We start from the raw sequence: 55,103 nt of genomic DNA, 5'->3' as shown, positions 1-55,103 counted from the left end.
CCGGTCTGGAAGACCCACCCCGCCACGCCGTGCCCGGACGGGATGGCCAGGCCCACCAGGCGGTCCTCGCCCTCGCCCGAGGAGGCCTCGAAGATCAGCTGATCGGTCTGCTCGTCGTGCAGGAAGATCGAGGCCGCGGCGGCTGAGAAGGTCAGCCGGCCCAGCCGTACCGTCGAGCGCATGACTTCGGTGTGCGCGCCGGGCAGCAGCACCCGGCCGAGCGAGGCGGTCAGGGAGTCGGGCATCTCCAGGCCCATGTCGTTCTCCTCAGATCCTGTTGTCGGCGATCGCGGCCAGCACGTACTTGAGCTGGCCGGTGGGCAGGCCCGGGTGGTGACCCAGGATGCGGGCGCACATGCCGGTGACGTGCGGGGTGGCGAAGCTGTTGCCGGACAGCCGGGAGCGGCCGCCGCCCGGCTGCGGGACCTCGACGGCGACCCCGCGGGCGAAGAACTCCACCGGCGGCTCGGGGTTGGCCTCCAGGTACTCGCTGTCCAGGCGGCTGTGCGAGCCCACCGAGATGACGCTCGCGAAGTTCCACGGGTAGGAGCGCACCGGCCGGTTGTGCGCGGAGGCGACGACGGTGACCCCGGCGAAACTGGCACGGTCCACCAGGTCGTGCAGGGCTTCCTTGTGCTCGGTGCGGCGCGTGGACAGGCTCAGATTGACCAGGTGGAAGCCCTCCTCCACGGCCCACTCCAGCGCGGTCAGCAGCACCTCGCCGCTGCCGCGCAGGCCGCCGCCGAGCACGCGCACGCTGGTCAGCTCGCAGTCGGGGGCGACCGTGCGGATCACCCCCGCGCAGGCGGTGCCGTGCCCGGCCTGGTCGCCCTCGGCGTCCGGGACGACGCGCAGGCCGCCGGGCCCGTTCGTCACGGTGAGCGCGGTGACCGGGCCGCCGAGCTCGGGGTGGGTGGCGTCCACCCCGCTGTCGATCAGGCAGACCCGGACCCCGGAGCCCTTGGAGGAGCCCCAGGCCCACTCGCGGGTGATCTCGGCGGGCAGGGCGAGCCGCGCGGAGTCCATGGCCGCGCCACGCGAGGCGTGCGCGATCCGGAACCTCTGGGTGAGTGCGTCCTCGACGACTCGCGTACCCGTCATACGCGCATGGTCGGCACTGCCGTTCAGAGTTGTCTCATAGTCCGGTTACAGTGCCGGCCGGCCCGGCCGAGCTTGCGGCGCTCGGCCGGCTTGGGCGGGGGCGCGGCGTGCAGGACGAGCTCCTCCTGCTCGGCTTCGAGCTCGTTCACCAGCTCCGCCACGGTACGGCCGGCACAGGCGTCGGCGGCGGCCAGGCGCAGCGCCGCGGGCAGGTGGTCGCAGAGCTCCGCCAGCCGGTCGACCTCGGCGGCCTCCGCGCGCACCCGGTCCGGGCCGATCAGGCGGCCCAGCAGCTCGCGCGCCTCGGCGGGGGAGAGCGGCGGCAGGCGCAGCGGCCTGGCCCCGTCCAGCGCGATCAGCCCGCTCAGGCTCGCGCGGCTGGTGACCAGGGTGAGGCTGCCGCCCGCGCCCGGCAGGAGCGGCCTGACCTGCTCGGAGGCGGCGACGTTGTCGAGCAGCACCAGCAGGCGGCGGCCGGCCGTCTGGGTGCGGTAGAGCGCGGCGGCCTCCTCGATGTCCAGGCCGCGGTCGTCCTCGCCGCCGCCCAGGGCGCGCAGCAGCCGCGAGAGGGCGCGGCGGGAGCCGTACTCCTGGAGGTCGAGGTGGAGCTGCCCGTCGGGGAAGCGCTCGCGGGCCAGGTGCGCCCAGTGCACCGCGAGCGCGGTCTTGCCGGCGCCCGCCGGGCCCAGGAGCGCCGCGGTGAGCGGGGTCGTGAGCTCGCGGGTGGCCTCGTCCAGCCAGCGGAGCTGGGCGGCGCGGCCGGTGAACGCGGAGACCGGCGGCGGGAGCTGGGCGGGCGGGCGCCTGGCGGGTGAAGGCGGTGGCGGGGCGGGCGGGCCGGCCAGCAGGTCCGGGTCGTTGCGCAGGATCGCCAGCTCCAGCCGCTGGAAGTCCGGCCCCGGGTCGAGGCCGATCTCGTCGGCGAGCCGCCGCCGGGCCGCCCGGGCCGCCTCCAGCGCCACGCCCGCCTGGCCGCTGCGGTAGAGCGCGGTCATGAGCTGGCAGGTCAGCCGCTCGCGGAAGGGGTGCGCGCGGGTCAGCTCGGTGAGCTCCTCCAGCAGGTCGAGGTGGCGGCCCAGGCGCAGCTCGGCGGTGAGCCGATCCTCCAATGCGGTCAGCCTGGCCTCCTCCAGGCCGCCGCCGAGCCGTTCCTGCACCTCCGGCAGGGCGGCTCCGGCCAGCGCGGGCCCGCGCCACAGTCCGAGGGCCGCCTCCAGCAGGGTGACCCGGACGTGGTCGTCGGGCGCGAGCCGGGCCTGCTGGACCAGGTCGCGGAAGCGGTGCACGTCGACCGAGGCCGGGTCGGTGCGCAGCAGGTAGCCCGAGCCCTGGGAGACCAGGTCGACCTCGGGGATCTCCTTGAAGGCCGTGCGAAGCTGGGACACGGCCACCCGGACCGCGTGCTCGGCGGTGCGCGGCGGCGATTCCGGCCAGATCAGTTCGACCAGGCGGCGCACTGGAACCGGCCGGTTGGCCTCCAGTGCCAAAATGGCCAGGGTCAGGCGCTGTTTGCGCGGCCCCAGCCCGATGCGGTGCCCGTCGTGGTAAGCCTCGACGGTACCGAGTATTCGGAACTCCATCACCACCCCACTGTGGGACCGGCCTTCGGGGCAGACATCGGCGCTTCCACCCCATAAATCCCGATATTTCGGGGTTCATGAGGGCGGATGCCCCCAGAAAGTCCCCGCCGCCAGGTCGCACAGCGCGGCCCGATCGGCCTGGCCGGTCTTCAGCAGCAGGCTGGCCACGTGTTTCTCCACGGTGCGCGGCGAGATGAACAGCCGCTTGGCGATGTCCACGTTCCCCCGCCGCCCGGCCAGCAGCACGAAGACCTCGTACTCTCGCACCGTCACGCCCAGCCGCCGCAGCTCCTCGGGGATGCGCTCGTGCCCGCTGCGCCGGTGCGCCGCCGCCACGCCGGCCTGGCGCAGCAACGTCCGGCAGGCCCCGGCCACCGCCGGGATCCCCGCCTCGTGGAAGTACTCCTCGGCGGTCCGCAACCAGGTGGGCGCGTCACCCCAGCCGTCGGCCACCGCGGCCTCGGCCACCAGCCGCAGTCCCAGGTTCGCCGCCATCCGGTACGGCTGCGCCGCCTCCCTGGCCGCCTCGACCAGCGTGTGCGCCTCGTCCCCGCGCCCCGACCTGCCCATCGCCACCGCCGCGGCCAGCAGCAGGAAGTGCCGGTTCCAGCGCAACGTCCCCGCCGGGGTCGCGGCGATCTCCGCGCACTCCTCGGGACCCGCCCGGTCGGCGAGCGCGTCCAGCAGCACGCCCAGCCCGAACCGGCCGGTTAGCGAGTAGACGCTCGGGTGCGCGTCCTCCCACGCCCGGGCCCGGGCCAGCGACTCGACCGCGGCCTCCCGATCCTCCTCCAGCAGCGCGCAGACCGCCTGGCACAGGCCGTGGGAGAGCGCCACGTACTCGCCGTCCTCGCCGCCCCAGCGGCGGAAGGCGCCCAGCGCCTTGTCCATCTCCTTGCGCCGGCCCTGGTGCGCGGCCGAGGTGGCCTGGGTGAGCAGCACGTACTGGGTGTAGTCGGCGTGGCTCAGCCGGATGCTCGTCTCGGCCCACGAGGCGGCCAGCGACTCGGCCTGCTCGTAGTCGCCGCGCAGGACCAGCAACATCGCCAGCGTCGCCTGGGCGGTGTGCATCGAGGTCACCGCGCCGGCCGCGGCGGCTTGCCGTACCGCCTGTTCCAGAGCGGTGGTGTCGCCGTGCCGGAGGCTGCCGTTGATCGCCAGCCGGACCAGCGCGCGGATCCGCCACAGGCCCAGCCCGTGCTCCTCGGCGATGGCCTGCACCTTGGCCAGGCACTGGTCGGCCTCGGCCAGGCCGCGCGGGCGCACGAGGTAGGCCAGCAGCTCCCAGGCCTGGCAGGCCACCCCGGGCAGGGGCAGCCGCTCGGCGGTCTCCGCCGCCCGCCGGGCCAGGCGCTCCGGCGCGTGGTCGGACACCCGGGTCATGAGCTGGGCCTCGACCACATCCAGGGCCGTGGAGTGCGCCTCCTCCCAGTGCGCCTCCAGGACCTCCCGGGCCGTGGAGACGTGTGCCATGCCCTCCGAGAAGCGGCCGGCCTCGGCGGCGATCCAGGCCATGGTGACGCGCAGGCCGATCCGGTCGGCGGGCGGCACGGCCGGGCCGTCCAGTTCCGACAGCTCCCCGGCCAGGGCCGCGGCGCGCTCCGCCTGTCCGCCCTCGGACAGCGCGTACAGCAGTGAGGCCAGCACCTTGGCGCGCACCTGCGGCTGGTCGTCGCGCAGCCGCTCGTAGGCGTTCTCCAGCAGGCTGATCGCCGAGCCGGCCGCGCCGCTGTCCAGCAGTCGCTGGCCCGCGTCGGCCAGCAGCCGCCCGGCCTCCGCCTCCTCCCCGGCGACCAGGTGCAGCCCGGCCGCGACCTGGCACCACTCGCCCGGCAACCCGGGCTGCAGCCGGGTGACCGCGGTGACCGCCCGCCGGGCGATCATCGTGCGCTCGGTGGGGATCAGGCTGCTGAGCAGCGCCTCGGCGGTGAGCGCGTGCCGGAAGGCGTACCAGCCGGTCTCGGTCTCGTCCGGCTTGATGAGCTGCGCGGCCACGCCCGCCCGCAGGAAGGCCAGCATGTCCCGGTCCGACAGCCCCACGATCGCCTGCAACGGCGCGACCGGGAAACGCCGGCCGAAGATCGCGGCGGCGCGCAGGATCTCCTGGCCGGCCGGGCCGATCTGCTCGGCCCGCACCGCGATGCTCTCGATCAACGTCACCGGCACCTGCGTGGCCGGATCGCTGGTCAGGTGCCAGCGCCCGTCGGCCAGCTCCAGCGCGCCGGTCCCGGCCATGGCGCTGAGCAGCTCCTCGACCACGAACGGGTTGCCGTCGGCGGTGCGCTCCAGGTGGCGTAACAGCCGGGGCGGCACCTCGTCCGGCGCGCAGTCGAGGCAGGCGGCGGCCAGCGCGCCCAGGTCCGCCCCGGTCAGCGGGTCGAGCCCGAGCACGGTGGCGGTCCGCCGCCGGGCGCAGTCGTCGGCCACCCGCCGCGCCTGGCTGCTGTGCCCGCGCAGGTTGGCCAGGAGCATGATCGGCAGCTCTTCGAGGTTGTCGGCGAGGTACTCCACCACCGCGAGCGTCTCGGTGTCGGCGTCGTGCAGATCCTCCAGGACCAGCACGACGCCCCGGTCGCGGCCGATCGCGATCAGCAGCCGCAGCACGGCCTCCGACAGCACGATGAGCGACTCGAGGTGCTCGGCGCCCGGCGTGGTGCGCCACTCGGGCAGGAGCGTGGTCAACGCCGGCAGGTAGGCGTCGAGGGCGGGGTCGTTGGGCGGCCCGTTCGTCCTGGCGAAGGAGAACAGCGCCTCGCGTAGCGGCTTGTACGACACGTCCCGGCTGGAGCCGCTGCCGCGCCCGCGCAGGACCACCATCCCGTCGTCGAGCGCCTGGTAGGTGCAGTCGGCGACCAGCCTCGACTTGCCGATGCCGGCGTCACCGGTGAGGAAGACGGCTCCGCCGCGCCCTTGCCGCGCGGCGGTCAGGAGCGCGCCGAGAAGCGCACTCTCCCGATCCCGGCCGATCAGCAAGGGCGAGCGAAACCGCATGGCGCCAGGTTAGGCATCGGGGGCGGAAGGGATCATCACCCGCGCGGCTGGTTTAGACCGGGCACGTCTGTGCACGTGGTTAGGGCCGGACCGAAATCGTCGCAGGCTGGAAGGTTGACCAGGGAACCGGCGGGGGAGTCGAGGGCGGGCTGGGCGCAGGGAATCATTCCGGTCAGGATCCAAGGACGGCTGAAGGCGGTGACACCGGAGACTCTGATCACGATCTTGCCTGAGGGGTGCTCGTCCACGCTGTCAATCCAGGAGTGTTCGGTCATGCTTTCTCCCTTGTCGTGAGCGGGTGGCGAGGGGGCTTAACGAAGGAGCAGGACGGCGGGAACCCGCTCCGGATCCGTCAGGCGTAACAGGCCGTGGCCGATGCCGGCCAGGCCGGTCAGGAGCCCTGGGGTGGGCACCTGGTTCGGCGTCCCGCAGCGGGGGCCGAACTGTTCCAGCGAGGCCAGCAGGTGCCCCGCGTACCGGTTCATCGCACTTGCGGCCTCCTTGTCTCCGCGGGCGGTCAGGGTGGTCAGCAGTTCGATCCGGCCCAGCTCGCCGTGACACAGGTCGTGGGTCGCCAGGGGGAGGGTGTCACCGATGCCCTTCCGTACTTGTTTCCAGCCGTACCGCCCGTCATCCACGCGGGCGAGCAACCTGCCAGGCGTGCCCCGGCACCAGGACAACCCGAGCGAGCGACCTTGGTGGTCTACAGAGTTGTCGCGGCCTCTGTGGCTCTCGTGGGTACTACGGCTCTTCTGGTGCTTTCGGTTCGCGCGGCGGAGAGCCCAATCCACGCCGCACCCCCCGAAGGCGAACCCCGGGGCCAGCTCCACCTCCCGAACCCGGGCCGCCAGCACCTCCGCGCACCGATCGGCCGCCGCCCTCGCCCGTTCCAGCCCGGTGATCTCCGCGACGGCGCACAACGCGGCCAGCCCCCCGGCCAGCCCGTCGTACACGTCCACCGGCGGTGTCCCTTCGCCGATCGCGAAGTCCAGCAGCTCCAGCGCCCGCTCCAGGCACGCCTCCAGCCCCGCGCCCGGCAACAGCACCGACAACCGGGCCACCGCGTACACGATGCCCCCCAGCCCGCCGAACCCGCCCGGACCCACCGCGACCGCCAGCTCCGGCGTCAGCCCCTCCAGCAGCGGCGGCAACCCGGCCACCGCCCGCAGCGCCACCTCGCGATACTCCTCCACCCCCGTCACGAGACCCGCCTGGGCCAGGAAGAGCGCCACCCCCGAATACCCCGTCGCCAATCCACCGCCCAGCGGCATCACCGACCAGTGCCCCGGCGCGATCGGCTCCAGCCCCAGCCAGTTCACCCGCTCCCCGTCGCTGTGCACGTCCGCGCAGAGCTGATCGGCCAGCCCCCGCGCCGCCGCCAGCAGCGTCTCCGGAAGCGGCGGCGTCGGCGCCAGCCGTACCACCCCCGGTGTCGGTACCGGATGCTGGTCGCCGGTGTCCCGGGCGGCGAGCGACGCCCGGATGATCCACTCCTGGTCCGCCAGATCCGCCGGACCCATCGTGGCGACCTTCCTGGTCACCGCGTCCAGGCCCGACTCCTTCAGCGACACCCCCAGCGGCGTCCCGTCGTCACCCACCAGCTCCAGCGAGTCGCCCCGGGTGGAGAACATCGGCACGTCCCCGGCCCACAACGCCCCCACCTCGTACGGCACCGCCGCCAGCAGCAGGGGATCGCCGCCCGACACCCCGGCCAGCAGGTGGAACACCGCGTCCCGGACCCTCGCCTGGCGCATCACGTCCGGATGCGTCGACTCGCTCAGCAGCTCGGCGTACAGGCGGCTCTGCCGTACCACCACCCGGACCTCGTCCCCGGCGAACCGCCGCAGCAGCCCGGCCAGCAGCTCCTCCCGACTGGCCGCTATCGCGTGGTAGGCGGCCTGGAAGCCTTGGATCAGGCTCCGCACGTGCTCGGCCGGATCCACCTCCACACCCGCCAGCATCGGCCGGTTCGCCGCGCCCGTGAACCGGGTCGCGCTGCGGACCAGCCGCATCGTGTCCGTGCCCGCGTCCTCCCACGTCGCCGCCGAGAACGGCGCCACCCCCTCCTTGTCGCCCCCCAGCCCCGACACGTCCAGCACGCCCTGATCGCCCATCACGAACTGTGGCAGCAGCGCCGTCCGCTGCACCGACTCGCGCAGCACCCGCAACGCCGGATCCGTCGTGTCCGGCCCCGCCAGGCCCGTCGGATGCAGCACCGTCTCCACGTCCACCACCAGCGGCTGATCCCCGCACGCCACCAGGTTCTCGTAGTGGATGTCCGTCCCGTTCACCACGTCCAGCAGCGTCAGCAGGGCGCCTTGGCGGCGGTAGAACCGGCTCACCTGCTCCGCCGTCGTGCACGGCGCCGCCTCGGCGAACTCCACCCACCCGTACCCGTCCCGCGCCAGCACCCTGACCGTCCCCAGCTCCAGCCCGGGCACCCGTTCATTCAGCCACCGCACCAGCTCGTTGAAGTGCAGATGCGCCGTAACCGGCCTTGGCCGGTACACCACCTTTCCCCCACCGGCGAACTCCAGCACACACACGGCCCGCCCTTGGCGATGCCGATCCCCAGCCGCCACAAACCCCACCAGCTCGCCTACCCCAGTGTCCGCCGGCTCGCTGCCTTGCTGGGCGCCCCTTTTGGCCGGCTCGCTCCCTTGCTGGGCGCCCTTTTTGGCTGGCTCGCTCCCTTGCGGGACGCCCTTCCCCGCTGGCTCGCTGTCTTGGTAGACGCCGTTTCCCTGCGGCTCGCCGACCAGCCCGGCCAACTCCTCCCGATCGGCCTCGAACCGCCCGAGCAGTTCCACCCCCGCCTCAACCGCCTGCTCACAAGCCTGCCCAAGCACCCGAGCCAAAACCGGATACCTCCGCAGCAGCGCCGGCAACCCCTCCCTGCTCCGCGCCACAAACTCCCGAAACCGCTCCTCCGGCGTACCCCCTGCCAGTTCCCCCCGCACCCGCATCACGTTCAGCTCAAGCACCAGCACCCGAGCCGCCAGCCCCGCCAACCTCCCCGCCAGCCCGGCCACGAACCGCTCCCGCACCGCCTCGGCGTCGACCCCGCCCCCCATCGCCGGCCGCAGATCCTCCCCAGCCTGCACCGCCAGCGGCCACACCACCCCCGCGAAGTCCTCGTCGGTCGCCTCCCCAGCCCCGACCCGCTCCACCCTGGCCGCCCACGACGGCACCCCGCCGCACTCCTCCCCAGGGATCAGCGCCGCTTCCCACCAACGGTCGGTCATGGGGCCAGTATTGAAGGACCCCCCACCCCCGACATGGGGGACATGCCCCCATAAAGTCACAACCCCCGGGATCGCTCCCGCGACCCAGAGAGGACCAAGAGCGTGATCGTCCACCCCAGGCCTGCCGCGATCCACCCATGATCACCATGACGCCGGTCCTCGACCCATGGTTCGACAACTGCCCGTTCTGGCTGACCAGACAGGGCCAGTCCGCCCTTCCGGTTCCCCGCCACCCGACACCGCAGCAGGTCGGAGACATCATGTGGGCCCTGATCGGCAGAACCGTCACCCAGGACGACCTCTCCATCACCGCGACAACCGCGCCCGAGGCGATCGAGACGTACCTGACCACCAGCGACGACGACACCCACGCAGCAGGTGGCCTTCGCATCACCTCCGCCGACACCGTCATCGACCCCGGATGCTGCGTAGGCCTCGACGAATGGCGCGACTGGATCGACGCCTTGAACGATCAGCCGGTCTTCCTCGGCCACAACCCAGACGTATGGCTGGAAATCAGAGGACCGATCCTGCGCCTCCGGCAGGACAACGACGGCCCGCAACCCGGGAAGCAGCCGGATCCGTCCGAGCAGTACATCGACATCCCCCGCGAAGCCCTGCCCGCCCTCCTCCAAGGCGTCCGCCAAGACCTCACCGGCTTCCTCGCAGCGCTGCATCCGTGGGCGCACGACCTCGCCCCCAAACTGGCCGACCAACTCGTCCAAACAGTGGACCGCCGCCTGGAAATCAGCGCACCCCTCCCCGTGTAACCGGCCCTGGCAACAGAGGCTTGCCGCCAGCCCCACCACACCCTGCCCCGCTCCACAGCAAGCCGCACACCGACTGCCCAGGCCGCTACGCGCAGTGGCTCAGAGCCGTAAAGACGCTTCTGGCTACGATGTCCGGATGCTGTCTGCCCCCTCCACCGCCGCAGACCCGGCACCGCCACACCCCCGGCGCCTGGCCTGGCTGGACGCGCTGCGCGGGCTGGCCGCGATGGTGGTGGTCTTCGAGCACGCCCTCCAACCGCTCTGGCCGGAAGCCCGCACACCGATCAAAGCGGCCTTCGACCCCGGCTGGTACGGCGTGCTGGTCTTCTTCCTGGTCAGCGGCTACATCGTGCCCGCATCCCTGGAGCGCCGCGGCAGCCTGCGAGCCTTCTGGATCTCGCGCTTCTTCCGCCTGTGGCCCCTGTTCTCCGTATGCGTCGTCGGCATGCTGCTCCTGGCGGCAGCGGGCTGGGACAGCCTGCACACCTGGTGGGACGGCCGCCCGGTAGCGCTGGCCCTGGCCCACGCGAGCATGCTCCAAAACCTGCTGTACGCGCCGAACCTGGCCAACGTGCTGTGGACCCTGTCCTACGAAATGGCCTTCTACCTGCTCCTGACCGCGATGTTCACCCTGGGCGTGCATCGCCGCAGCACCGCAGCCGCCCTCACGTTCACCGCAGCCGCCGTCCTGGGCGCCGGACTGCTCCCGGTCGCCCTCCTGTCATCCGGCGGAGCAGGCCGCATGCTCACCGTCGTGCTCGTCGTGACCACCGTGCTCGCCGTCGGCCTGACCGCAGTCCTGGCCGGCGCCAGGCGGATCCAGCAGTTGGGCGCAGTGCTCATCGCGGCCACGATCCTCCTGCTCCTGGCGGTCAACCAGAGCTACCCCGGCCCATGGCAGGGCCTGTTCATCCTGGCCACCATGTTCGCCGGCACCGCCCTGTACCGAGTCGAGTCCGGCCAGCTCAGCCGCCGACACCTCGCATGGGTGGCGCTGGTCCCGATAGCGGGCCTGTGGCTGTCCCGCGACGACCTAGGTGTACAGGTGGCGATGGCGGCGGCCTGGCTGACCTTCGCCGCCGGAATGGCGCTGCGCCGCCGTACGATGCCGTCCTGGCTGGCGTGGCTGGGCCTGGTGTCCTACTCCATCTACCTGCTGCACCCGCTACTGCTGGAGAGCGTCGAGTTCTTCCTCCCGGACCCGCTCGCCGTACCGCTCGCTGTGCGCCTGACGCTGCTGGTCGCGGTATGTGCGGCGCTGCTCGGCCTGTGCGCGCTGACCTGGCGCTGGGTGGAACTCCCCGCCCAACAGCTAGGCAAGCGCCTGGCCGCCCGGCCCAGAGAAGCCATGAACGAAACCGAGCCGTACCTCTAGGAGAGCGCCACCCTCCACGCGGGCTACCACCTCCTCCTCGGCCGTGTCCCCATACATCCGGCCACCTGCCGTAGACAGAGCCAACTGGTTGGCAGCCGCCCCGGACACCCTGGCCACGCAGGTGACGTGGAGTGCCTCGTACAGACGCCCCTGAGCCCGCACCTCGAGCGAGGCCGCCTGGCCGGCGGCCCCATACCGCCGTACCAAGGAGAACCGCAGCCCCGCAGGATCAGCCGGCTTCGAGAACAAAGAACAAAAAGCTCAAAAACCGCGCCCCGGTGATCTCCCGCAACTCCTCGGGAAATAGCTCCCGAGCCTCCGGCACAAACGGCGGCTCACTGATGACGCAGATCCGAAACCCGGCCGCCGCGAAGGCATCGGTCATCGCATGCAACGGCCGATCCCAGAAGCTCATCCGCGCCGTCTGCCCACCCATCGTCCATTCCTCGACCCGATTCCGAATCGCGAAGTACGTGGGCTTCTCCCCAGCCATGTGCTGCATGAGCGTGCTCATATAAGGATGATCGACCGAAACCAGCAACCTCCCCCCAGGCCGCAAAACCCGCCGCATCTCCGCCAGCGTCGGCCCCCAGTCCTCCAGATAGTGCAGCACCAGCGACGCGACGACATCGTCGAACGCCCCGTCCTCAAACGGCAGCGGCCCAGCCAGATCCACGACCCGCAGATCCGCGTCGTCACCGAGCCGCCGCCGGGCCATCTCCAACATCCCGGCGCTCGCGTCGACCCCGCTCACGATGGCCCCCCGATCGCGCAGGGCAGCGAACAACGGCCCTGACCCGCACCCCGCATCAAGAATGCGCCTCCCGGCCACATCCCCGGCGAGCTCCAGCATCGCGGGCCGCTCGTAGTAGGCGTTGATGAGACTGGTCTCGTTCTCCGCCGTGTACCCCTCGGCGATGCGGTCGTAGTCGTTGACTCGCGACGAAGCTGCGGTCTCTATGTGCTTCTCGGGCGTAGCAGACATGCAGGCCATTCTGGCTCATGAGCCACAGACGCCACAGGTGTACGGCCTGAGGCCGTCACGTGCCCTCCGCGGGCGGTGTCTCGGCTCCGCCCTCCCTCACTTGCCTGGTCACGCGCGAGCTGACCTTCCCCGACCTGAAAGCGCCCCCTCCACGGAAAGGCCCAAGGATGCCGCGAGATCCCAACCACCGCACGCCTGGATGAATCGGCCCTTTCCCCTGGTCAGACCCATACCTGCGCACCTGCCCTAGCCGAACCCCAACCCCCGATCCCGCCCTATCGATCCCCGGCCCTTGTCGCAACCTGCCTTCCGCGCCACCTCCCCAGAGCCCCGCCCCGCTCCCTCAGTTCCGGACCTCACCCGCACGAGGACCACCGGACCTGAAAGCGGCCCGGTAAGACTGCGGCGTGACCCCGACGACACGCTTGAACCGCTCGCGAAAGGCGGTGGCCGAGCCGAACCCGGACTGCGCCGCGACCCGTTCCACGCCGTGATCAGTGCTCTCCAGCAGGAACTGCGCCCGGCGCACCCGGGCCCGCAGCAACCACTGCAGCGGCGTGGTGCCGGTCTGCTCACGGAAGCGCCGGCTGAACGTACGCTCGCCCAGCCCACTACGCGCCGCCAGCTCCGCCAGCGTGATCTCCTGCGCGAGGTGCTCCTCGATCCACACCAGCACCGGCTCCAGCAGCGACCCCCGCGGCACCGGCGGCAGGGCGTGCGTGATGAACTGCGCCTGCCCGCCCTCCCGTTCCAGCGGCACCACCGACAGCCGGGCGGAGTCGGCGGCCACGGCCGAGCCGAAGTCGCGGCGGATGAGGTGCAGGCACAGGTCCAGCCCCGCCGCCGCCCCGGCCGAGGTGAGGATCTGGCCGTTGTCGACGTACAGCACGTCCGGCCGTACGTCGATCAACGGGTACGCCTCGGCCAGCCGCCGCGCCGCCGTCCAGTGGGTGGTGGCGCTCAGCCCGTCCAGCAGGCCGGCTGCGGCGAGGGTGAAGGCGCCCACGCAGATGGAGGCGATCCTGGTGCCGCCGGCCGCCGCCGCGCGCAGGGCCGCGAGCACCTCCGGGTCGGGCGGCGCGGCCGGCTGCGAGAGGCCGGGCACGATGACGGTGTCGGCCTCGCGCAACGCCTCCAGCCCGTACGGGGCGACGATCGTGAACGCCTCGCTGCGCACCTGCGGCGTCCGCGCGCACACCTGGACCCGGTACGGCCGGCGCCCGTCGGCGAGGGTGGCCCGTCCGAACACCTCGACCGGCGTGGCCAGGTCGGCCGGCACCACGTGCTCCTGGGCCAGGACGACGATCGTGTGCATAACGGACACCGTAGCGGCGCCTGAAGCAGAACGCCGGAGTTAACAAGACGACGACCTGGGACCCCTCGCCCGAGCCATGGCGGCCGGACGAAGCAAGGTGAGAGCCGACGCGCAGAAGAAGACCGGTGGCGGGAACCCGGAGGAAATTGTCGATTCAGCCCATGGGGCGCTGGAGGCAGCCGCCCTAATCTGGCGCCGCCCCCTTTCCTTTTCCTTACGCAGAACGGTACGCCGCATCTCATGTCCATCTTCATGCCGATCCTGATCGGCCTGATCGCCGTCACCCTCATCTCCCTGATCCCCGAGCCGCACCGGCGCACGGTCAACGCCGTGATCGTGGCCGGCGCGGGCGCCGCCTACCTCAGCGGAGGGGGCCTCGGTTACGCGGAGTTCGTGCTGCCGATCGTCATGACGTACGTCGCCTACCGAGGGCTGACCAGCTACGCCTGGATCGGCCTTGGCTGGCTGCTGCACACCGTGTGGGACGTCATCCACCACCTCAAGGGCGCCCCGATCCTCCCCTTCGCCGAGCACTCCTCGTTCGGCTGCGCCATCTGCGACCCGGTGATCGCGCTGTGGTGCTTCGCGGGCGGCCCCTCCGTCATCGGCTGGCTCCGCGCCCGCCTCTCCCTCAAACCCTCGACCTCACCCACCTCCGACACCGCCACCTCCGGTACGGAGCCCACGCCCGCCGGACCGACCCCTGCCAGGTAGCCCTCCTGACCCCGCCTACGCTTCACGATCTCGCGGTGCCAGCGCAGCCAGGGTTTCCCGTAGCCAGCCGATCTCGGTCCTGCTGGTCGCGGTGGCGATCGTGAACAGTCCCTTGCGGAACGGGTCGTCGAAGTCGGCGGCGCGCAAGGGCCGGTCGCCGTCCCAGAAGAAGCTGGCCGGTTCGGTGAGGAAGGTCAGTCTGCGCTGCAGCACTCGCGCCTGGAGCGCAGGTTCGTCGAGGTGGCGCAGGAACGCCAGCATCGTGAACCAGCGGTTCTCGTCGGTGATGAACGGTTCGTCCGGTTCGGCCAGCCGTCGCCGCAGCTCGGCGCGCCCGGCGTCGGTGAGGGTGAGGACGTGTCTGGGCGCGGCCTGAGCGCCGGGCTGCAGGTCGCGTTCGAGCAGGCCGTCGCGCTCCAGGCGTTTGATCGCCGGGTAGAGAGTGCCGTCGGCGATGGGCCGGACGTGGCCGGTCAGGGCGGCTACGCGCTTGCGTAGCTCATACCCGTGGAGCGGCTCGTCGTAGAGGAACCCGAGGATCGACAGCTCAATCATGCCGCTACGATACATCGACGACTTAATACCTCGAAGGCGATGTATATCGGAGGAGATGGTTATGAGGAGTGCGCAGGTGCTGCCGGACGGGAGCCGGATTCGCTGGGCCGAGGTAGACGGTCGCGAGCCCGTCCGGGTCTATGTGCACGGGCTGGGCGCGGCGGCGGCGCCGTACTTCCTGGAAGCCGCGAGCAGGCCGGAGCTGGCCGGACACCGGAGCCTGTTCGTCGATCTGCTGGGGTTCGGGACCAGTGACCGGCCGACGACGTTCGGCTACAGCATGGAGGAGCACGCGGACGCGCTGGCGACCGCCTTGCGGGCGGCGGACGTACGGGCCGCGCAGGTGGTCGCGCACAGCATGGGCGGGACGATCGCCGTGCACCTGGCCGAGCGGCACCCCGAACTGGTGGCCGACCTGGTGCTGGTGGACGCCAACCTGGACCCGATCAAGCCGACGCCGCAGCCGACCATCGCCAGCTACACCGAGGACGAGTTCGTACGGCACGGCTGGGACGAGACGTTGACCCGCGTCGGCCCGCACTGGGCGGCCACCATGAGGCTTGCCGGACGGGAGGCGCTGCACCGGAGCGCGATGCATCTCGTGCGGGCTGACGTGCGGGAACGGCTGCGGAAGCTGCCGATCCCGCGCGCCTACCTGTACCCGGCCGCGAGCGGCGACCTCGCCGGGGCGGATGAGCTGACGGCCTCCGGGGTACGGCTGATCGCGATCCCGGACACCGGCCACAACATCATGATCGACAACGTGCAGGCGTTCGCCCGCGAGGTGAGCGGCCTGCTCACGAGAGCGAAGATCACTGTCTAGCAGCCGCAGAACAACAGTGCGGCGGTGGCCGCGCCGGAGGAGCACACCGGCGCGACCGCCGCAGCGGTGGTGCGCGAGCTCGGCGCACCGACCACCGCGTACGGCAGGAGCCCGGCGCCGCGACTGAGCGGCCGGACGGCGTGGCACCAGCCGGCTACTTGAGATCGAGGACCGCCTTGCCGTGGAGGCGACGGTCGAGCAGGAGCTCGACCGGCTCGGAGTGGCGAGTCCAGGGGCCGCGCCAGCTGATGCCCGGGTCGAGGCGGCCTGCGGCGATCTCTCCGGCCAGCCAGGTCAGGTCCGCGGAAAAGTCGGTGGCGGGGTCGCCGAAGAGGAAGAAGGTGCGGATCGACCGGTCGTGCCGTCCTTCGGTGCCCAGCAGGGCCTCCGGTGACAGCACCGCGTCGGCCTCGGAGGAGCGGCCAACGCTGAAGAGGCTGCCGCCGGCCGACAGTGAGGCGAAGGCGTCGACGAGGAACTGTCCGCCCACGTTGTCCAGGACGGCCGACACGGGCTGCCGCACGGCGGCCGGCTCAGGGTGGACTTCGCGGGCGCCCAGGGCACGCAGCTCGTCCGCCTGGGCGGGGCTCCGGCTGATGGCCACGACGTCAGCGCCGGCGCGGGCGGCCAACTGGACGGCGTAGCGGCCGACGCCGCCGGAAGCACCGGTGACCATCACACGGCGACCGAGCAGCGGCCCCATCCGGCGTAGCACGTGCAGGGCGCTCAGCCCGGCCACGGGAACGGTGCTCAACGCGCCGGGATCGGCGTCCCTTGGCGCGGTGCCCAGCAGGGCAGCAGGTACGGCACGCAACTCGGCCCAGCCGGCCTCGCCTCCGAGAGTGACAACCCTCTCTCCCTCAGCCGGACCCGAGCCGTCGGCGGCCGCCTGGACGACCACGCCGGCCGCGTCCCATCCGAGCACGGTGCCGTCCGGCAGCTCTGGACGGGTGGCCGCATGAACCTCGCCGAAGTTCAGCGAGACCGCCTCGACCCGCACGAGCGCCTCGTGGGCGGCGGGCTGCGGGGCAGGGACGTCCGTCAGCGACAAGTGTCCAGGTGAGGTGTGATCCACGACGAGTGCACGCACAGGAAGCTACCCTTCGATAAAGTGCCACAGTGTGGCGTTTGCTCCATTAGAGCATATGCGTGATTTGGTACAGTTGTGGTGATGACGATCGTTGAACAGCCCGCCACCCTGCGTGAACGCAAAAAGCTGCGTACTCGCCAGGCACTGATCGACACCGCCCTGACGCTCTTCGGCGAACGCGGATTCGACAACACCCCGCTGGATGCGCTGCTGGAGCAGGTGGAGGTGTCCCGGCGGACCTTCTTCCGCACCTTCCGCTCCAAGGAGGACGTCGCACTCACCGCCGTCAAGCAGCTCTGGGACACCTACCTGGAAGTCCTGGACGGCATCCAGAAGTCCGGGCCTCTGGCCGACGTCTTCCTCGCCGCCATGCTGACCGCTCTGGAGCGCATGGACGAGGACTGGTACCGGCGCTTCCCCCTCACCCTCCGGCTGATCGCCGACTCACCTGCACTCGACGGCTACACGCTGCGGTACTGCGCCGAAGTCCAAGCCAAGATCGCACGCCTCGTCGACGGACAGAACCGTCTCGAACTGCGGCTCCTCATCGAGTTCTTCGTGGCCGCCTGGCGCTGCGCTCTGGACGAATGGCTGCCTGACTGCACCCCGGGCGAACTGCCCACGCTCTTGCGCCGGACCTGCTCAACCATGAACGCCGCCCTCAGCCTGAAGGCATGAGCTCAGCCTGTACCCGGACGTGCTCACTCGCAGGAGCAGCGCCGTGGACTTCCCTGTACCCGCTGGCGAGCCACCTCTGATGACGTTTCGTAATCGTCCATTGTCAAAGGTCTCATGCGCATCTGCACGTAGGCGGCAGTCGGGCAGGATGGACAATACGAGACCTTCACACAGTGTGACGGAGAGATAGCGAGCTGGAACGGCTGCCTCCGAGCTCGCCAACACGCATCGCCCACGCTCGAACCGTGGTCCACCCAGATCGTCCGCAACCCGGCCGCCGCCGCTCCCTGGATGTCCGCGGTGAGGTCGTCGCCGACCATCCAGCCGCCGCCGCAGCGCTGGGCGGCGAGCTCGAAGAGGCGGGGGTCTGGTTTGCGGACGCCTTCCAGGCCGGATCGGCGTAGCCGTCGACCACGTCGACCGCGTCGATCAGGCCGGTCTGGCGGATCTTGCCGAGTTGGTTGTCCGCAGGCCCGTTGGTGACGATCGCCACCTTCCAGCCGACCGTACGCAGCCGGCGGTACTCGGCCCACAGGTCCGAGACGGAAGCCGACAGGCCGAACCGTTCCCGCACCTGGACGAAGAAGGCTTCCCGGTGCGGGGGGCCGTCACGGTCGAGGGCGATCAGGAGGGTCGTGGCGTCCGGCCCTAACCCGTGTGCGCTCGAGAACTCCTCGGCCCACAGCAAGAACGCCGCGTCGAGGTCCAGGAGTGTGTTGTCGAGGTCGAAGAGCGCGAGTCGCTGCACACGTCCATGATCACAAACACGCGTGGAACAGGCGGGCCCGGCGCTAGAGGTGCCGCGAGATCACCAAGCGCTGGATCTGGTTGGTCCCCTCGAAGATCTGCATGATCTCCGATTCGGGATTCGCTCACCTGGAGACTTTTCTTGATCAGCTCTCTGATCAGCACGTATGCCTTTCAGCGTCTTCCGCCTTCTTCGGCTGCTTCGCGACCTCCCACGGAACAGCGACGGAGCAGACCGTTCGCCTCTAGAGGTTCATGCTGAACGGGATTCATGGCAGAGCGGTAAAACGTTGATCGATGGCAAGCCGACCCGGAGCGCAGGGCCGTCAAGGCCCGAGCACCGGAAGCGGCGCGGCAGCACTAGAGACACCCGCTTTAGGAGAGCGCGGACGAAGTCGTCCGCCTACCTGGGCTGACCTGCTCAAATGCCAGCTTCGACTCATGCTCTTTGCCTGATCATCTCGCGGGTGCCCCATGGTGGTCAGGCAACCTGTCGCTCCTGTATGCGCTGTCCCGTAACCATCCGTGTCTTGAGCGGGGCCACGGCCCGTTCGTCGATGACGCTGACGCGGGCATGGGCCTGGTTGACCGACTGCTAATGACGAGACCACCGTGGACGGTGCAACCGGCGTCTTGATACCTATACCGGCGAACGCCTTTGACTCCAGGCCTTGGTCAGAGCCTCAACGAGGCTGGTGGTTCGGGCTGCGGTCGTGTCGTGGGTGGCTGCGGGCAGCTCAGGTGAGGAGGCCCACAGAAGCCAGCCTGCGGGATCGGCCAGGAGCTGGGCGTACAACCGTGCCGGTGATGTTTTGCCGGAGTAGCTCGGCTTCTCAGCGGCCAGCCGGTCGAGGGACGAGTGTGCCGTCCAGGATGACGTAGGCCAGCCTGCGGGTGCGGTCGATGTCGGCCTGACGGGTGTCGGCACGTATGGGCCAGAAGGGCAACGGCCTCGGGGGGCGTAGCACCAGGTGATGGGGTACCGATACCGAACCGCTGACCAGTTGGGGGAGCATCGCCGCTGCGCAGGTGAGCCAGGGCGAGTAGTGATTTATAGGCGGGTGCCAGGCGCGGCCACTGGCATCTCGCGCGGCACGACGACCGCGTAACAGGTCAGTCAGATGTGACAACGTGCGAGTAGACGGTGGAACGGCGGCAGGATACGACGGAACCTTGGGCTCCTGCCAGGGCATCTGATGTGGTCGACTGCGGTCTTACCGGGACCCTCCGCATCTCAACTACGTCCTTTGTGCCAGCCCTGATCCGCAGCATCATGTTAGAGATGCCTCACGGATCGTGGTTGGCTATGCCCTATGGACTTCTACATCCCGGGTGTCAGCGCCGAGAACCGCGACTCGTTCTATGACGGAATCAAGAGGTTCGCAGAAGAACAGCTAGGAAAACCCGTAATTGAGCACAAGGTTGGTGCTATTGCCTACACCCATAACGGGAACCCTGTGATCGCTCGCGTGGGCACGCCTGATCCAATGGCACCATTTGAGATTGTGCGGGCGATCCTAGAGCTTGAGGATCTCTATGCAGTATGCACGGAGACGCGGGGAGTCCTCAGCGGCTATCCGAATCTCGTAGGCAAGCACACGGTGCAAGAAGTGATCAACTTCGAAGACCTAGAGGACTACGCCTAAGCTTACTCAACCTACGGAAAGACAGTATTCCGAAATCCGGGCTCCAACAAGCCCGCTTGCTCCGGGGGCGCGCACCAGCGCGGGGTCCGCCGCGAGGTCTTGGTTGAGTGCGTAGAGCTGTGGGAGCAGGTCCTCGGCTGCATCGAATCCATATGTATCTAGAACAGCCTTATCCAGTTGTTCGTGCAAATCCCGCAGATGGTTCTTGCCAGGCAGCCGGAGTGTGTCATATTGCTTCGCTAGGCTCATTCCATTCTGTAGGTGTTGTGCCCTCAACTCAAGTAGCTCGGCGGAGAGGGTGGCCACCCGATGAACGTCTTCGCTTGTGGGTGATTGAGGCCATGGGAATGAATCGAAAACAGTAGTGGACGTATAGCGGGGGTCGATCTTCAGGCGCGAGCATCGTGCGTCGAGCCACGTCCGATGCAGGGATGAACTCAGAATTCCGAATGAATAGTCATCGTTCAATATGAAAAAGGTTGTTGAATCGCCTGGGTGTATTTGAGAATCCACAAAGGTCAAGACAGTTCGGCGATTAGCTGTAGCGTGTCTAGACGTAACGATGTAGCGATCGATCTTCTTCATCTCTTCGATCATCTCGGCGCGAGGGCGCCAAAGATGCCACCAGCGTGCCATAAAGTCCGTGTATGCAGTTACATTCTTGTAGCGTGGATTCGCTGCACGCCCTTCGGCATTGCGACGAGCTTCCTTTTCTGCGCTGGCCTGCCGCTTCGACAGGGCTGTGCCCTCCAGGTAGTTCAGCACGTTTGGATATAGCGCTCGAACCTGCAGTATATCCGTTTCGGGTATATCGATAACCCATCTCTTGATGGTCGTCTGATGCAGCATTTCCTGCCCGCCAAGAAATGGGTGGATAACTTCCTCGGCGCGCGGGTTCTTGCGAACCATTTCGTCCCTGGTTGCGCGATCGATAAGATATCCATCCGCGCCAGGCGTCTGCCCTTGAGAGCATACTTGTGGAGATCTATTGGCATCAAGTGTGGCTGCCTTGCGCACATCAATAGTTGGGGTGAGCGAGCTTGGGATGCTCTCTAGCGAGAGACTTAGCTGGCCGTTATTGATCCAGAGCTTTTTATCTGTAGGAGTTGACCCCTTCACCCAGTTCACAATAGACACATGCACGACAGCATCTCCCGACCAAGGTTGAGAGGAGACTGCCTCATAAATCTCTCCACCATTATCGACCACATAATCGAGACTGGCTTTTCGGCTATTGATATCGCGAATGGTGTTTGTAGCGACAAGCCCTGCACGGCCCCCTGTCGGAAGGTGATCGTGGGCGAGCTGAAACCAATAGCAGACATGATCGGACACACTTGCTATCTGGGGGTACTTCTCCGTCAGTCGCTGGGTGTACGCAGTTCCAAGCTCTTCAATCATTCTGCGTCGGCCCAGGAAAGGAGGGTTTCCGATGATGGCGTCCGCTCGCGGCCACGGGGCGAAGAGAGCGTCATTTGCCACGATCACGTTGTCGAGGTTGTCTAGCGGAAGAACTTCTTGCATCTCATCTAGCTCATCGGCAGCCAACTTCTTCGCCAGCATCATCGTGACTTTCGCGATCTCAACCGCGAATGCGTTCTTGTCGATGCCGAGGAAGTTATCTGTAGATACGTACGTGATTGAGCGTTGGGCAGCAAGCTCCATCGAACGTCGTCGGTCGGAGATGACTAGATTGATCTCATGCTCTAGGCGCCGCATTTCCCTGTACGCAACATAGAGGAAGTTGCCGGATCCGCATGCAGGGTCGAGCACCTTGAATTTGAGCATTTCACCCAGCAACTGCTCAAGTTCTGATATTGTTCCAGCGCTGGCGATTCGTTCACGCCAGGGGTGCACAATTGTGGGCCCGACGATTTTCACAATGTCGGCTTGACTTGTAAAATGAGCACCATAAGCATGACGTTCACCCGCGGCCATGGATCCTTCAAATAGCGTCCCAAAGATCTCAGGGCGGACGGCTGCCCAATTCGTCGAACAGGCCGAGTGTATTTTCTCTAGCTCCTCTTTGTTGAGTAAAAATGGCGTTATGTCTGCAAAGAGGCCACCGTTAAAGTAGCGAGTTCCCTTATATCTCCCGCCAGGAGTTGTTCCGGGTGTATTCATTTCCCGGAACAAGCCAAATAGGAGATCGTACGCTTCTCCGCCAGTGAGTGATTCTTCCAGGGCTCGCGTGAACATGCGCGATGGGAGAAGACCGATATCTTCGGCGAACATCGCCATAACGGACTGTAGCGTGAATCGCTGTGCATGTGGACGCGGGATTCCCCGTGCATGCAACATGGAGAAGACTTCCGCGACGGAAGCTGCCGCTTCTCTTGTTACTGCCACCAAATCGTTCGCGAAGATGGGTTCGACTTCGTGAGGGAGAAGGAAGGTGAGAGCCTCATACCTGGTGGGTAGATCCACGATGCGGACAACGTCCACAGGCTCGTCCATCTGATTATCGAAGTCGTAGACCCAGAATTCATCGAAGTTGCAAAGCACCACATAGCGGGGTCGGTCCGGGACGGCTTGTACCCAATAGTCGAAGGCTTGACGATAATGCCGAGAGAGATCGGTTCCTGATCGCTTCATCTCGATAAGGCAGCGCGGTTTCCAGATCAGATCGGCGAATGCTGTGCCTTTCTTCTGGGATCCCCTCTTTAGCCTCATCTCCAGGATTCCGCCGGCCTCTCTAACTCCTGCGTGACCGAATGCCTGGAAGAGTCGGTCGAGGAAGACCTGAGCCTCACCCTTCTCGTCGCCAGACAATCTCTCCTGTCGATACCTGACGAAGTCAGCGAGGTGCTCGCGAAGTTTTCCATCTAGCACGGCACGAGGGTACTCCAGATGGGCCCGTTCCGACAGGCACCGTGCCGGTAGTGGGCGAATACTGCCCAAATGCCCGCCAGGAGTTCCTAATCTCGAAACTAGGCCGTCCACGTGACAGGAGGCTTGCCAAGGTGGCGTTACCGTTCCAACGAGAACACTGTCAGCCGCGGGCCCGTCTCGATCGGGCTGCGCATCAGGGCATCGACGTGGGTGTTGACGGTGTCCCAGATCAGCACGATCTGGCCGCCGTGCTGCTGGTAAGCGGCGTCCAGCAGTCGTTCCAACTACTTGAAGTCAAAACGTAAGCGCTGGCATGGCATGCGTGGGCGGTGCGGGTCGCGACCGGCCGAAGAGCCGCAGCGCGGCCAGCGACCGCCCGACGCGCGCCGACCGCCGCAGGCGGGCGGCTTGAAGACGTAAAGAAAGTTCTCATCGGCCGAATTGCGGCCTATGTGTCAGGTCTCATGATCTGCGTGACAGATCGGTGCTCAGGACCTGTGTGACACTTCGCCGAGTGCTGGCGGAGTTGAGCGTGGTCGAGCAGCGGTACCAAGCCGTGCTGCAGGTGTCATCCGGGGCGAGCGTCACCGAGGTCGCCCGAAGGTTCGGAGTTCTCCCGCCAGACGGTGCACCGATGGCTGGGCCGCTACCGCGATCAGGGCCTGGATGGGCTGGCCGACCGCTCCTCTCGCCCGCACACTTCGCCGACCCGGTCCCCGGCCGCGGTGGAGGCACTGATCTGCGAGCTGCGGCGAAACCATCCTCGGTGGGGCGCCCGTCGGCTGTGTGGGAGCTGACCCGCCGGGCCTGCCCTGGGCCGATGCCATCCCGGGCAACGATGCACCGGGTGCTCATCCGCCACGGCCTGGTGCAGCCCGTCTCCAGGGGCCGGCGGAGCGAGGACTACACGCGCTGGCAACGCTCGGCGCCGATGCAGCTGTGGCAGATGGACATCGTCGGCGGGATCCTGCTGGCCGACGGCACCGAATGCAAGATCGTCACCGGTATCGACGGCCACTCCTGTTACTGTGTGGCCGCCACCGTGGTGGCCCGTCCCACCGGCCGGGCCGTGTGCCTGGCCCTGGCCGACGCATTGGGCCGTTATGGATCCCCGATGAGCTGCTGACCGACAACGGCAAGCAGTTCACCGCCCGCTTCGGCCGCGGCGGAGAGGTGCTGTTCGACCGGATCTGCCGCGAAAACGGCATCACCCACAGGCTGACCCGCCCGCCTGCCGGCGGACCTGCGCGCCGCCGGAGCACTCCCCGCCCTTGAGGCAGAACCGAAGACCCTTCCCGAACCGGCAGTGGCATCGCTGCCGCCGCAACCACAAGCACCGGTAATTCCGTGCCGGCCTCGGGCAACCTGACCGTCTGCGGGCAGCAGTTCTGGCTCGGCACCCACCGCGCCGGCCTGACGCTCACACTGCGGGCCGACGCCGGCACCGTCGAGCTGCTGGCCGCCGGGGCCCGGATCAAGAAGGTGCCGTCCCGGCTCACCGTCCAGCATCTGCGGCAGCTGATCGCCGAGGGCGGCACCCGCATCCAGACAGCCGCCGTACCGGCCCGCCCCGGCACCGGCGAGGCGGTCGAGGTGGAGCGGATCGTCAACGCCTCCGGCCTGGTCTCCCTCGGCGGCCGGCAATACCCGGTCGGCTCCCCGTTCGCCGGACGCCGGCTGACCGTCCGCCTGGGAGGGCGCCCTGCTGCACCTGAGCGACGGGTCCACGCTGCTGCGCACCCTGCCCAACCCGCTCACCGAAGATGAGGCGGCCCGGCTGCGCGATGCCCGCCCCGCTGGGCCCGCGCCCCGACCGTCCACTGAACCGGTCCGGGTGCAGCGGCGGGTCAGCAGCCGCGGCTGGATCGCCATCGCCGGGCAGCGCATCGGCGTCGGCATCGGCCACGCCGGAGCGACCGTGACCGTCGAAGCAGCCGACGGCACCCTCCGCATCGCCCACGCGGGCCAGGTCGTCGCCGAGGTCGCCCCCACCACCACCAAACCGATCGCCCGGTTCAAAGTCCGCAAGCCCCAGCGCTGACAGAAGATCACACCGGGCGTGCCACTACAGTCCGGCGGGATGCGCAGACAACCAGTCTGCGTGGCGATTCTTCAAGACGTCACGGTCGTGAACAGTGGGAGCGATGACGTCGGCTCCGCCGTCATAGGGGTGATAGAGCCACCGAAGATCCAAAGGAGCGATGATCACGTCGATGATCTCCTCGTCGGCCACACCCCGCAACAGCGGATCCAAAGCCTGCCGGTCGAAGGAGATCATGCTGGCATACAGCCTCACCGCGTCCTCGAACGGCGAGTCGCTGCCAGGCTCGATCGTCAACCATGGGACGGCGCCTGGATGGCGCGGATCGGGTGAGACCCTCCCCTCCTCATCTTCTAAGTAGACGGCGATCACGTAGAGGCCTTCCCATGCTCCGAGTTCGGCGAGCACCCGGTGATGACGATCAAGGATGATCTCGTACTCGTCTTCGGTCTCGGCATACCGCGTGGACCCGGGAAGGCTGTGGAAGCGGACCCAGCGGTCGGCATACCAGCCGCGGAGCTGATAGGCGATCGGGGTCCTGCCCCACCGCGTTCGCCACGCAGTGGTGAGCGACTCCACCTCGTCTTCCGTCACGATCATTCCCATCTGGAAAAGCAACGGCGGCCGGCCGTATCCTCAGCCGCAGAAGAACGATAGATCACCTAGCCGGAGTGTCACCCACCTCCTGAGCCGGATCTGTCACACGGGTCCTGAGACCTGACACGAGTGGCGGCCTACTCGTCGACATCTTCCTGATCGTCGCTCTCGGGCTCGATGTGCTCGGGCGGCCCGCCGGTCTTGGGGTCGGCGACGAAGGTGCCGATGTTCCGGACGGTGTAGACCAGGCCCTCGGCGATGAGGGCGTCAAGGACCTTCCGGGCCGTCCTGCGCGCGATCCCGAACTCCTCGGCCATCCGGGGCTCTCCGGGGATGGGATAGCCGGGCTTGTAGTCGCCGGCTCGAATGCGGCGGCGCATCTCGTCAAGGACTTGCTCTGACTTTGGCTGATCAGGCCGAAAGTGGATCACGTAAGTAACGATAGGAATCGACCGGTAGCCCCAGGTCAAGGGACGTACCGGCATGTACCGATAGTCAGGAGTATGGATGGGTAGGCAGGGGTAGGAAGGAAGTTCTATAGTGGGTCTGTACTCGTCGACCAGGTCTCGGGGCGCGGCAGGAGGACGGCTTTGGCCAGAAAGTCAGCGGCCCCCACGTCATGTGGCAGCGTTCATGCCGCCCCTGTCCAGGTCGGCTATGAGCCGGTGGAGTGGAGCCTGAGTGTTCCTCGGGCGGCTCGGGTCCGGGTTCGGGCCTACACGTGCACCTGTCAATCGGTGGTCTATGAGCTGTGCGCATCTGCGGGGGCGGCGTTCGTGAGGCGGTATTGCCACGAGGGCGACACGGTCACCGTATGGGAGTCCGAGTGGGTGCGCTCCGCTGACGCTGAAGAGCTCTGGGCCGCGATTCTCAAAGGACTCGCCTGCTGACAACGGAGGATGCTTCATGCCTGGAGGCAACGCACTGCCGGCCCAACAGGATGTGGACGTTGGGACCCGTGCGCCAACGACCAATGATGAGGCAGTGCCCCTAAGGGTGTGCGGGCACTGCGGGCGCGGCCCTGGGGAAGCCACGGTGATAGCGACGGTGAATGAGTCGTCGATCACCGCGGAGCGCTGCGCCCGCAGTTACGCCTGTGAACACAACGACGTCGAATGGACCTATGTACGGCCCTTCCCGAACGGGGCGCATTGCCGGTCCTGCTCGACGTGGTGGCGGCTCGACCTCATCCCGGACGCGGTGGCTGCCCGACTCCCTGGGGGGACTCCTCGCCGTGAGGACACCCGGCCGCCCGCAACCGATCGTAGGCCGTCATGATCTCGTGCGCCGCCGCGTCGGGGCTCAGCCGGTCGGTGTGGATGCGCAAATGAAAGAACCCCGCGTCACTGTTGGCCTCCAGGTCGGCAACGGTCTCGTTCCATGCGGTCAGGCGCTTGCCGGTGTCGGCGTCGCCGCGGGACCTCGACCGCTGCTCGGTGACCTCCTGGGGAATCCACAGCAGCACCCGTAACCATCCGTCCGGCTCTTGGCCGATGACTTTACGTAGATCGGGGAGGTTGCCCATATGCACTACCGGCACGTAGCCGGCGGCTTGGCGGGCCTCGATCGCCTGACGGTCGACGGCATAGACGTTGCCGTACCGGTGGCTCTCGACAAGGAGGCGGCCTGCATCTCGCAGTTTGGTCAACTGCTCAGCCGAGACGAACTCGTACCCCGCCGTCCGGCCGGTGCCGACCTTGAGCTTAGGGACCTGGACGAACCGCGGATCTGCCCGGCCGAGGGCGGCAGTGACAGTGTCCTTGCCGCTGGCAGGCGGGCCGTACAGGACGATCCCGCGCACGCTCATGCCAGGATCCGCTTGAGCGATTCGCGGGTCTGGTCGGCAAGACTGATCGCCGCACCAAGCCGGTTGTCGATGGTTACGTGTGCGGTGGGCGGGCTGGTCTCCAGGTCGAGATTTTCGGCGTATTGCTGCCAGTTCTCCAGCTTCCACACATCGCGGGACGCTCCCCGGAACTCGATGTACTCGCGCATGGACTCCGGATCGCAGCGGACCCAGATGGCGGCCACGTCGATGCCCTTGGCTGCGCACCGGTTCTCCAGGCGGGCGAACCAGCTCTCATCCTTCAGCTCCGCGATGAACGGTGCGGAGAGGATGGTGGAGGTGCCGACATGGAGGTTGTCCCATGCGGTCTCCATCAGACATCGGTACTCCAGCGGCCGAACCTCCTTCAGGTACAGGTCCGTGTGCCGGTCGTTGGGGTCGCCGCCGAGTGAGATGAGCAGTCGCTCGACTATGCAGCGGGTGAGTGAGTCCTTGTCCAGGAACGCCCAGCCGGTGACGTCGGAGAGGAATCGGGAGAACTCGGTCTTACCTGATCCGGCGTACCCGCCGACCAGAACGAGAATGGGCTTGGGACTGCCTCCGCCGTGCCGTCGTCTCCAGGCGTCTACGACTCGATTCCGGAGTAGAGCCTGTGGTGAGTCTCCCGGTTCGATGCCGCCTACGGAGACCTTGGTGAACGCCTCCTCGATGACCTGAGCGGCGGCGCGGTCGGCTTCTGGGTCGGTTGGCGCTGGCAAATCAGAAATCACGATTTCCGCTTTCTGCGATTCACCGGGCAAGGGAGGACGAAAGCCAAGTTCAGGTTCGGTCGCCTGGTAAAGCAGGCAGTAAGCACGGCGGTAGTGCGGCCCTGGGAACACGGTCCCTTGCTCATGAGCCCAAAGGGTTTGGAAGTTGGCGGCGGGAACGCTCAGGCCATGACGGCCGGCCGCCTGGCGCAGGCGCTCGCCTGCGGCCTCCCGGGTCAACCCGTGAGCTTCGCGATGTTCGCGCAGGCGGGAGGGCGTCCAGCCGGGTCGCTGGGTCGTCTTCATTGCATACCTTCGCCTTCACGCTTTGGGGGGTCGTGCGCGGGTGTGCGGTCGTGCATGTGAAAACGCATGTGTAAACGGTCGTTGAGACGGACTGAAGCAGCTTAACTAGACCCGTGTGATACCCGGAACCCTCAACTCGCGGTGAACTTGGGCCATCTCGAAAGGCGAGAGAACCGCAGAGTAAGGGCAACGGCTATGAAACTGGACAGAGCGCGAATCCTCCGGGAATTGGCCTCGATCCGGTCCGAGCTGGACGAGCTGGCCTGCCGGATCGGTGAGATCACTTCGGCCTTGGAAACACCGCCGCCTCCAGAGCAGCGAGCCGATCACCGAGATCCTTGAGACTCTCCCGCATCTGCGCCAACTGGCTCAGGATCTCGCCGGTCTCATCGCTCGCCGCTGCCTCGGGGGCGGCGGCGGGGGTCTGGGCGGAAACGAACACGCCCTTACCTTGCTGGCCGATAACCAGTCCCTGTGTTCGGAGCACGCTGATCGCGGCCTTGACCACGCTGGCGGAGACGTCGAACTGCTCGCCCAACTGGGCGATGGACGGCAGGGCCGTACCGGGGGCCAGTGATCCGGCGCGGATCTGCTCGCTCAGCTCGTCGACGATCTGCAAGTAGGCCGGTCGGCCGGTCTTCTCCACCATCGGTGCTCTCCTCTACTCGCCTCCAGTTCAGCACAGGCCGCCACCGAAACCAACCAAGCACCCAAAGTATGCCTTGACAACTTAGAATGCCAAGTGTTCCATGAGGTCTAAGAGGTCATCAAGCAAAGGAATCGATCATGCGCACCATCCCGATCCCCGTTGACACCAGCAAGCTTCAGATCACCTGCGTCAAGCCGCCCAAGCCGCGAATCGTCAACAAGGACACCGGCGAGATCAAGCGCGACAAGGACGGCAACGTCATGTACGAACTCACGCTGTTGATCGAGGACGAGTTCAACCGCATGGAGCTCGTCAAGGTCGCCACCACGCCCGAACCGTCCGTGATCGCCGGTGAGGAAACCGTCCCGATCGGCCTGGTCGGCTACGTCTGGGAGCAGGGCGGCCGGTGGGGCATCTCCTACCGAGCACAGGCCTTCGTCTCCGCCGGCGCGGCCAGGATGGCGGTCGAGAGATGATCGACCCCCATCACCCGCTCATCAAGATCCTCCTCGTTCTGCTGGCGCTGCTCGCCTGGCGGCGCTGGGCTCCCGTCTCGTACTGGTACGTCCTGGTCTTCCCGCGCAAAGTGATCTCGCTGCGCTGGACCTGGCGGCACGTCGCCTCCGGCTGCGGACTGACCAAGAAGCGCCACCGCTGGTGGTTCACCACTGTTCCCGGCTTGGTTGCCTCCACCGGCGTCGTCCAAGTCAAGCGGCGCTTTCAGCGCGTGGCGGTCGACACCAAGCCCTGGATGGGTCTGCCCCGGCCGACCCGCAACGGCTTCCGCATCACCTTCCACCTTCTCGATGGCCAGATCCCCGACGATTACGCCAAGGTGTGCGAGCGGCTGGCGCATGCCTGGCGGATCGAGGCGGTCCGCGTAGTGGGCTCCCGGCCTGGCCGCGTCACCCTCCAAGGGATCACCAGCGACCCACTGACGCACGTTGCAGCCGCCATGCCTCCGGCCGCACCCCCCGGCGGATGGCGCGCTGATGATCTACTCCGGCCGATCGTCGGAGTACTGGAAACAGGCGCTGCCTGGCGGATGGACTTCAGGCTCATCCCGCACTGGATGAACGCCGGCGCGACGCAGTCCGGCAAGTCCAACCTGATCAACGCGCTCCTCGTCGGCCTGGCGCCGCAACCGGTCGCCTTAGTCGGCTTCGACCTCAAGGGCGGCATGGAACTGTCGGCCTACCAGGCGCGACTGTCGGCGCTGGCCACCACGCGCAGCGAATGCCTCGACCTGCTCAGCGACCTGATCGCGGTCATGGGAGCGCGCATGATGGCCTGCCGCCGCCACGGGGCACGTGACATCTGGCAACTTCCCGACAGCGCGCGGCCCATCCCGGTCGTGGTCCTGGTCGACGAGCTGGCCGAGCTGTTCCTGACTGCGGACAAGGCGGAGAAGGACCAGGTCACGCGTACGGCTACCGCACTCCTGCGAATCGCCCAGCTCGGCCGTGCGCTCGGCATCCATCTCGTGCTGTCCGGCCAGCGGATCGGTTCGGACCTTGGCCCCGGTGTGACGGCGCTGCGTGCTCAGATCGGCAGCCGGGTCTGCCACCGGGTCAACGACCCGGAAACCGCGGTGATGACTCTTGGCGACCTTGACCCTGACGCGCTGGTGGCGGCCCGGTCGATCGCTCCTGAACTGCCCGGCGTGGCCGTCGTCACCGGCAGCGATGGCCGCTGGTCACGCGCCCGTTCCGGCTATGTGTCCGACTACGCGGCCGAGCAGGCGGCTCACACCTACGCCGAGCTCACCCTCTCCTGGGCGCAAGTTGCAGCCAGCGGCCTCGGTCACGAACTGCCCAACCCCTCCCACCACGCACTCAACCCCTGACGCGAGACGGAGATCGCGATGAGCACCACACCGCTGGCCCGTCTCGCCGACACCGTCCCCGTGCTGATCCTGGCCGTTATCGCCGGCGCCGGCAGTTTCACCCACATCCGGCAGACCGCCACCGAGCACGGTCAGACCGGTTGGATGGCCTGGGCCGTGGCCATCTGCATTGACCTGACCTGCGTGATGGCTGCCCGAGAACGGCAGCGAGACCGCAGGAACAGCCGAGAACGACACGGCTGGATCTCCTGGCCAACTGTCGTCCTGGTCGGCGGCATCACCCTCTCCCTGGCCGCAAACCTGGCCCAAGCCGCCCCCACCGCGTGGGGATGGATCACCGCCGCAACCCCCGCGGGCACGTTCTTGACCGCTGTCTCCATGATCGAGCGCCGCGCCTTCGAAAACGTCACCGCTCCGGTACGGCCGGCCGTACCGGAGCCAGAACAGAACGACGAGCCCGATCCCGACGCCCCCAGCCAGAACGACCGCGAGAACGACGAGAACGAGCGCTCTGCACCGGACGCACTCCTCGACTACGCACGCCGCTTCGCTGACGAACACCTGACCCGGCACGGCAAGCCCATCACCCGAGACGCACTGCGCTCACGGCTCGGCGTCTCCAGCCAGCTCGCCTCAGAGCTGCTGCGCACGCTGCGCGACACCACGACACCCAAAGGAGAACCGTCATGACCCCCGACCGCCGCACCACGATCATCGACGGACTGCTCGACTTGGCCGCACTCCTGGAGGCCAACCCCGACATTCCCGCACCCGTCTCCATCAACGTCCTGGTCTTCCCCCAGCACGACACCGACGAGGCCATGCGCGCCGAAGTCGATCGCGTCGCCGGCCGGCTCGGAACCGAGGTCAACCCCGGCGACCACTACCAGACGGCGCTCGACCTCGGCCGGGTCAGCTACAAGGTCGTCGCGATCAGCGCCGCCGCAACCGCTCGATACGCCGCCGAAGCCTCCTACTACGGCCACGTGGACCCTGCCTGAAAGGACTGATCACCATGCGTATCCGCATTGAGGGCACCGAGGCAGAGATCGCCTACGCTGTCGCCCGGCTCCGCGCAACCCTGCCCATCGGAACCGTCTCCAACATTGCCCCCGTCAGCGGCCGGCCCTACGCCCGATGCGTCTACCTCAACACCGCCCCCGCTCAACGCGAAGGCTGGTGGAGCAAATGACCCCGCTCCCACCACACGACCGCTGCTCTTCCTGCGGCGGAACCGGCGTAGCAGGCGAAGGAAGCACCTGCCTCGACTGCGACGGCCAAGGCTTCTGCTGAACCCCAGCGCCCCCGGCGTGACCACACATCCGCCAAGACGTCCGTCACGTCGGGGGCCATCCCGCACCGAACCTCACAGCCCGGAAGGGACCTCCCCATCATGCCAACCTCCGCCGTGGCTGCCGAGATCATCGCTCGGCTCCGCGATCCCCAATTCGGCCGCTGGGCCGGCCAAATCCGCCGCACCGGCGGCTGCCGACAGCCCATCCACATGCGCGGCCACGTCCTGTACATCGACCCCGCCACCGGCACGCGCATCCACAGCTACACCACCGCCACCGAGCCCTACGGAACCCTGCGACTGCCCTGCAAGACCCGCCGCGCCTCCCGCTGCCCCTCCTGCGCCGAGACCTACCGCGCCGACACCTACCAGCTCATCCGTGCGGGCCTGGCCGGCGGTAAGGGCGTTCCCACCTCCGTCACCACTCACCCCGCGCTCTTCGTCACCCTCACCGCCCCCAGCTTTGGCAGCGTCCACACCCGTCGCCAACGCCACGGCAAGCTGCTGCCCTGCCGCCCTCGCCGCAACGCCCAGTCCTGCCCGCACGGGCGCTCCACCACCTGCTCAACGCGCCACAGCATCAACGACCCCCGCCTCGGCGAACCACTGTGCCCCGACTGCTACAACTACTCGGCCGCCGTCCTGTTCAACGCCATCGCCCCCGAGCTCTGGCGCCGCTTCACCGAAGCCCTGCGCCGCCGCTTCGCCAAAACCGCAGGGCTGACCCTCCGCGAACTGCGTGACCACGTCCGCGTCTCCTTCGCCAAAGTCGCCGAATACCAGCGCCGCGGCGTCGTGCACTTCCACGCCGTCATCCGCCTCGACGGGCCAGACGGCCCAACCACGCCGCCCCCGCCCTGGGCGACGGCCGATGCGCTCGCCGATGCCGTACAGCATGCGGTCGGCGCCGTCTCGGTCATCATCCCCACCGTCGTCCGCCCCTTCCGCTGGGGCCGACAGCTCGACATACGCCCGATCACCACAACCGGAGACCTGACCGAGCAGGCGGTCGCCGGCTACATCGCCAAGTACGCCACCAAAGCCTCCGAATGCGTCGGCACCCTCGACCGACGTATCAGTCCCGCAGAAGACCTAACCGCGCTGCCCATCCGCAACCACGCAAGACGCCTTATCGCCGAATGCATGCGCCTCGGCCAGCTCGACGACCTGGCAGACCTCCGGCTCATCCAGTGGGCGCACATGCTCGGCTTCCGCGGCCACTTCGCCACCAAATCCCGCGCCTACTCCCTCACCCGGAAAGACCTCCACACGCAGCGCATCGACCACGAGCGTGCCGAAGCCATCACCACCGGCCGCCTCCCACTGTTCGACCACGACACGGTGCGCGTGATCTCGCATTGGGTCTACGTCGGCAAGGGCCTCTCCAGGGCCGACCAGATCATCGCCGCGGCTTTATCAGGAGGTGCTGGATGACCAGCACCCCACCCCGAATGTGGAGCGTCGACGACGTCGCCACGTTTCTCGGAGTTCCTGTGGCGACTCTCTACCAATGGCGCCACCACCGCACTGGTCCGCGTGGCCGCAAGATCGGCCGCCATCTCAGGTACCTCCCCGCTGACGTCTTGGCCTGGGTCAACGAGCAGGAGTAGAGCAATGGCATATGTAAAAGATCTTTGGACCAAGACCATCCGCCACGCGGACGGCCGAACCGAGAAGGCAAGAACTACGCGGTACGGCAGAGGCAAACGCTGGCTGGCCGTCTGGCTCGACCCCAACGGTAAGGAGGTCTCGGAAGCCTTCCAGCGCAAGACAGACGCTGACAAGAAGGCCGACGAGATGCGGACGGACGTCATCCGCGGTGAGTACGTCGATCCTCATGCCGGAAAGATCCTCTTCGGGGAAGTGGCGGCGCGCTGGCTGGGCTCTCGTGTCGTCGACCCTTCGACGAAGATCCGCTACGAGTACATCCATCGCCTGCACGTTGCCCCCGTGTTCGACAAGCGCCAAGTGAAGAGCATCAAACCTTCACAGATCCAGGCTTGGATCAGCGATCTGAGCAGCCGCTTCGAGACGTCGACGGTCTACACGGCCTTCCTCGTCCTCCAGGGCACACTGAGTCTCGCGGTGGCTGACGAGGCAATCAAGCGCAGCCCCGCCAAGTCGCCCATCGTCCAAGTCCCCAAGCGAACCACTGAGGAAATCATCGCCTGGTCGGATCAGCGCGTTCTGGCGGTGATCGACGCCCACAGCGAGCTCTTCCGGCTCCTGCCGATCATCGGTGCCGCATGCGGACTCCGCCAGGGGGAGTTGTTCGGCCTGGCCCTGGAGGATGTCGACTTCGACGAGGGCCTCGTCCGAGTCCGCCGGCAACTCAAGCGCCTCGGCTCGAAGTTCGTGTTCGCGCTGCCCAAGAACGACAAGGAACGCATCGTTCCCCTGCCGGACTGGGCGGCTGCTGCCGTTCGCGCACACGTGGCGAAATTCCCGCCCTTACCTTGCACCCTCCCCTGGGAGAAGCTGACCGGCACTCCGCGCACCTGCAACCTGCTCTTCCGCTGGACAGATGATCGCTACATCCGCTCGCGCGGCTACAGCGAACTCGTCTGGAAACCCGCACTCGTCAAGGCCGGGGTCATCCCACCTCCAGCGCAGGACGCCCGCAAGCGAGCGCGCTACACCACGACGAGGAAGGAGGGCCTCCACCAGTTACGGCATTACTACGCCAGCGTCATGCTGACCGGGGGAGTGTCAGTCAAGGAACTCACCGAGTACCTAGGCCACGCCCACCCCGGCTTCACGCTCCGCGTTTACGCCCACATGATGCCCGGCTCCCACGACCGTGCCCGCAAAGCCATCGACAAGCGACTTTTCCACCCCAGGAAGATCGAGTCCGCCTAACCTGCCAGCAGGATCTCAAACGAGCGGACCACGTCAGTGACGACGTGGTCCGCTTCGTGCTTCCACCCTGGCCACGCGCCCCGATCAACCCAGACCGTCCGCAACCCCACCGCGGAAGCCCCCTCGATGTCCGCAGTGAGGTTGTCGCCAACCATCCAGCCACCGCCGGCCAGCTCCATCCCGCACCGCTGCGCAGCGATCTCGAAAAGCCTGGCGTCCGGCTTGCGCACACCCTCCAACCCAGACAGCGCGTAAGCGTCGACAACATCGATCAAGCCGGTCTCACGGATCTTGCCGAGCTGGTTGTCCGCCGTTCCGTTGGTGACGATCGCCACCTTCCACCCAGCCTCCCGCAGCCGGGCCAACCCGTCGAAGACCTCGGGGCGCACACGCACGAGGTGTGGCATCCGCCGGCGATACCCAGCCCACAGCTCCGAGACGGAGTCAGGGAGCCCAAACCGCACCCGCACTTGGCCGAAGAACGCCTCCCGATGCGGGTGTCCGTCACGGTCGAGCGAGATCCGGAACGCAGCCGCCTCCGGTCCCAATCCAAAGACAGCCGCGAACTCCTCAGCCCACACGGCGAACGCCGCATCCAGATCCAGAAGCGTGTTGTCGAGATCGAAGAGCGCGAGCCGCTGCACAGAATGGGATCCTAGGCGTCCCACGGAACGCCGACGGAACAGAGCCCTGCCACCCAACGGCGCCCAGACAACCCAAGCGCCGTTCCCGCAGCTCTACAGATGCCTAGAGATCACCAAGCGCTGGATCTGGTTGGTGCCCTCGAAGATCTGCATGATCTTCGCCTCCCGCATATACCGCTCAACAGGAAACTCCCGCGTATACCCATACCCCCCGAACACCTGCACCGCATCGGTGGTCACCTTCATGGCCGCGTCGGTGGCCACCAGCTTCGCGATGCTGGCCTGCCGCGTGTAAGGCACCCCAGCGTCCCGCCGCCGGGCGGCGTCAAGGTAGACGGCTCGGGCAGACTCGACGGAAGCGGCCATGTCAGCGAGCAGGAACCCAAGCCCCTGGTGGTCGATGATCCGCCGGCCGAAGGTGGTCCGCTCCTTCGCGTAAGCCACAGCCGCCTCGAGAGCAGCCTGGGCCAGGCCGGTGGCACAGGCGGCGATGCCGAGGCGGCCGGAGTCAAGGGCGCTGAAGGCGATGCGCAGCCCCTGCCCCTCCTCGCCGATGAGGCGGTCGTGTTCGAGGACGGCTCCGTCCCAGAAGGCGCTGGTGGTGGGGACGGCGTGCAGGCCCATCTTCTCCTCGGGCTTGCCGAAGGTCAGGCCGGGCGCGGAGCCGGGGGCGAGGAAGCAGGAGACACCGGAGGGGGTCCGGGCGAAGAGGGCGTAGAAGTCGGCGATGCCGCCGTGGGTGATCCACGCCTTGTTGCCGAAGATCTGGTAGCCGCCCTCGACCGGCACGGCCTTGCAGGTGAGGGCGTTGGCGTCGGATCCGGCCTGGGGTTCTGAGAGGCTGTAGCCGCCGACGAGGTCGCCGCTGAGCAGGGTGGGGAGCACCTCGGCGCGCTGCTCGGGGGTGCCGAAGGTGGCCACGGGGTAGCAGGCGAGGGTGTGCACGCTCACCGCGACCGCGACCGCGGCCCACCGCGCGGCGAGTTCTTCCAGCATCTGCAGGTAGACCTCGTACGGCTGGCCGCCCCCGCCCTGCTCCTCGGGGTAGGGCAGGCTGAGCAGCCCGGCGGCCCCGAGGGTGCGGAAGAGGCCGGTGGGGTAGGTCTCGTTGCGCTCGTGCTCCTCGACCCGGGTGGCGAGTTCCTTGTCGGCCAGGTCGCGGACGAGGTCGAGCAGGTCGCGGGCCTCCTGGGTGGGCAGCAGGCGGTCGACGGCCATGGTGTCTCCCTTACGTGGTGGGCAGGGCGGCGAGAGCCGTACGGGCTCGGTCCCGGTATTCGGTGACCCGGGCGAGCTTGATGTCCTCGTACCCGCGGATCATCTCGGGTAGCGCGGCGATCTCGGCGATCTGTTCGGCGGTGGCAGGGGTCAGGGCGGCGAGGGCCTGGTGGACGAGGTCGCGGTATTCGGTGATGAGTTCGCGTTCGACGCGGCGGACCTTGGCGTAGCCGAAGACGTCCAGGGACGTCCCGCGCAGGCCCTTGAGCGCGCGCAACGCCCGGAAGGCCGGCCCCGCCGTACGCCGGAGCTTGATCTTGCGCTTCATGCCCATGGCGCGCAGCAGCGGCGGGTGGAGCAGGACCGCGACCTGGGCGTCGGGGCCGAACTCGGCGTCGCGGCGGGCCTGCTCGGCGGGGTCGAGGTGCAGGCGGGCGACCTCGTACTCGTCCTTGTAGGCCATGAGCTTGTGCAGGCCGCGGGCGTAGGCGAGGGCGATGGCGTCGCCGTACCCGGCGGTGAGGTCGGCGACGCGCCGGACCTCGGTCGTGTAGGTGCGGGCGTAGGTGGCGTTCTGGTAGCCGGTGAGGTCGTCGGCGAGCCGGGCGATGGTCTCCTCCAGCGAGGCCGGAGTCTCGCTGGAGGAGTCGGTCGCGGCCTTGAGCGCGGCGGCGCGGCCGTGGTTGAAGGCGGCGAGGTTCTTCTCGACCGCCGCGCCGTTGAGCCGGATGGCCTCCTCGACCGCCTTGGCCGTGACCGGCAGGCAGCCGTGCTGGTAGGCGGCGCCGATCAGCAGCATGTTCGCCGGCATGTGGTCGTCGAAGAGCTCTTCCGAAAGCCGCTGCGCGTCGACGTAGAGATTCTCGGCGGCGTGGGTGGCCGATTCGATGCGCTCCAGCGCGGCGTCCGGTGAACCGGGCAGCGGGGTGAGGCCGGTGACCATGGCCGAGGTGGGCACGACGGCCGTGTTGATCACCGCGATGGTGTGCCCGGCGCGGGCTCCGGCCAGGTTGCCGTCGGCGGCGGCGCCGAGCAGGTCGAAGCCGATCAGCACGTCCGCGGAGCCGCGGGTGGTCTTGACCGAGCCGGTCAGCGGGCTCGCGGAGATCCGCACGTCGCTGACGACCGGGCCGCCCTTCTGGGCCAGGCCGGTCTGCTCCAGCCCGGCGGCGTGCAGGCCGTCGAGGTGGGCGGCCATCTGCAGGATCTGCGAGACGGTGACCACGCCGGTGCCGCCGATGCCGGGCATGCGCACGACGACGTCGCCGTGGAAGCGCGGCGTGGGCTCGGGCAGGTCGCCGACCGGCGGGATCGCCCGCTTGGCCTTCTTACCGGGGGTGACCAGCAGGAAGGAGGGGCAGTCGCCCTTGAGGCAGCTCAGGTCGGAGTTGCACGAGGGCTGGTGGATGCGCGTCTTGCGGCCGAACTCGGTCTGCACGGGCTGGACCGACAGGCAGGTGGAGACGTCGCCGCAGTCGCCGCAACCCTCGCAGACCCGCTCGTTGACCACGACCTTCTCCGCCACGCTCGGCACCTTGCCGCGCTTGCGCAGCCGGCGTTCCTCGGCCGCGCACCGGTCGTCGTGGATCAGCACGGTCACCCCGTCGAGTGCCGCCAGTTCCTTCTCGACCTCGGCGAAGTCGTCGCGGTGCCGGACGGTGGCGACCGGGTCGAGCCGGACGCCGCGGTAGGTCTCGGGCGTCGGCGTGGTGATCACCACGCGCCGCACGCCTTCCAGGGCCAGCCAGCGGGTCAGCGTGGGGATGTCGAGCTTGCCCTCGGCCTGCTGGCCGCCGGTCATGGCGACCGCGTCGTTGTAGAGCAGCTTGTAGGTCATCGTCACCCCGGCCGCGACCGCCGCGCGGACCGCCAGCGAGCCGGAGTGGTGGAAGGTGCCGTCACCGAGGTTCTGGACGAAGTGCCGGTCGTCGGTGAAGGGCGCCAGGCCGATCCACTGCGCGCCCTCGCCGCCCATCTGGGTGAGCCCGACCTGCTTGCCGCGGCCGTCGCCGGCCAGCGCGATCATCGCGTGGCAGCCGATGCCCACGCCGACCAGGGTGTCGTCGGCGGTGCGGGTGGAGATGTTGTGCGGGCAGCCGGAGCAGAAGTACGGCGTGCGCGAGGCGACGAGCGGCAGGTTGCGGCTCGGCCGCGGGCGCTTGGGCGCGGCCACGTCGGGGACGAGCTTGGCCAGCGCCCCCGCCACGTCCTCGGCGCCCAGCGTGCCGCGCGCGGTGAGGAGTTCGCGCCCGACGACGTCCGGCTGGTCGGTCCTGCCGTACAGCGCGGCCTTGAGGTGGTTCTCCAGGAACGGCACCTTGTCCTCGACGACCAGGACGGTCTTCAGCCCGGAGGTGAGCTCGGCGAGGTGGTCGGCGTCGATCGGGTACGGCATGCCGAGCTCGATGAGCCGGAAGCGCTCCTCCGGAAGCCCGAGGTCGGACAGCGCGCGCCGGACGACGGCGAAGCTGGTGCCGGAGGCGAGGATGCCCAGGGTGGCGCCGGGGGAGTCGCCGACGACGCGGTTGAGCCCATGTTCGCGGGCGTAGGCGCGGGCGAGCGCGAGCCTACGGGTGAGCTGGTCGTACTCGGCGTCGAGCGAGGCCGGTCCGACGAGCGTGGGCGCGGGGGTGTCCGGCCGGTCGACGCCGGGCAGCTCGGGCAGGGCGAGGTCGACGGTGGCCGAGGCGTCGGCGATGTCCGCGACGATCTTCAGCCCGACCCACAGGCCGCTGGCCCGCGACATGGCCACCGCGTGCAGCCCGAACTCGATGATCCCGGCGACCGAGCCGGGCGCGAGCAGCGGCATGGCCAGGCTCTGGCACATCGGCTCGCAGGAGCTCGGCACGGTGGAGGACTTGCTGCCCGGGTCGTCGCCGATCCAGGCGACCGCGCCGCCGTGGGCGGAGGTGCCGGCCAGGTTGGCGTGCCGGATGGCGTCGGCGGCCCGGTCGAGGCCGGGGTTCTTGCCGTACCAGAACCCGGTGACGCCCTGGTGGCGGGCGCCGGGCGTCTCCTTGAGCAACTGGGTGCCGGCCACGGCGGTGGCGGCTAGCTCCTCGTTGAGGCCGGGCTGGAAGACCACGCCTGCCGGGTCGAGGAAGCGGGCGGCCCGGGCCATCTCCAGGTCCACCCCGCCGAGCGGCGAGCCCTGGTAGCCGGAGACGAAGACGCGGGTGTTGAGACCTCGGGCCTCGTCGAGGCGCCGCTGCTCCAGCGTCAGCCGTACCAGCGCCTGGATGCCGGAGATGAGCACACGGCCCTCGGTCGCGGTGTACTTGTCGTCAAGGTGCACGGTCACGGGCCAAGTGGAGCAACCGCGCTACCAGGTGCGCAAGTATCGCACGACAAACTGGGAAAAAGACGCAAATAGTTTGCTTCGCTGCTGGGAATAGCTAGATTACCTTGCGTGGAAGACCTCGACGACATCGACCACCGGCTGATCCGCCTGCTCCGCGAGGACGGCCGCCGGACCTTCTCGGAGATGGCCGGCGTGATCGGGCTGTCGGTCGCCGCGGTGAAACGGCGGGTGGACCGCATGCGGGAGCTCGGGGTGATCACCGGCTTCACCGCCCGCATCGACTACGCCAAGCTCGGCTGGGGCATCCAGGCCTTCACCGAGATGCGCTACTCGGGCAGCACGCCGGTGGGGGAGATCGTCCGGACCACGACCGGCTTCCCCGAGGTGGAGGAGGTGTTCACCATCGCCGGTGACCCCGACGCGCTCATCCATGTGCGGGCGCGCGACCTCGACCACCTCCAGCAGGTGATCGACAACCTGCGGCGGGCGGGGAACGTGACCGGCACCAAGACGCTGATGGTGCTCGGCTCGTGGAGCCGGGAGACGCTGCCGCGCCGCGATCAGGCCAGGGAGAGCGACTCGCGCTGGTCGGAGCCGCCCCGGTCGGGCACGAACCGGTAGCCCACGTTGCGCACGGTGCCGATCAGGGCCTCGTTCTCCGGCCCGAGCTTGGCGCGCAGCCGCCGCACGTGCACGTCCACGGTGCGGGTGCCGCCGAAGTAGTCGTAGCCCCAGACCTCCTGCAGCAACTGGGCGCGGGTGAAGACCCGCCCGGGGTGCTGCGCGAGGTACTTCAGCAGCTCGAACTCCTTGAAGGTCAGGTCGAGCGCGCGTCCGCGCAGCCGCGCGGTGTAGGTCGCCTCGTCGATCGACAGGTCGCCGCTGCGGATCTCGTCGGGCGCCGCCTCGGTGGAGGACAGCGCCAGGCGGCCGGTGGCCATCCGCAGCCGGGCCTCGACCTCGGCCGGTCCTGCCGACTCCAGGAGCACGTCGTCGACGCCCCACTCGGCGCTCATCGCGGCCAGGCCGCCCTCGGTGACGATCACCAGCAGCGGGCAGTCGACGCCGGTGGTGCGGATCAGCCGGCACAGGCTCTTGGCGTGGGCCAGTTCGCGGCGCGCGTCGACCAGGACGGCGTCCGCGGGAGGCGCGTCGATCAGCGCCGCGGCCTCGGCCGGCGCGACCCGGATCGAGTGCAGGAGCAACCCCAGGGCCGGAAGCACCTCGGAGGACGGTTCGAGGGCGTTCGTCAGCAGGAGCAGGTTGCTCATCGCAGGTGACCTCCCTGTAAACACAGAAGGACCCGGGGGCTGCATCGCCCAGGTCCCGTAGGTGAGGATAACCCAGTGGGTCGTTCACGTCCCATCACGGACCACCCATTGAGATGTGAGGAATTCATGGCCACGGTAACCATTCGATACTGGGCGGCCGCGAAAGAGGCGGCGGGTGTGGGTGAGGAGATCTGTGAGGCGAATTCGCTGGCCGAACTCATGACCAAAATCACACGGAATCGTGAGACTCTTGCCACGGTCGTGAAAAGATCATCATTCCTCGTCGACGGCGATCCGGTCGGCAGGCGGGCGCATGAAGAGGTCCTCCTGGGGGACGGGGTGACGGTCGAAGTTCTGCCGCCTTTCGCGGGCGGTTGATTGTCTGGGAGGCTCAGTCACTGTGCGGAAGTTCCTCTTCTTCCTGATTGTGCTGATCGCCCTCCTGGCGATCGGCGACCGAGTCGTCGTCGCCGGCGTGGAGCGGGATCTGGCCAACCGGATCGCCGCCGCCACCAAGGTGGACCGGACGCCGACCGTCTCCATCGAGGGCATCCCCTTCCTGACCCAGGCCGCCTCCGGCCTCTATCAGGAGGTCCGCTTCGACCTCGGCACGCTCACCTACGCCGGCGTGCCGATCAAGGACCTGCGCGGCGCGGCCTTCAACGTGCGCGCGCCGCTGATGGAGGTGCTCCAGAACCGGGCCAACATCATCGCCGAGCGGGTCGCGATCACCGGCGTGATCACCAACGAGACCATCAACCGCTTCGCCCCCGAGGGCATCAAGGTCAACGCCCAGGGCGACCGCCTGATGGCCACCGGCGAGCTGCCGGTGGGCGCCCAGCGCTTCAAGTTCAACGCCACGATGCGCGTCGAGCTGGCCGGCGACGGAGCGATCAAGGTCATCGCCGAGAAGATCGAAGGCGTGCCCGACGCGCTGGCGCGGATGGTGTCCTACACCATCAACTTCAAGGGCAAGCTGCCCTTCGACGTGAAGGTCACCTCGCTCAAGAGCGTGCCGGGCGGGCTGGAGCTCTCGGCCGAGGCGAGTGACGTGCCGATCCGTGGCTGACATCGAACCGGATCGCCCCGCCGTACGTGATGAGGACCGTGGGGGGAAAGAAGTGAGCCCGGCGGGGACAGCCGACGAGGAACTCGTCAGAACGCTGTTCGAGGAACACGCCGGGCCGCTCTACGGTTACGTGTTGCGGCTGACCGGGGATGCCGGGCGAGCGGAGGATGTCGTGCAGGAGACGCTGCTGCGGGCCTGGCGGCACCCTGACGCGCTCACCGGGCGGCCCATCCGGGCGTGGTTGTTCACCGTCGCCCGCAACCTGGTCGTCGACCAGCACCGGGCCCGCCGCGCCCGCCCGCCGGAGACGGGCGACGAGGCCCTGGCCGTCGTCCCCGCCGACGACGAACTGGAGCGCGCGGTGGAGTCCTGGGCCATCGCGGAGGCGCTGGCCGCGCTGCGGCCCGACCACCGCGAGGTGCTGCAGGAGGTCTACTACCGGGGGAGATCGGTGAAGGAGGCGTCGGAGACGCTGGGCATCCCGCCGGGCACGGTCAAGTCGCGCACCTACTACGCCTTGCGCGCGCTGAAGCTCGCGCTGGAGGAGCGGGGGCTGGCACCGTGATGACCTGCGAGGAGGTACGGCTGTCGCTGGGCGCGCACGCGCTGGGCGCCCTGGAGCCGGAGGAGGCCGCCGAGGTGGACGACCACCTGGCGACCTGCGACGCGTGCCTGGAGGAGTTCACCGGGCTGGCGTCGCTGCCGCCGGTGCTCGCCAAGGTCACCGAGAAGGACATCGAGCTGGCCGCCAGCCCGCCGCCGCAGGTGCTCGACCGGCTGCTGGCCACCAAGGCCCGGCGCAACCGGCGCGGGCGCTGGCTGATGGCGGTCGCCGCCTCGGCCGCGGTGCTGGTCGTCGGCGGCACGGTCTGGAACGCCGCCCAGCGTTCCGGCGAGCTGGCGTCCACCAACGCCGGCGGGGCGCCGGCCGCGCAGAGCCAGGAGAGCTACGACGCGCCCTCGGTGGCGGTCGCGCCTGAGGAGCCCCCCGCGGAGTCGAAGCGGAGTGCCACCCAGGCCGACACGTTCGCCGCCGCGGCGAGCGTGAGCGCCAGTGTGATCGCCACGCCGGCGGGCACCGGCTCGCGGCTGCGGCTCACCGTCGCCGGGGCGCCGCCCGGCGTGGAGTGCCGGGTCGTCGTCCTCGGCCGCGACGGCACCGAGGACGCCACCGCGCCCTGGCGCCTCGAACAGGGCTACAGCCGGCCCTCGGCCACCTTCACGCTCCGGACCCGGATCCCGCCGGCCGCGATCACCGGATTCCGCCTGGTCGACGCCGCCGGAACGGTCCTCACCGTCGTCCCGGCGAAATAGCGGAAGGCCCGGCGAAATAGCGGAAGGCCCGGCGAAATAGCGGAAGGCTCGGCGGGGTTGGAGAGGTCGTGAACGGTTTGTGGGTCGTGCTGGCCACCCTGGCCGCCGGCCTGGCCATAGCCCTCGTACGGCGAAGCCGCGACGGCAGGCTGCGCGACAGGAAGGCGGGCGGGATGCGCTTGGACGAGGCGGCCATCGGCGTGCCTTTGGGCGAGCGCGCCACCCTGGTGCAGTTCTCCACCGCCTTCTGCCAGCCCTGCCGCGCCACCCGCCGCATCCTGGACGAGGTGGCCGCGATGGTCCCCGGCGTGCGGCACGTCGAGATCGACGCCGAGGCCCGCCTCGACCTGGTACGGACGCTCGACATCATGCGCACCCCCACCGTTTTGGTCCTCGACGCCCGCGGTGACGTGGTGAAAAAGGCCTCCGGCCAGCCCCGGAAGGCCGACGTCATCGCCGCGCTCGGGCTGGCGGTGTCTCATGATTCATCTCATCAATCGGACGACAAGTGACAGATGGCGAGACCGCCCTGTAGTGTCGTGGACATGAACCCCACGACAGAGCTGCTCACGAAGCGGCGCGCGGTTGATTTCTGCCGCGTGGCCACCGCGCTCTGTCGCGCTGCCTGAGGACGGTCCCGCGCGGATTGAGATCCGCCCCATCCGACCCCTTCAGGAGCATCTCCGATGCGTGCTGATCCCAGAGCACTACGCCTCGGCGCGGCCACGACGACCCTCGTTCTCGCTCTCGTCCTGATCTTCGAGAGCGGCTGGTTGCTCGCTGCCCAAGCCGTGGTGTTCGCCCTCGGGGCGCTCTGGCGCCAGCCGTACGGGATGATCGCCAGGCGGTTGCTCACCAGCCCGCCGAAGGAGACCGAAGACCCTCGCCCGCCGCGGTTCGCGCAGGCCGTCGGGTTCGTCTTCGCGGTCGCGGGGCTGATCGGATTCGTCGCCGGGATCACGCCGCTGGCCTTCGGGGCCACGGCAGCGGCTCTCCTCGCCGCCTTCCTCAACGCAGCCTTCGGATTCTGCCTCGGCTGCGAGATGTACCTGATCATTCGCCGTCTACAACCCGGGAGAGTCTCATGAGCCGTTCCGCCGCACTGGTGGACGCCGACTGGGTCGAGGCCAACCTCGACACCCCTGGTGTCGTGCTCGTCGAGGTCGACGAGGACACCAGCGCCTACGCCAAGGGCCACATTCGCGGCGCCGTCCGCATCGACTGGCGCGACGACCTGCAGGACCCCGTCCGCCGTGACTTCGTCGACAAGGCGGGCTTCGAGGCCCTCCTGTCCGAGCGCGGGATCGCCAACGACGACCTGGTCGTCCTCTACGGCGGTAACAACAACTGGTTCGCCGCGTACGCGTACTGGTACTTCAAGCTCTACGGCCACGAGAACGTCAAGCTGCTCGACGGCGGCCGCAAGAAGTGGGAGCTCGACTCCCGCGAGCTCGTGACCGAGGTCCCGGCCCGCGCGGCCACCACCTACGTGGCCAAGGACCAGGACGTGGCGATCCGCGCCTTCCGCGACGACGTGGTGAACGCGATCGGCAAGCTCAACCTGGTCGACGTGCGCTCGCCCGACGAGTTCACCGGCAAGCTGCTCGCCCCGGCCCACCTGCCGCAGGAGCAGGCGCAGCGCGCCGGCCACGTGCCGACCGCCCGCAACATCCCGTGGTCCAAGGCGGCCAACGACGACGGCACCTTCAAGTCCGACGCCGAGCTCTCCGAGCTCTACCAGGGCGCGGGCGTCGACTTCGGCAAGGACACCATCGCCTACTGCCGCATCGGGGAGCGCTCGGCGCACACGTGGTTCGTGCTGCACGAGATCCTCGACCAGGCCAACGTGAAGAACTATGACGGTTCGTGGACCGAGTACGGCTCGCTCGTGGGCGTGCCGATCGAGTTGGGGGAGGCCCGCTGATGTCCGTTGTCGCCCAGGGTTGCGCAGCGCCCGAGCAGACCATCGAACTCCCCGCCGGCATCGACCTGTCGACGCAGGCGGTCATCCAGGGTGTCGTCACCGGCACCGGCGGGACGGCCTACGCCCGCCTGCTCGACCACTCCGGTGAGTTCACCGGCGAGGTCGTCGTCTCCGACGAGGGCATCTTCCGCTTCTTCGCCGCGCCCGGCGACTGGACGGTGCGGATCATCGCCGGCGGCGGCGTCACCCGTGACGTGGCGGTCCAGGCCAAGCAGGGGGAGATCGCGCAGCTCGCGGTCGCCGTCTGATCCTTTTCTTCTGGCAGGGCCGGTGCGGCGACGCGCCGGCCCTGCCGGTTTTCCCCCGGCTGGAGCGGCTCCGGTGAGACGGGGGAGACGAACACCCTCGTCAAAGGCCATAATCGCCACCAACATGGACAGAAGACACCCCCTTGTCGCCGGGACGGCCGCTGCGGCGGCCGTCGTCGCCGTCCTTCTGGCCGTCCTCATCCAGCTCCGCCTGCCGGCCGCCTGGGCGCCGGACCCGCCGGTCACGCCCGACTACCCGGCCGGCCTGGCCTTCCCGGTGCTGGGCGCGCTGCTGCTGCGCCGCCGTCCCGACCTGATCCTGGGCCGGCTGATGCTGGCCGGCGGCCTGCTCATGGCCTTCATGGTCCTGATCCAGACGGTCATGCTCCAGCTCGCCTCCACCGGGGAGGTGGTCGCGGCGGGCTGGTTGCGCCCGATCAGCGTCACCTTCTGGGCGCTCGGTGGCGGCCTCTCGGCGATCGTGCTGCCGCTCTACTCGCCGACCGGGCGGCTGCCGTCGCCGCGCTGGCGGTGGTTCGTGGTGGCGGCCATGGTGATCAGCGTCCTGCAGGCCCTGAACCGGGTGGTCCGGCCCGATCCCGACCTGGCCCGCTACCCGTATCCCGAGCTCATCCCCAACCCGCTCGCGCTGCCCGGCTTCACCGTGGAGCAGTACTTGTCGGCGACCGTCGTGCTGTTCTGGGCGGTGAACGCGTGCGTGGTGACCGCGCTGGTCTCGCTGGCGCTGCGGCTGCGCCGGGCCGACCCGGCCATGCGCCGGCAGATCGCCTGGCCCCTGGCCGCCTTCGCGATCTACGTGCTCTTCCTGATCCTGGGCGGCGAGTTCTGGCTCGCCACCACGATCTGGACCGCGCTCATCCCGGTCGCGATCGTCTTCTCGGTGCTGCGCTACCGGCTGTTCGGCATCGACACGGTGATCAGCCGGACCCTGGTCGCCGCCGGGCTGGTCCTGGTGGTCGGCGCGGTCTACTTCGCGGTCGGCGCGGTGGCCAGCCTCCTGGTCGCCGAGTACCACCAGATCGCCGGGCTGACCGCCGCGCTGTTCGCCGGCGCCTTCTTCCAGCCGCTCCGGCAGGCGCTGCAACGGGCGGTGGACCGCGCGATGTACGGGCCGGTCGGCGACCCCGCGCTGCTGGCCCAGCGGCTCACCCAGGAACTGCGCACCGCCGACCCCGCCGAGGCGCTGGCCGCGGTCATCTCGGTGGTGCGGGACGGCCTGGCCGTGGACGGGGTGTCGGTGGACGTGCCCGAAGGCGTGCCCTCGCAAGTGCGCAGCGGCGAGCCGGGGCCCGGCGCCCGGGTGCTGCCGCTGGTGTGGCACGGCGAGCTGGTCGGCAGCCTGACCATCGGGCGGCCGGAGTCGCGCCGCTTCGCCGACGCGCACGACGAGCGGGTGGTGCGGACGCTGCTGCCGTACGTCGCCGACGTCGCGCACGCGGTGCGGATGGCCGCCGACCTGCAACGCTCGCGCGAGCGCATCCTGAGCGCCCGCGAGGAGGAACGCCGCCGGCTGCGCCGCGACCTGCACGACGGGCTGGGCCAGACGTTGTCCGGGCTGGCGATGACGCTCAACATCGCCCGGGTGAACCTGCGCCGCTCGCCCGCCGAGGCCGACATCCTCCTCGGCGACCTGCGCAGCGGCATGGACGCGGTCAGCGGCGACCTGCGCGCCCTGGTGTACGGCCTGCGCCCGCCCGCGCTCGACGACCTCGGCCTGGCAGGGGCCATCACCGAGCTGGCCGGGCCTGACCCGGCGACCACGGTCACCTCGGAGGGCGAGCTCGACGGCCTGCCCGCCGCGGTGGAGGTGGCCGCCTACCGGATCGCGCAGGAGGCGCTGACCAACGCCCGCCGCCACGCGGGGGCCTCGAACTACCGCATCCACCTGGCGGCCAACGGCCGCGAGCTGCGGCTGACCGTCTCCGACGACGGCTCGGGCGTGCCGTCCCACCACCGCAAGGGGGTGGGACTGGCCTCGATGCGCGAGCGCGCGGCGGAGCTGGGCGGCTCCTGCGTGATCAGCTCGGGCCCCTGCGGCACCACCGTCGAGGCCCTGCTCCCGCTGAGCGGCGCGGCCTAGTCGACGCCGAACTCCATGGCGGCGCTGTCCAGCAGCGCCTCCGCCTCGGGGTCGGCCGAGCTGGAGGTGATCGCGTCGGCGCCGCCCTCGGTCATCCCGTCGATGAGCGCGGTGGGCGGAGCCTGCTGCACGCCGAGCAACATCGGGTGCTGGCTGCCCACCAGGCCGAGCCGCGCGTACTGCTCCAGCCGCGAGCGCGAGTCGGCGATGTCGAGGTTGCGCATGGTGAGCTGGCCGATCCGGTCGACCGGGCCGAAGGCCGGCTCCTCCACCCGCTCCATGGACAGCTTGTCCGGGTGGTAGCTGAAGGCCGGGCCGCGGGTGTCGAGGATCGAGTAGTCCTCGCCCCGGCGCAGCCGCAGGGTGACCTCGCCGGTCACGGCCATGCCGACCCAGCGCTGCACCGACTCGCGGATCATCAGCGCCTGCGGGTCGAGCCAGCGGCCCTCGTAGAGCAGCCGGCCGAGCCGGCGGCCCTCGGTGTAGTAGGCGGCGAGGGTGTCCTCGTTGTGGATGGCGTTGACCAGCCGCTCGTAGGCCGCGTGCAGCAGGGCCATGCCGGGCGCCTCGTAGATGCCGCGGCTCTTGGCCTCGATGATGCGGTTCTCGATCTGGTCGGACATGCCCAGGCCGTGCCGGCCGCCGATGGCGTTGGCCTCCAGCACCAGGTCGACCGCGGAGGCGAACTCCTTGCCGTTGATGGTCACCGGCCGGCCCTGCTCGAAGCCGATGGTGACGTCCTCGGCCGCGATCTCGACCGACGGGTCCCAGAAGCGGACGCCCATGATCGGCTCGACGATCTCGATGCCGGTGTCGAGGTGTTCCAGCGACTTGGCCTCGTGGGTGGCGCCCCAGATGTTGGCGTCGGTGGAGTAGGCCTTCTCGACGCTGTCACGGTACGGCAGGCCGTGCTCCAGCAGCCACTCCGACATCTCCTTACGCCCGCCGAGCTCGCTGACGAACTGGGCGTCGAGCCACGGCTTGTAGATGCGCAGGGAGGGGTTGGCCAGCAGGCCGTAGCGGTAGAACCGCTCGATGTCGTTGCCCTTGAAGGTCGAGCCGTCACCCCAGATCTGCACCTGGTCCTCGAGCATCGCGCGCACCAGCAGGGTGCCGGTGACCGCGCGGCCGAGCGGCGTGGTGTTGAAGTAGGCGCGCCCGCCGGAACGGATGTGGAAGGCGCCGCAGGCCAGGGCGGCCAGGCCCTCCTCGACCAGGGCGGCGCGGCAGTCGACCAGGCGCGCGATCTCGGCGCCGTAGGCCTCGGCCCGGCCGGGCACGGACTCGATGTCGGGTTCGTCGTATTGGCCGATGTTGGCGGTGTAGGTGCAGGGCACTGCACCCTTCGCGCGCATCCACGCGACGGCCACGGAAGTGTCGAGGCCGCCGGAGAACGCGATTCCCACTCGGGCGCCGACAGGTAGGGAGGTGAGCACCTTAGACACAATAGAAATATATACACTCCACCGCATGACTATGCAACCCTCGCTGGTCACGCGGCTCATCCCGCAACCCCAAGCAACCGCCGTTCTCTCGTGCCGGCCGCCATGGACTCGCCTGCCGTACGGGGTGAGGCTCGGGTGCATGAACCTTCACCCGCACGTCCTGGTCAGCGCCGACGGCACCGTCCGGCAGGCCGCTGAACTGGGACGACTCGACGTCCCCGAGAACCGTGCCGACCCCGCGAGCCGCCGGATCGAGGTCGCCTTCGCGCGGCTGCGCGGCGGGGACGGGCCGCCGATGATCTTCCTGGAGGGTGGCCCGGGCGAGTCCGGCACCCGCATCTGGGAGCGGGCGCCCGAACGCTACGAGCCCTACCGGGAGTTCGGCGACGTCGTGCTCCTCGACCAGCGCGGCCTGGGCCTGTCCAGGCCGCGGCTGACCAGCCCCCACCGGCTCGACCTGCCGCTCGACCGCCTGGTCGGCCGGGAGGAACACCTGGCCGCCGTGCTCGACCTGGCCGAACGCACCGCGCGGTTCTGGCGCGAGCGCGGCGTCGAGCCGGCCGCCTACACCACGGCCGAGAGCGCCGACGACGTGGCCGAGGTGATGACCGCGCTCGGCTACGACCGCTTCCGCACCTTCGGCGGCTCGTACGGCTCGCACCTGTCGCTGGCCGTGCTGCGCCGGCACGGCCACCGGGTGGAGCGCGCGGTGATGTTCGGCGTCGAGGGCCCCGGCGACACCTACAAGCTGCCCAGCGACACCGACCGCCACCTGGCCGGCGTCGCCGCGCTCGCCGCGGCGCGAGGCGTCACCCCCGACCTCATCGGCCTGATGCGCCGGGTCTTCGCCAGGCTGCCGGTCAGCTTCGACGGCGTGGTCATCGGCGAGTTCGACGTCAAGATGATCACTGCGGCGAACCTGGGCTCGCGGCGGTTCATCCGCCGGCTGCCGGAGCTCTACCTCGCCGCCGAGCGCGGCGACCACACCTTCTGGGCCGAGCAGACCAGGGCGCTGCGCACCGCCGAGTCGGCGAACCTGATGGCCATCGCCATGGACTGCGCCTCCGGCGCGAGCGCCGAGCGCTGGGAACGCATCCGCAAGGAGGCGCCCGACTCCGTCCTCGGTGACGCCATGAACCTGCCGTTCCCGCTGGTCTGCCCGGCGATCGGCGCGGGCGACGCGGGGGAGGACTTCCGCGCTCCGCTCCGCTCCGAGGTGCCCGCCCTGCTGCTGTGCGGCAGCCTCGACGGCCGCACCCCGCCCGCCAACGCGCTCGCCGTCCTGGACGGGCTGCCCAACGGGCACTTCATCCTGGTCCGGCACGCCACCCACGAGTTCCTGCCCGCCCTGCCCGGCGTGCGGGAGGCGGTCGCGGAGTTCCTGACCGGCGGCCGGCCCACGCTGCGCGAGGTCACGATCCCGTTCGAGTTCGGGGACGAGCCTTCGGCGAATCTCTAGTCGCGGGCGACGAAGACCCTTGGCCGCGCCGGGATGACCCTTGCGGCATGAAAAAGCCCATGGCAGCGCTGGTGCTCCTGCTCGTCGCCGGGTGCGGGGGCACCCCCGCGGCCTCCGCCCCGGCCGGCCGGTACGTCTCCGGCGGGACCTTCACCGTCGTGACCTCCGCCGAGCCCGGCAAGTTCGACCCGGCGACCGCCACGGGCTCGGCGACCAACGCCGCCCTGGCCTACGCCTACGACACCCTCACCTCGCAGCGCGACGACGGCACGCTCACGCCGCGCATCGCCAAAAGCTGGACCATCGAGCCGTCGAAGGTGACCTACCGGATCCGCGACGACGTGCTCTGCAACGACGGCAGCAAGCTCACCGCCTCGCAGGTCGCCCAGAACTTCAGCTACATCATGGACCCGAAGAACGAGTCGCCCCTGCGCGAGATCCTCGCGCCGGTCGGCCTGAGCGCCACGGCCGACGACGCCGCGGGCACGGTCACGCTCACCACGCCCAAGCCGTACTCCTTCCTGGCCGAGAGCGCGGCCCAGGTCTACCTGGTCTGCGGCGCGGGGCTGAAGGACCGCTCGCTGCTGGAGAAGGGCATGGTCGGCACCGGCCTCTACCGGCTGACCGAGTTCGTGCCCGGCGACCACCGCACCTACACGATCAGGCCCGAGTACGCCTGGGGCCCGGACGGCGTGACGGCCAAGACGGAAGGACTGCCCCAGACGATCACCATCAAGCAGGTGACCAGCGAGTCCACGCAGGTCAACCTGATGATCTCCGGCCAGGCCAACTCCCTCGCCGTCACCGGACCCGACCGGGCCAGGCTGGAGAGGACACCGGGCGTCGAGCTCCAGAAGGTCACCACGGGCCCCGGCCAGGTCTTCCTCAACCATGCCGAGGGCCGCCCGGGCGCCGACCCGGCCGTGCGCAAGGCCCTCGTGCAGGCCACCGACCCGGTCGAGCTGGCCAAGGTGGCCAGCGGCGGCTCCGGCGTGCTGCAGCGCCAGCTCGTCACCATCGTGCCGCGCACCTGCACCTACGACGCGGTCACCGGCAACCGGCCGGCCTTCGACCCGGCAGCGGCGGCGGCCGGGCTGGAGGCGGCCGGATGGAAGCCGGGACCCGACGGCGTGCGGGTCAAGGACGGTAAGCCGCTCGCCCTCTCCTTCGTCTACGAGGCGAGTGACGCCGGAGGCACCGCGATCGCCGAGTACGCCTCGGCCCAGTGGAAGCAACTCGGCGTGCGCACCGAGCTGAAGGGCGTGCTGGACAGCGAGATCGACCGGCTGGTGTTCAGCGCGGGCGACTGGGACGCCACCTGGATGCCGATCTCGGTCTCCTTCCCCAGCGAGCTGGTGCCGTTCCTGTCGGGCAAGAGCGTGCCGAAGGGCGTCAACTTCGCCTCCATCGCCAACGCCGAGTACGAGCGGCTCGCCGCGCGGGCGGTCGAGACCCCCGGCGAGGCCGGATGTGAGCTCTGGCGGCAGGCCGAGGCCGAACTCTTCAAGAACGCCGACCTCCTGCCGATCGTCGAGCGGACCGCCCTCATCGCCACGCGCGGCGCGAGCATCCGCTTCGCGGGCGGCGCGCTCGTCCCCTCCAGCATCCGGCTGCTGAAGGGCTGACGATGGCCTTCGTGCTCAGGCGGCTCTGCCGCCTGCTGCTCTCCCTCGCGGTGGTGGTCACGGCCTCCTTCGGCATGATGCACCTCATCCCCGGCGACCCGGTGCGGGCCGCGCTCGGCCCCACCGCCTCGCCCGAGCTCATCGAGGCGCGCCGGGCCACGCTCGGGCTCGACCTGCCGCTGCACGAGCAGTTCTGGAACTACCTGAGCGGGCTGTTCCGGGGTGAGCTCGGCGTCTCGATCGCGACCGGCGAGCGGGTGTCCGACATCGTGGGGGAGCGGCTGCCCGCCACGCTGGAGCTGGCGTTCGCCGCCGTGCCGCTCACGTTGCTGCTGGCCGTACCGCTGGGCATGTGGCTGGCGGCGCGCACGGAGAACGGCCGGCGGCGCGGCACCGAGCTGGTCTTCACCACGGTGTCCGGGTTCGTGCTGGCGCTGCCGGAGTTCCTGGTGGCGATCGGGCTCGTCGTCGTCTTCTCCGTCACCCTCGGCGTGCTCCCGCCCGCCGGGCGCGGCGACCCGTCCACGTACGTGCTGCCCGTGGCCGCGCTCGTGCTCGGGCCGGCCGCGCTCATCACCCGGCTGATCAGGCTGGAGACGCTGCGCGTGCTCGGCGAGGAGTACGTGCGGGTGGCCAGGGCCAAACGGCTCGCGCCCGCCCGGCTCTACCTGCGGCACGTGCTGCCGAACACGCTCACCGCGACGCTCACCATCGCCGGGCTGCTGCTCGCCGGGCTGATCGCGGGCAGCGTCATCGTCGAGAACGTCTTCGCCTGGCCGGGCGTCGGCTCCCGGGTGGTCCAGGCGATCGTCAGCAAGGACTACCCGGTCGCGCAGGGCATCGTTCTGCTCTACGGAGCGGTCGTGCTGGTCGTCAACATCGGCGTGGACGTGCTGCTCGGCCTCGCCGACCCGCGGTCCCAGATCAGGAGGCACTGATGGCCCGCCGGATCTCGCCCACCGGCCTCCTGGGCGCGGCGCTCATCGCCGTCGTCCTGCTGCTCGCGATCGCCGGCCCGCCGCTCTGGGGCGAGGCCGCCGCGCGGATGGACACCGGCGGCATCAACGCGCCCGCCTCGGCCGAGCACTGGTTCGGGACCGACGCGCTCGGCCGCGACGTGTTCGCGCGCACCATGGTCGCCGCCCGGCTCTCGCTGCTGCTCGCCACCCTCGCCACGCTGCTCGGCGTCGGCGCGGGCATCGTGCTCGGCGCCCTGCCCATGGTGCTCGGCCGGCGGGGCGCCCGCGCCATGACCACCGTCGTCGAACTGCTCGTCGCCTTCCCGGGGCTGCTGCTGGCGATGGCGCTCGCCGTCGTGGTGGGGCTCGGGTCGCGCGGTGCGGTGCTCGGGCTGGGGTGCGCGATGGCGCCGGGGTTCGCCCGGCTCACCCAGACGCTCGCCGCGTCGGTCGCCGGGTCCGACTACCTGGCCGCGGCGAAGGTGCTGGGGGTGGGGCGCCGGCGCAGGCTGACGCACTACGTGCTGCCGAACATCGCCGAACCGCTCATCCTCAACCTCACGGTCTCGTTCGGCCAGTCGTTGCTCGCGCTCGCCGGGCTCTCCTTCCTGGGGCTGGGCGTGCAGGCGCCCGAGTACGACTGGGGCCGGCTGGTCAGCGACGGCATGACCGGGGTGTACATCTCGCCGATGACCACGGTCGGCCCCGCCGCGGCGATCTGTGTGGCGGCGCTGGGGTTCACCCTGTTCGGCGAGAGCCTGTCGCAGGCGGCCTCCGGCCGGCGTGCCGCCCGCGGGCGCTCCGCTGTGCGCGAGCACGTGTCGCTGCCTCCGGAACCGGGTGCGGTGCTGCGGGTCGAGGAGCTGACCGTCACCTTCCCCGGCGGCCTGCGGCCGGTCCGGGGCCTGTCCTTCACCGTACGGCAGGGCGAGATCGTCGGCATCGTCGGCGAGTCCGGCTCGGGCAAGAGCCTGACCGCCTCGGCCGTCGCCGGCCTGGTGCCGCACCCGGGCACGGTCACCGCCAAGCGCCTCGAACTGGCCGGGCACGACCTGCTCGGCCTGGGCGAGCGGCAGCGCAGGCACCTGCTCGGCACCGAGCTCGCGATGGTCTTCCAGGACCCGATGAGCGCGCTCAACCCGGCCCTGCGGGTGGGCGCGCAGCTCGCCGAGGTCGCCACCACGCACCGGGGCGCGAGCGCGGCACAGGCCCGTGAGCTCGCCGTGGAACGCCTGGGCGAGGTCGCGCTGCCCGAACCGGCACGGCTGGCCCGGCAGTACCCGCACGAGTACTCGGGCGGCATGCGCCAGCGGGCGGTGATCGCGATGGGGCTCATGGCCGAGCCCGGCCTGATCGTCGCCGACGAGCCCACGACCGCGCTCGACGTGACCGTGCAGCGGCAGATCCTGCGGCTGCTGCGCGAGGTCACCGACGGGCGGGCCGGCGTGCTGATCTCGCACGACCTGGCGGTGGTGGCGCAGCTCTGCTCGCGGGTGCTGGTCATGTACGCCGGGCGGATCGTGGAGGAACTCACCGTCGAGGAACTCCGGGCCGGGCCCGCGCATCCCTACACGCGGGCGCTGCTCGACTCGCTGCCGACCCTCGACAGCGACCGGTCGAAACCGCTGCGCACGATCCCCGGCCGCCAGCCGGGACCGGGCGAGCGCCTGGACGGCTGCCCGTTCGCGCCACGCTGCGAGGCGGCGAGCGACCGGTGCCGGGCAGAACGCCCCGCGCTCACCGGCGGCGTCGCCTGCCACCACCCGCTGAAGACGAAGGAGGCCGTGCGATGACGCTCGTGGTCGAGGGGCTGAGCGTGCGGTACGGGTCCTTCCTGGCCGTCGACGACGTCAGCTTCTCCGTGCCGCCCGGCGGCGTGCTCGGGCTGGTC

58 protein-coding genes and 1 pseudogene (2 of these 59 running past the window's edge) are annotated in these 55,103 nt (G+C 69.2%); 36 read left to right on the top strand and 23 right to left on the bottom strand.

Features of this window, described 5'->3' with window-relative positions; genetic code table 11:
* The 6 genes from ACIBG7_RS05845 to ACIBG7_RS05820 all read right to left on the bottom strand — a co-directional run.
* Window positions 1-257 carry the beginning of a GAF domain-containing protein gene (locus ACIBG7_RS05845; RefSeq protein WP_357915155.1) on the bottom strand. It extends 370 nt beyond the left edge of the window, so 257 of the gene's 627 nt are visible here — the first part of the coding sequence; it begins with the start codon at window positions 255-257; its stop codon lies beyond the left edge, outside the window.
* A gap of 10 nt (window positions 258-267) precedes the next feature.
* Entirely contained in the window at window positions 268-1,101 is an 834-nt protein-coding gene (locus tag ACIBG7_RS05840; RefSeq protein ID WP_357915158.1) for a S8 family serine peptidase, read from the bottom strand.
* A gap of 23 nt (window positions 1,102-1,124) precedes the next feature.
* Window positions 1,125-2,681, bottom strand: coding sequence for a BTAD domain-containing putative transcriptional regulator (locus ACIBG7_RS05835; RefSeq protein ID WP_397335300.1), 1,557 nt, complete (start codon window positions 2,679-2,681; stop codon window positions 1,125-1,127).
* A 75-nt stretch (window positions 2,682-2,756) separates the two neighbouring features.
* Window positions 2,757-5,672, bottom strand: coding sequence for an AAA family ATPase (locus ACIBG7_RS05830; protein ID WP_397335299.1), 2,916 nt, complete (start codon window positions 5,670-5,672; stop codon window positions 2,757-2,759).
* 35 nt (window positions 5,673-5,707) lie between these two features.
* The gene (locus ACIBG7_RS05825; RefSeq protein WP_397335298.1) at window positions 5,708-5,947 is read right to left on the bottom strand and encodes a hypothetical protein; all 240 of its coding nucleotides are present in this window, start codon (window positions 5,945-5,947) and stop codon (window positions 5,708-5,710) included.
* 36 nt (window positions 5,948-5,983) lie between these two features.
* Window positions 5,984-8,917 carry a type 2 lanthipeptide synthetase LanM family protein gene (locus tag ACIBG7_RS05820; protein ID WP_397335297.1) on the bottom strand — a complete coding sequence of 978 codons (2,934 nt, stop codon included), beginning with the start codon at window positions 8,915-8,917 and terminating at the stop codon, window positions 5,984-5,986.
* A 137-nt stretch (window positions 8,918-9,054) separates the two neighbouring features.
* Here ACIBG7_RS05820 and ACIBG7_RS05815 point away from each other — a divergent pair, with 137 nt between their 5' ends.
* Window positions 9,055-9,687, top strand: coding sequence for a hypothetical protein (locus ACIBG7_RS05815; protein WP_397335296.1), 633 nt, complete (start codon window positions 9,055-9,057; stop codon window positions 9,685-9,687).
* 136 nt (window positions 9,688-9,823) lie between these two features.
* Window positions 9,824-11,062: an acyltransferase family protein gene (locus ACIBG7_RS05810; RefSeq protein WP_397335295.1), complete on the top strand. Its 1,239-nt coding sequence runs from the start codon at window positions 9,824-9,826 to the stop codon at window positions 11,060-11,062.
* Between the two features lie 229 nt (window positions 11,063-11,291).
* On the opposite strand, the gene ACIBG7_RS05805 is transcribed toward ACIBG7_RS05810, so the two are convergent.
* Both ACIBG7_RS05805 and ACIBG7_RS05800 read right to left on the bottom strand, forming a co-directional pair.
* Complete coding sequence (locus ACIBG7_RS05805; RefSeq protein ID WP_397335294.1) at window positions 11,292-12,056, bottom strand: class I SAM-dependent methyltransferase; 765 nt, start codon at window positions 12,054-12,056, stop codon at window positions 11,292-11,294.
* Between the two features lie 334 nt (window positions 12,057-12,390).
* On the bottom strand, window positions 12,391-13,362 hold the full coding sequence (locus tag ACIBG7_RS05800) for a GlxA family transcriptional regulator (RefSeq protein ID WP_397335293.1): 972 nt from the start codon (window positions 13,360-13,362) through the stop codon (window positions 12,391-12,393).
* A 240-nt stretch (window positions 13,363-13,602) separates the two neighbouring features.
* Between ACIBG7_RS05800 and ACIBG7_RS05795 the strand changes: the two genes are divergently transcribed.
* The gene (locus tag ACIBG7_RS05795) at window positions 13,603-14,076 is read left to right on the top strand and encodes a DUF6010 family protein (RefSeq protein ID WP_397335292.1); all 474 of its coding nucleotides are present in this window, start codon (window positions 13,603-13,605) and stop codon (window positions 14,074-14,076) included.
* A 15-nt stretch (window positions 14,077-14,091) separates the two neighbouring features.
* Here the strand turns inward: ACIBG7_RS05795 and ACIBG7_RS05790 are convergent, their stop codons facing one another.
* A complete protein-coding gene (locus ACIBG7_RS05790) occupies window positions 14,092-14,631 on the bottom strand; it encodes a PadR family transcriptional regulator (RefSeq protein ID WP_397335291.1) in 540 nt (179 codons plus the stop codon).
* A gap of 61 nt (window positions 14,632-14,692) precedes the next feature.
* Between ACIBG7_RS05790 and ACIBG7_RS05785 the strand changes: the two genes are divergently transcribed.
* Window positions 14,693-15,454, top strand: coding sequence for an alpha/beta fold hydrolase (locus ACIBG7_RS05785; RefSeq protein WP_397335290.1), 762 nt, complete (start codon window positions 14,693-14,695; stop codon window positions 15,452-15,454).
* Between the two features lie 24 nt (window positions 15,455-15,478).
* A complete protein-coding gene (locus tag ACIBG7_RS05780) occupies window positions 15,479-15,616 on the top strand; it encodes a hypothetical protein (protein ID WP_397335289.1) in 138 nt (45 codons plus the stop codon).
* Here ACIBG7_RS05780 and ACIBG7_RS05775 read toward each other — a convergent pair.
* Window positions 15,609-16,505, bottom strand: a complete 897-nt coding sequence (locus ACIBG7_RS05775) for a zinc-binding dehydrogenase (protein ID WP_397335288.1) — start codon at window positions 16,503-16,505, stop codon at window positions 15,609-15,611. The genes ACIBG7_RS05780 and ACIBG7_RS05775 overlap by 8 nt on opposite strands.
* A gap of 120 nt (window positions 16,506-16,625) precedes the next feature.
* On the opposite strand from ACIBG7_RS05775, the gene ACIBG7_RS05770 reads away from it, so the two are divergent.
* The gene (locus ACIBG7_RS05770; protein WP_397335287.1) at window positions 16,626-17,222 is read left to right on the top strand and encodes a TetR/AcrR family transcriptional regulator; all 597 of its coding nucleotides are present in this window, start codon (window positions 16,626-16,628) and stop codon (window positions 17,220-17,222) included.
* 23 nt (window positions 17,223-17,245) lie between these two features.
* Here ACIBG7_RS05770 and ACIBG7_RS05765 read toward each other — a convergent pair whose 3' ends face one another.
* Entirely contained in the window at window positions 17,246-17,755 is a 510-nt protein-coding gene (locus ACIBG7_RS05765; RefSeq protein ID WP_397335286.1) for an HAD family hydrolase, read from the bottom strand.
* A 1,527-nt stretch (window positions 17,756-19,282) separates the two neighbouring features.
* Between ACIBG7_RS05765 and ACIBG7_RS05760 the strand changes: the two genes are divergently transcribed.
* Window positions 19,283-19,615 (top strand): hypothetical protein, encoded by a 333-nt coding sequence (locus ACIBG7_RS05760; protein ID WP_397335284.1) that lies wholly within the window; start codon window positions 19,283-19,285, stop codon window positions 19,613-19,615.
* Between the two features lie 6 nt (window positions 19,616-19,621).
* On the opposite strand, the gene ACIBG7_RS05755 is transcribed toward ACIBG7_RS05760, so the two are convergent.
* On the bottom strand, window positions 19,622-22,447 hold the full coding sequence (locus ACIBG7_RS05755) for a DNA methyltransferase (RefSeq protein ID WP_397335283.1): 2,826 nt from the start codon (window positions 22,445-22,447) through the stop codon (window positions 19,622-19,624).
* A gap of 137 nt (window positions 22,448-22,584) precedes the next feature.
* Window positions 22,585-22,731 (bottom strand): hypothetical protein, encoded by a 147-nt coding sequence (locus ACIBG7_RS05750; protein ID WP_397335282.1) that lies wholly within the window; start codon window positions 22,729-22,731, stop codon window positions 22,585-22,587.
* Window positions 22,732-23,073: 342 nt separating this feature from the next.
* Here ACIBG7_RS05750 and ACIBG7_RS05745 point away from each other — a divergent pair, with 342 nt between their 5' ends.
* The 5 genes and pseudogenes from ACIBG7_RS05745 to ACIBG7_RS05725 all read left to right on the top strand — a co-directional run bounded on the left by ACIBG7_RS05745 (window position 23,074) and on the right by ACIBG7_RS05725 (window position 24,488).
* Entirely contained in the window at window positions 23,074-23,244 is a 171-nt protein-coding gene (locus ACIBG7_RS05745; RefSeq protein WP_397335281.1) for a helix-turn-helix domain-containing protein, read from the top strand.
* Window positions 23,245-23,267: 23 nt separating this feature from the next.
* Window positions 23,268-23,573, top strand: a complete 306-nt coding sequence (locus tag ACIBG7_RS05740) for a hypothetical protein (RefSeq protein WP_397335349.1) — start codon at window positions 23,268-23,270, stop codon at window positions 23,571-23,573.
* Window positions 23,567-23,677: pseudogene (locus ACIBG7_RS05735) on the top strand (IS481 family transposase); the annotation flags it as partial. The gene ACIBG7_RS05740 and the pseudogene ACIBG7_RS05735, both read left to right, overlap by 7 nt.
* A 117-nt stretch (window positions 23,678-23,794) precedes the next feature.
* Complete coding sequence (locus ACIBG7_RS05730) at window positions 23,795-24,214, top strand: hypothetical protein (RefSeq protein WP_397335280.1); 420 nt, start codon at window positions 23,795-23,797, stop codon at window positions 24,212-24,214.
* A complete protein-coding gene (locus tag ACIBG7_RS05725) occupies window positions 24,150-24,488 on the top strand; it encodes a Mu transposase domain-containing protein (RefSeq protein WP_397335347.1) in 339 nt (112 codons plus the stop codon). Before ACIBG7_RS05730 ends, ACIBG7_RS05725 begins: the two co-directional genes overlap by 65 nt.
* A 24-nt stretch (window positions 24,489-24,512) precedes the next feature.
* On the opposite strand, the gene ACIBG7_RS05720 is transcribed toward ACIBG7_RS05725, so the two are convergent.
* The 5 genes from ACIBG7_RS05720 to ACIBG7_RS05700 all read right to left on the bottom strand — a co-directional run bounded on the left by ACIBG7_RS05720 (window position 24,513) and on the right by ACIBG7_RS05700 (window position 28,575).
* Complete coding sequence (locus tag ACIBG7_RS05720) at window positions 24,513-25,082, bottom strand: hypothetical protein (protein ID WP_397335279.1); 570 nt, start codon at window positions 25,080-25,082, stop codon at window positions 24,513-24,515.
* 140 nt (window positions 25,083-25,222) lie between these two features.
* A complete protein-coding gene (locus ACIBG7_RS05715; protein WP_397335278.1) occupies window positions 25,223-25,570 on the bottom strand; it encodes a winged helix-turn-helix domain-containing protein in 348 nt (115 codons plus the stop codon).
* 701 nt (window positions 25,571-26,271) lie between these two features.
* Window positions 26,272-26,892: a guanylate kinase gene (locus ACIBG7_RS05710; RefSeq protein ID WP_397335277.1), complete on the bottom strand. Its 621-nt coding sequence runs from the start codon at window positions 26,890-26,892 to the stop codon at window positions 26,272-26,274.
* Complete coding sequence (locus tag ACIBG7_RS05705) at window positions 26,889-27,926, bottom strand: AAA family ATPase (protein ID WP_397335276.1); 1,038 nt, start codon at window positions 27,924-27,926, stop codon at window positions 26,889-26,891. The genes ACIBG7_RS05710 and ACIBG7_RS05705 overlap by 4 nt, the downstream gene beginning before the upstream one ends.
* A 280-nt stretch (window positions 27,927-28,206) precedes the next feature.
* Entirely contained in the window at window positions 28,207-28,575 is a 369-nt protein-coding gene (locus ACIBG7_RS05700) for a winged helix-turn-helix domain-containing protein (protein ID WP_397335275.1), read from the bottom strand.
* Window positions 28,576-28,712: 137 nt separating this feature from the next.
* Here ACIBG7_RS05700 and ACIBG7_RS05695 point away from each other — a divergent pair, with 137 nt between their 5' ends.
* From ACIBG7_RS05695 to ACIBG7_RS05660, 8 genes are all read left to right on the top strand, one after another.
* Window positions 28,713-29,051 (top strand): hypothetical protein, encoded by a 339-nt coding sequence (locus tag ACIBG7_RS05695; protein WP_357915239.1) that lies wholly within the window; start codon window positions 28,713-28,715, stop codon window positions 29,049-29,051.
* Complete coding sequence (locus ACIBG7_RS05690) at window positions 29,048-30,421, top strand: FtsK/SpoIIIE domain-containing protein (protein WP_397335273.1); 1,374 nt, start codon at window positions 29,048-29,050, stop codon at window positions 30,419-30,421. The genes ACIBG7_RS05695 and ACIBG7_RS05690 overlap by 4 nt, the downstream gene beginning before the upstream one ends.
* A gap of 18 nt (window positions 30,422-30,439) precedes the next feature.
* Window positions 30,440-31,111 (top strand): DUF2637 domain-containing protein, encoded by a 672-nt coding sequence (locus ACIBG7_RS05685; RefSeq protein ID WP_357915245.1) that lies wholly within the window; start codon window positions 30,440-30,442, stop codon window positions 31,109-31,111.
* Complete coding sequence (locus ACIBG7_RS05680; RefSeq protein WP_357915248.1) at window positions 31,108-31,422, top strand: hypothetical protein; 315 nt, start codon at window positions 31,108-31,110, stop codon at window positions 31,420-31,422. Before ACIBG7_RS05685 ends, ACIBG7_RS05680 begins: the two co-directional genes overlap by 4 nt.
* A 14-nt stretch (window positions 31,423-31,436) precedes the next feature.
* Complete coding sequence (locus ACIBG7_RS05675; protein ID WP_357915251.1) at window positions 31,437-31,613, top strand: hypothetical protein; 177 nt, start codon at window positions 31,437-31,439, stop codon at window positions 31,611-31,613.
* A 201-nt stretch (window positions 31,614-31,814) separates the two neighbouring features.
* Complete coding sequence (locus tag ACIBG7_RS05670) at window positions 31,815-33,149, top strand: replication initiator (RefSeq protein ID WP_397335271.1); 1,335 nt, start codon at window positions 31,815-31,817, stop codon at window positions 33,147-33,149.
* The gene (locus ACIBG7_RS05665; protein WP_397335270.1) at window positions 33,146-33,325 is read left to right on the top strand and encodes a helix-turn-helix transcriptional regulator; all 180 of its coding nucleotides are present in this window, start codon (window positions 33,146-33,148) and stop codon (window positions 33,323-33,325) included. Before ACIBG7_RS05670 ends, ACIBG7_RS05665 begins: the two co-directional genes overlap by 4 nt.
* A 4-nt stretch (window positions 33,326-33,329) precedes the next feature.
* Complete coding sequence (locus ACIBG7_RS05660) at window positions 33,330-34,574, top strand: tyrosine-type recombinase/integrase (RefSeq protein ID WP_397335269.1); 1,245 nt, start codon at window positions 33,330-33,332, stop codon at window positions 34,572-34,574.
* Here ACIBG7_RS05660 and ACIBG7_RS05655 read toward each other — a convergent pair.
* The 3 genes from ACIBG7_RS05655 to ACIBG7_RS05645 form a co-directional block, all read right to left on the bottom strand.
* Window positions 34,571-35,218, bottom strand: a complete 648-nt coding sequence (locus ACIBG7_RS05655) for an HAD family hydrolase (RefSeq protein ID WP_397335268.1) — start codon at window positions 35,216-35,218, stop codon at window positions 34,571-34,573. The two genes, ACIBG7_RS05660 and ACIBG7_RS05655, sit on opposite strands and share 4 nt — an antisense overlap.
* A gap of 93 nt (window positions 35,219-35,311) precedes the next feature.
* Window positions 35,312-36,436, bottom strand: a complete 1,125-nt coding sequence (locus ACIBG7_RS05650) for an acyl-CoA dehydrogenase family protein (RefSeq protein ID WP_397335267.1) — start codon at window positions 36,434-36,436, stop codon at window positions 35,312-35,314.
* Between the two features lie 10 nt (window positions 36,437-36,446).
* Entirely contained in the window at window positions 36,447-39,737 is a 3,291-nt protein-coding gene (locus tag ACIBG7_RS05645; protein ID WP_397335266.1) for an indolepyruvate ferredoxin oxidoreductase family protein, read from the bottom strand.
* 108 nt (window positions 39,738-39,845) lie between these two features.
* Between ACIBG7_RS05645 and ACIBG7_RS05640 the strand changes: the two genes are divergently transcribed.
* Entirely contained in the window at window positions 39,846-40,358 is a 513-nt protein-coding gene (locus ACIBG7_RS05640; protein ID WP_357915269.1) for an Lrp/AsnC family transcriptional regulator, read from the top strand.
* Here ACIBG7_RS05640 and ACIBG7_RS05635 read toward each other — a convergent pair.
* Window positions 40,298-41,008, bottom strand: a complete 711-nt coding sequence (locus ACIBG7_RS05635; RefSeq protein WP_357915272.1) for a response regulator transcription factor — start codon at window positions 41,006-41,008, stop codon at window positions 40,298-40,300. The two genes, ACIBG7_RS05640 and ACIBG7_RS05635, sit on opposite strands and share 61 nt — an antisense overlap.
* Window positions 41,009-41,134: 126 nt before the next feature.
* Here ACIBG7_RS05635 and ACIBG7_RS05630 point away from each other — a divergent pair, with 126 nt between their 5' ends.
* From ACIBG7_RS05630 to ACIBG7_RS05585, 10 genes are all read left to right on the top strand, one after another.
* Window positions 41,135-41,386, top strand: coding sequence for a MoaD/ThiS family protein (locus tag ACIBG7_RS05630; RefSeq protein ID WP_397335265.1), 252 nt, complete (start codon window positions 41,135-41,137; stop codon window positions 41,384-41,386).
* 22 nt (window positions 41,387-41,408) lie between these two features.
* Window positions 41,409-42,077, top strand: coding sequence for a DUF2993 domain-containing protein (locus ACIBG7_RS05625; protein WP_357915278.1), 669 nt, complete (start codon window positions 41,409-41,411; stop codon window positions 42,075-42,077).
* Window positions 42,078-42,129: 52 nt separating this feature from the next.
* Window positions 42,130-42,642: a sigma-70 family RNA polymerase sigma factor gene (locus ACIBG7_RS05620; RefSeq protein WP_357915280.1), complete on the top strand. Its 513-nt coding sequence runs from the start codon at window positions 42,130-42,132 to the stop codon at window positions 42,640-42,642.
* Window positions 42,642-43,391 (top strand): anti-sigma factor family protein, encoded by a 750-nt coding sequence (locus ACIBG7_RS05615; RefSeq protein ID WP_397335346.1) that lies wholly within the window; start codon window positions 42,642-42,644, stop codon window positions 43,389-43,391. Before ACIBG7_RS05620 ends, ACIBG7_RS05615 begins: the two co-directional genes overlap by 1 nt.
* A gap of 173 nt (window positions 43,392-43,564) precedes the next feature.
* Window positions 43,565-43,903, top strand: a complete 339-nt coding sequence (locus ACIBG7_RS05610; RefSeq protein WP_397335345.1) for a thioredoxin family protein — start codon at window positions 43,565-43,567, stop codon at window positions 43,901-43,903.
* A 3-nt stretch (window positions 43,904-43,906) separates the two neighbouring features.
* Window positions 43,907-44,020 (top strand): putative leader peptide, encoded by a 114-nt coding sequence (locus ACIBG7_RS05605; protein WP_397335263.1) that lies wholly within the window; start codon window positions 43,907-43,909, stop codon window positions 44,018-44,020.
* Between the two features lie 57 nt (window positions 44,021-44,077).
* Window positions 44,078-44,479: a DUF4395 domain-containing protein gene (locus tag ACIBG7_RS05600; protein WP_357915283.1), complete on the top strand. Its 402-nt coding sequence runs from the start codon at window positions 44,078-44,080 to the stop codon at window positions 44,477-44,479.
* Complete coding sequence (locus ACIBG7_RS05595; RefSeq protein WP_357915286.1) at window positions 44,476-45,315, top strand: sulfurtransferase; 840 nt, start codon at window positions 44,476-44,478, stop codon at window positions 45,313-45,315. Before ACIBG7_RS05600 ends, ACIBG7_RS05595 begins: the two co-directional genes overlap by 4 nt.
* Window positions 45,315-45,623, top strand: a complete 309-nt coding sequence (locus ACIBG7_RS05590; RefSeq protein ID WP_357915289.1) for a DUF1416 domain-containing protein — start codon at window positions 45,315-45,317, stop codon at window positions 45,621-45,623. The genes ACIBG7_RS05595 and ACIBG7_RS05590 overlap by 1 nt, the downstream gene beginning before the upstream one ends.
* A 124-nt stretch (window positions 45,624-45,747) precedes the next feature.
* Window positions 45,748-47,724 carry a sensor histidine kinase gene (locus ACIBG7_RS05585; RefSeq protein ID WP_397335261.1) on the top strand — a complete coding sequence of 659 codons (1,977 nt, stop codon included), beginning with the start codon at window positions 45,748-45,750 and terminating at the stop codon, window positions 47,722-47,724.
* On the opposite strand, the gene argG is transcribed toward ACIBG7_RS05585, so the two are convergent.
* Window positions 47,721-49,169 (bottom strand): argininosuccinate synthase, encoded by a 1,449-nt coding sequence (gene argG, locus ACIBG7_RS05580; protein WP_357915295.1) that lies wholly within the window; start codon window positions 49,167-49,169, stop codon window positions 47,721-47,723. The two genes, ACIBG7_RS05585 and argG, sit on opposite strands and share 4 nt — an antisense overlap.
* Before the next feature lie 139 nt (window positions 49,170-49,308).
* On the opposite strand from argG, the gene ACIBG7_RS05575 reads away from it, so the two are divergent.
* The 5 genes in view from ACIBG7_RS05575 to ACIBG7_RS05555 are tightly spaced (at most 47 nt apart) and all read left to right on the top strand, a layout consistent with a single transcriptional unit that may run on beyond the window.
* Window positions 49,309-50,628 carry an alpha/beta hydrolase gene (locus ACIBG7_RS05575; protein ID WP_397335260.1) on the top strand — a complete coding sequence of 440 codons (1,320 nt, stop codon included), beginning with the start codon at window positions 49,309-49,311 and terminating at the stop codon, window positions 50,626-50,628.
* A gap of 47 nt (window positions 50,629-50,675) precedes the next feature.
* On the top strand, window positions 50,676-52,253 hold the full coding sequence (locus ACIBG7_RS05570) for an ABC transporter substrate-binding protein (RefSeq protein WP_397335259.1): 1,578 nt from the start codon (window positions 50,676-50,678) through the stop codon (window positions 52,251-52,253).
* A gap of 2 nt (window positions 52,254-52,255) precedes the next feature.
* Window positions 52,256-53,191 carry an ABC transporter permease gene (locus ACIBG7_RS05565; protein WP_397335258.1) on the top strand — a complete coding sequence of 312 codons (936 nt, stop codon included), beginning with the start codon at window positions 52,256-52,258 and terminating at the stop codon, window positions 53,189-53,191.
* Window positions 53,191-55,005: a dipeptide/oligopeptide/nickel ABC transporter permease/ATP-binding protein gene (locus tag ACIBG7_RS05560; RefSeq protein ID WP_397335256.1), complete on the top strand. Its 1,815-nt coding sequence runs from the start codon at window positions 53,191-53,193 to the stop codon at window positions 55,003-55,005. The genes ACIBG7_RS05565 and ACIBG7_RS05560 overlap by 1 nt, the downstream gene beginning before the upstream one ends.
* Window positions 55,002-55,103, top strand: partial view of an ABC transporter ATP-binding protein gene (locus ACIBG7_RS05555; RefSeq protein ID WP_397335255.1) — the beginning only. The gene runs 594 nt beyond the window's last position; the window shows 102 of its 696 coding nt (coding positions 1-102); the start codon lies at window positions 55,002-55,004; the stop codon falls past the right edge of the window. Before ACIBG7_RS05560 ends, ACIBG7_RS05555 begins: the two co-directional genes overlap by 4 nt.

The sequence above is a fragment of the Nonomuraea sp. NPDC050328 genome, assembly GCF_044459405.1.
Classification (GTDB): Bacteria; Actinomycetota; Actinomycetes; order Streptosporangiales; family Streptosporangiaceae; genus Nonomuraea.
This window is presented reverse-complemented; position numbering and strand designations above follow the sequence as displayed.

Coding starts and splice junctions, on each gene's coding strand:
- ACIBG7_RS05595 (WP_357915286.1), top strand. CDS start 44,476: ATGAGCCGTTCCGCCGCACTGGTGGACGCCGACTGGGTCGAGGCCAAC.
- ACIBG7_RS05605 (WP_397335263.1), top strand. CDS start 43,907: ATGGCGAGACCGCCCTGTAGTGTCGTGGACATGAACCCCACGACAGAG.
- ACIBG7_RS05675 (WP_357915251.1), top strand. CDS start 31,437: ATGCGTATCCGCATTGAGGGCACCGAGGCAGAGATCGCCTACGCTGTC.
- ACIBG7_RS05680 (WP_357915248.1), top strand. CDS start 31,108: ATGACCCCCGACCGCCGCACCACGATCATCGACGGACTGCTCGACTTG.
- ACIBG7_RS05830 (WP_397335299.1), bottom strand. CDS start 5,672: ATGCGGTTTCGCTCGCCCTTGCTGATCGGCCGGGATCGGGAGAGTGCG.
- ACIBG7_RS05660 (WP_397335269.1), top strand. CDS start 33,330: ATGGCATATGTAAAAGATCTTTGGACCAAGACCATCCGCCACGCGGAC.
- ACIBG7_RS05665 (WP_397335270.1), top strand. CDS start 33,146: ATGACCAGCACCCCACCCCGAATGTGGAGCGTCGACGACGTCGCCACG.
- ACIBG7_RS05810 (WP_397335295.1), top strand. CDS start 9,824: ATGCTGTCTGCCCCCTCCACCGCCGCAGACCCGGCACCGCCACACCCC.
- ACIBG7_RS05705 (WP_397335276.1), bottom strand. CDS start 27,926: ATGAAGACGACCCAGCGACCCGGCTGGACGCCCTCCCGCCTGCGCGAA.
- ACIBG7_RS05815 (WP_397335296.1), top strand. CDS start 9,055: ATGATCACCATGACGCCGGTCCTCGACCCATGGTTCGACAACTGCCCG.
- ACIBG7_RS05575 (WP_397335260.1), top strand. CDS start 49,309: ATGAACCTTCACCCGCACGTCCTGGTCAGCGCCGACGGCACCGTCCGG.
- ACIBG7_RS05615 (WP_397335346.1), top strand. CDS start 42,642: ATGACCTGCGAGGAGGTACGGCTGTCGCTGGGCGCGCACGCGCTGGGC.
- ACIBG7_RS05710 (WP_397335277.1), bottom strand. CDS start 26,892: ATGAGCGTGCGCGGGATCGTCCTGTACGGCCCGCCTGCCAGCGGCAAG.
- ACIBG7_RS05560 (WP_397335256.1), top strand. CDS start 53,191: ATGGCCCGCCGGATCTCGCCCACCGGCCTCCTGGGCGCGGCGCTCATC.
- ACIBG7_RS05790 (WP_397335291.1), bottom strand. CDS start 14,631: ATGATTGAGCTGTCGATCCTCGGGTTCCTCTACGACGAGCCGCTCCAC.
- ACIBG7_RS05685 (WP_357915245.1), top strand. CDS start 30,440: ATGAGCACCACACCGCTGGCCCGTCTCGCCGACACCGTCCCCGTGCTG.
- ACIBG7_RS05650 (WP_397335267.1), bottom strand. CDS start 36,436: ATGGCCGTCGACCGCCTGCTGCCCACCCAGGAGGCCCGCGACCTGCTC.
- ACIBG7_RS05610 (WP_397335345.1), top strand. CDS start 43,565: ATGCGCTTGGACGAGGCGGCCATCGGCGTGCCTTTGGGCGAGCGCGCC.
- ACIBG7_RS05715 (WP_397335278.1), bottom strand. CDS start 25,570: ATGCCGGTACGTCCCTTGACCTGGGGCTACCGGTCGATTCCTATCGTT.
- ACIBG7_RS05690 (WP_397335273.1), top strand. CDS start 29,048: ATGATCGACCCCCATCACCCGCTCATCAAGATCCTCCTCGTTCTGCTG.
- ACIBG7_RS05670 (WP_397335271.1), top strand. CDS start 31,815: ATGCCAACCTCCGCCGTGGCTGCCGAGATCATCGCTCGGCTCCGCGAT.
- ACIBG7_RS05585 (WP_397335261.1), top strand. CDS start 45,748: ATGGACAGAAGACACCCCCTTGTCGCCGGGACGGCCGCTGCGGCGGCC.
- ACIBG7_RS05700 (WP_397335275.1), bottom strand. CDS start 28,575: ATGGTGGAGAAGACCGGCCGACCGGCCTACTTGCAGATCGTCGACGAG.
- ACIBG7_RS05760 (WP_397335284.1), top strand. CDS start 19,283: ATGGACTTCTACATCCCGGGTGTCAGCGCCGAGAACCGCGACTCGTTC.
- ACIBG7_RS05820 (WP_397335297.1), bottom strand. CDS start 8,917: ATGACCGACCGTTGGTGGGAAGCGGCGCTGATCCCTGGGGAGGAGTGC.
- ACIBG7_RS05635 (WP_357915272.1), bottom strand. CDS start 41,008: ATGAGCAACCTGCTCCTGCTGACGAACGCCCTCGAACCGTCCTCCGAG.
- ACIBG7_RS05785 (WP_397335290.1), top strand. CDS start 14,693: ATGAGGAGTGCGCAGGTGCTGCCGGACGGGAGCCGGATTCGCTGGGCC.
- ACIBG7_RS05695 (WP_357915239.1), top strand. CDS start 28,713: ATGCGCACCATCCCGATCCCCGTTGACACCAGCAAGCTTCAGATCACC.
- ACIBG7_RS05570 (WP_397335259.1), top strand. CDS start 50,676: ATGAAAAAGCCCATGGCAGCGCTGGTGCTCCTGCTCGTCGCCGGGTGC.
- ACIBG7_RS05795 (WP_397335292.1), top strand. CDS start 13,603: ATGTCCATCTTCATGCCGATCCTGATCGGCCTGATCGCCGTCACCCTC.
- ACIBG7_RS05840 (WP_357915158.1), bottom strand. CDS start 1,101: ATGACGGGTACGCGAGTCGTCGAGGACGCACTCACCCAGAGGTTCCGG.
- ACIBG7_RS05630 (WP_397335265.1), top strand. CDS start 41,135: ATGGCCACGGTAACCATTCGATACTGGGCGGCCGCGAAAGAGGCGGCG.
- ACIBG7_RS05805 (WP_397335294.1), bottom strand. CDS start 12,056: ATGGCCTGCATGTCTGCTACGCCCGAGAAGCACATAGAGACCGCAGCT.
- ACIBG7_RS05565 (WP_397335258.1), top strand. CDS start 52,256: ATGGCCTTCGTGCTCAGGCGGCTCTGCCGCCTGCTGCTCTCCCTCGCG.
- ACIBG7_RS05770 (WP_397335287.1), top strand. CDS start 16,626: ATGACGATCGTTGAACAGCCCGCCACCCTGCGTGAACGCAAAAAGCTG.
- ACIBG7_RS05800 (WP_397335293.1), bottom strand. CDS start 13,362: ATGCACACGATCGTCGTCCTGGCCCAGGAGCACGTGGTGCCGGCCGAC.
- ACIBG7_RS05825 (WP_397335298.1), bottom strand. CDS start 5,947: ATGACCGAACACTCCTGGATTGACAGCGTGGACGAGCACCCCTCAGGC.
- ACIBG7_RS05590 (WP_357915289.1), top strand. CDS start 45,315: ATGTCCGTTGTCGCCCAGGGTTGCGCAGCGCCCGAGCAGACCATCGAA.
- ACIBG7_RS05740 (WP_397335349.1), top strand. CDS start 23,268: ATGCCATCCCGGGCAACGATGCACCGGGTGCTCATCCGCCACGGCCTG.
- ACIBG7_RS05835 (WP_397335300.1), bottom strand. CDS start 2,681: ATGGAGTTCCGAATACTCGGTACCGTCGAGGCTTACCACGACGGGCAC.
- ACIBG7_RS05600 (WP_357915283.1), top strand. CDS start 44,078: ATGCGTGCTGATCCCAGAGCACTACGCCTCGGCGCGGCCACGACGACC.